The following is a 49873-nucleotide window of genomic DNA, read 5'->3' on the forward strand; positions in this document are numbered from 1 at the left end:
GTTGTACTTGGAGGACAGGGCGCCCATGGCATCGAACAGATGGGTCAGGCTCCAGGCCAGCTCCTCACCGCCACCGGCAAAGACCACGTCCTGCTTGCCCATCTGGATCAGCTCCGCACCGTTGCCGATACAGTGTGCGGAGGTAGCACAGGCGGAGGAGATGGAGTAGTTGACGCCTTTGATCTTGAAGGGGGTGGCCAGACACGCGGACACGGTACTGCCCATCACCTGAGGTACCCGGTAGGCACCTACGCGGCGCACACCCTTGGTTTTCAGGATGTTGGCGGATTCGATAATGGCAGCGGTGGAAGTACCACCGGAGCCCATCACCAGACCGGTGCGCGGATTGGAAACGTCGGATTCTTCCAGACCGGACATTGCGATGGCTTCCGCCATGGAAATGTACGCATAGGCGGCGGAATCGCCCATAAACCGCAGGTGCTTGCGGTCGATATGCTCTTTGAAGTCGATATCGACCACACCGGCGATCTGGCTGCGCAGACCCAGCTCGGCGTACTCATCCATGGTGCGGATGCCGCTGCGGCCGGCTTTCAGGGAGGCCAGCACTTCTGTCGTGTTGTTACCGATGCAGGAAGTGATGCCCATTCCGGTAATGACTACCCGGCGCATAGTGATCTCCAGTAAAACTTGTTGTGTAAATTGTTATTGTTTTATGTGACAGGCGGTCGTTTGACCGCCGATCGGATCAGAAGTTGTCGGTGCGGGTGAACAGGCCCACACGCAGGTCTTTGGCGGTGTAAATCTCACGGCCATCGACGGAAACGGAGCCGTTGCCGATACCCATCACCAGCTTGCGTTCAACCAGACGGCTCATCTGGATATGGTAAGTCACTTTTTTGTTGGTCGGCAGGATCTGGCCGGTGAACTTCACCTCGCCACAGCCCAGGGCGCGTCCGCGGCCGGGGTTGCCTTTCCAGGCCAAAAAGTAACCGAGCAGCTGCCACATGGCATCGAGGCCGAGGCAGCCGGGCATGACCGGGTCGCCGGGGAAGTGGCAGTCAAAGAACCACAGGTCCGGCGTGATATCCAGTTCGGCGATCAGCTCCCCTTTGCCGAATTCACCGCCGTCTTTGGCAATGTGCGTAATGCGATCCAGCATCAGCATGTTGGGAGCTGGCAGCTGGGCGTTGCCCGGGCCGAACATTTCGCCCCGGCCACAGGCCAGGAGTTCTTCACGGGTGTAGCTGCTTTTTTGAACGAAATTACTCATTGGGTCCCCGATTCTGGGTATTTCTTACACGAGCCGGCATTCTAAGCGCTAAGGCGTCCTTGTCCAGTCGGTCATAACCCTTTTTGTGACCGGAACTGTCCCAATTAGCCCTTGACCAGCCATCTGTGGCTTGAAACTCCGGACATCTTGCCAGATTGCCCGGCCACGCTGCCGGATGCGAGCTGGCGGGATATTGCACCTGAATGTTGCAACAGAATTGTGATAACTTTCGGCGTTTCGGGAAATGGCCAGATGCTGCCACAGGTTCCCAGGCACGAATATTAATGAAGGGAGTGTCATGCTCAAAAAATGTCTTTTCCCGGTTGCCGGCTACGGTACCCGCTTTTTACCCGCCACCAAGGCCATGCCCAAGGAAATGTTGCCTCTGGTCAACAAGCCCCTGGTGCAATACGGAGTCGAGGAAGCCATTGAGGCGGGGTTGACTGAAATCGGCTTTGTGACCGGTCGCGGCAAGCGCGCCATCGAAGACCATTTCGATACCAACTTTGAGCTGGAACACCAGATTGCCGGAACCGGTAAAGAGCGCTATCTGGATTGTGTGCGCCAGGTGATCGACAGCGCCAGCTTCTCCTACACCCGCCAGGGCGAAATGCGCGGCCTCGGGGACGCCATCCTGCAGGGGCAGCGGCTGATTGGCGATGAGCCCTTCGGCGTGGTGCTGGCAGATGACCTGTGCCTGAATGAGGAGCTCGGTGTACTGGGCCAGATGGTGCAGCTGTACAAGCAGTTCCGTTGCAGTATCGTAGCGGTCGAGGAAGTGCCCAAGGAGCATATCCACAAGTTCGGTGTGATTGCCGGCAACGAAATCAAGCCCGGCCTCTACCAGGTCACCGACATGGTGGAAAAACCCAAGGCCGAAGATGCGCCGAGCAATATGGCGATTATTGGCCGCTATGTGCTGACCCCGGATATCTTCGATCTGATTCGTGAAACGCCGCCGGGCAAAAACGGCGAGGTGCAGATCACCGATGCGCTGCTGACGCAGGCCAAACGTGGTTGCGTTCTTGCATACCGTTTTAAAGGCCGCCGTTTTGACTGCGGCTCGGTGGATGGCTTTATCGAAGCCACCAACCATGTATATCAAAATATCTATCTGCCCGGGGAGAGTGGCTGAATGTCTGAGTTAACCTGTTTTAAAGCCTATGACCTGCGCGGCCGCGTGCCGTATGAGCTGAACACGGATGTCGCTTATCGAGTAGGTCGCGCCTTCGCGCAATTCCTCGACGCCCGCCGCGTCGTGGTTGGTCACGATATCCGTCTGACCAGTAGCGAACTGACCGATGCCCTGGCCAATGGCCTGCGCGATGCCGGCGCCGACGTTTACCACATCGGTGAATGCGGTACCGAAGAGATTTATTTTTCTACCTTCCATGGCGACTTTGATGGCGGCATCTGCGTGACCGCCAGCCACAACCCCATGGACTACAACGGCATGAAGTTCGTGCGCGCCGGCTCCCGCCCGATCAGTGGCGACACCGGCCTGCTGGATATCAAAAAGCTCGCCGAAGACAACAACTTCGGCGAAGTGGAAAAGCGCGGTGAGCTGCACACCTTTGCGCACCGCGACGACTTCGTGGAACACCTGCTCGGTTATGTGGATGTTGCTGAATTGAAGCCGCTGAAACTGGTGGTCAACGCCGGCAACGGCGGTGCCGGTAGCGTGGTCGATGCACTGGCTCCACACCTGCCGTTTGAGTTTGTGCGGGTACACCACGAGCCCGATGGCAATTTCCCCAACGGTATCCCCAACCCGATCCTGCCGGAAAACCGCGAGTCCACTGCGGCCGCGGTGCGTGAAAGCGGTGCGGATTTCGGTATCGCCTGGGACGGCGACTTCGACCGTTGTTTCTTCTTTGATGAAAGTGGCAACTTTATTGAAGGTTACTACGTTGTCGGCCTGCTGGCGGAGGCCTTCCTGAGCAAGCACCCGGGTGCGAACGTGGTACACGATCCGCGTCTGACCTGGAATACCGAAGACATCGTAAAGGCGGCCGGCGGCGAGCCGGTGCAGAGTAAAACTGGTCACGCGTTTATTAAGGAGCGCATGCGCAAGGAAGACGCTATTTACGGCGGCGAGATGAGCGCACACCACTATTTCCGCGACTTTGCCTACTGCGACAGCGGTATGATCCCTTGGCTGCTGGTGGCCGAGCTGGTAAGCCGCAGCGGCAAGTCCCTGTCCCAGCTGGTGGGTGAGCGCATGGCTGCTTTCCCTTGCAGTGGCGAGATCAATTCCAAAGTGGAAGATCCCAAAGCGCTGCTGAAAGCGGCGGAAGAAAAATACGCGGGCGGCGCCAATAGTGTCGAACACGTGGACGGCCTGAGCGTTGCATTCGACGATTGGCGATTCAACCTGCGTATGTCCAACACTGAGCCGGTTGTGCGTCTGAACGTTGAATCCCGTGGGGATGAGGCGTTGATGAAGGCCAAGACCGAGGAGTTACTCGGCCTGATTCGCGGGTAGTTATTTGCTTCGTAGAGATGTGTTTTCGGCGCTCGTCGTTGGGTTCTATCGAGCTCCGTAGTTGAGGCTAGTGGCGGCTCTGCTACCGGGTACGACTTTGCGAGACACGCCGTGAACCCATCCCTGGGGGCTCTTCCGCGAGGTCCCTCTCGCGGAAGGTCTCGCAAAGTCGTACCCGGTATCAGAGCCTTAGCGTGAAATCTTTTACTTCGTTTCGTATAGAGCAAAGGAATCGAAGCGCAACAGTTAAGTGCGAAGGCGGGGTGCCGGGGGAAAGGTTTCGAAAGCGTCGGCGACAGGGATGTATTCACAGGGGGGCGCCTAGCTCGGTTTCGAAACCTTTACCCCGGTGCCCCGCCGCCACCTCAAGAAATTAAAGCCTCTAAAACCAAGAAAGCCCCGAAATAACTCAGGGGCTTTTTGTTAAGTGGTCCGCTGAATCGAAAACTCTGCCAGCTGCCGAAGCGCAGTCTTGTATTCACCGTCCGGCAAAAACTCCAGCTTCTCCAGAGCAAGCGCGACTTCGTTCTTCGCGCGATCAAAGGTGTAATCCAGGGCGCCGCAGCTCTCGATGGCGGCAACGATCTCGGTGAGCTTCTCTGAACTCTTCTGTTCAATGGCTTCCCTTACCAGTGCCGCCTGTTCCGCAGAGCCATTGGCCATCGCGTAGATCAGCGGCAGAGTCGGTTTGCCCTCGGCCAGGTCATCGCCCACATTCTTGCCCAGCTCCTCGGAATTGCCCCGGTAATCCAGCGCATCGTCCACCAGCTGGAACGCGGAACCCAGGTGGCGGCCGTACAGTTTCAGGGATTCCCGTTCGTCGTCAGTACAGCCGGCCAGTACTGCCGCGGTCTCACAGGCGGCCTCGAACAGGGCGCCGGTCTTCTTGTGGATAACCGTCAGGTAGTTTTCTTCGCTGACCGCGGGATCGCCAGCGTTCACCAGTTGCTGCACCTCACCCTCGGCGATGGTGTTGGTGGTGTCGGATAGGATGGACATGATGTCCATATCCTTTAACGCCACCATCATCTGGAAGGCGCGAGAGTAGAGGAAGTCCCCCACCAGCACCGCCGGCGCATTGCCCCACTGGGCATTAGCGGTGATGCGGCCGCGGCGCATGTCCGAGGTGTCCACCACATCGTCGTGGAGCAGGGTCGCGGTGTGGATAAACTCGATGATCGCGGCCAGGGTGATATGGCTGCTGCCCTGGTAGCCCGCCGCGCGGCTGCACAGCAGAACTAATAGAGGCCGCAGGCGCTTGCCGCCCGCCTCGACCAGATAGTGTCCGATGCTCTCCACCAGAGGAACGTCGGAGTGCAGCTGGTCAATGATATGTTGGTTGACGGCCGCAAAATCGTCGGCGGCTACCTGGTGGAAGGGCAACATGCAGGGGTCCTTACTAGGGTACTTATCGATTACTTATCTATGCGCTGATCATTTCTCTCGGCGGCAAGACTAGCCGTTTTGGCCGCGGTCGGAAAGGCAGGTTGTTCGCTTGGGGACTGCGAGCTTGAACGAGGGCCACAAAGCCCGCCTGTCCGAAAAACGCACTATTGTATCAATCGGACGAATTGATTAGAATCTGCGCCCCGCTCGAACCGGGTGCCTTGTCTGTGGATACAGGCTATGGGTACCGGGCGAAGGGAAAAGAAGTTTTCAACATCAACGGCGCAAGCTCCCAAAATGCTGGCTGACCGGTCATTTTTAACCTGACCAGGCCGCTGCTTCGTGTCGTCCATTTTGGAGCATAGAAATATGTACGCTGTTATCGAAAGCGGTGGCAAACAACACCGTGTAGAAGAAGGCGAAGTACTGCGCCTGGAAAAAATTGAAGTCGCTACTGGCGAATCTGTCGATTTCGACAAGGTTCTGATGGTAGTGAACGGTGACACCATCAACATCGGTGCGCCGGTAGTGGAAGGTGCCAAGGTGACTGCAGAAGTGCTGAGCCACGGCCGCGGCGAAAAAGTACGGATCATCAAGTTCCGTCGTCGTAAGCATTCCATGAAGCGTCAGGGCCACCGTCAGTGGTACACCGAAGTTAAAATCACTGGCATCAAAGGCTAATCACCAGGTAATAGAAGAGGAGTAACTACTCATGGCACATAAGAAAGCTGGCGGTAGTACGCGCAACGGTCGCGATTCCGAAAGTAAACGCCTGGGCGTTAAGCGCTTTGGCGGCCAAGCGGTTTCCGCAGGCAGCATCATCGTTCGTCAACGCGGCACCAAGTTCCACGCTGGCGTAAACGTTGGTATGGGCAAAGATCACACCCTGTTCGCAACTGCCGATGGCGTTGTGAAGTTTGAGGTGAAAGGCGCCAACAACCGCAAGTTTGTTTCCATCGAAACAGCCTAAGCGGTCATAACGCCCGATCGAAAAGCCCCGCATTCGCGGGGCTTTTTTGTATTGATCAGCCGCAAATTACACTGAAGACCGGACAACCCGGTAAGTAGAGACATGAAATTTGTAGATGAGGCGCCGATTACGGTGCAGGCCGGCAACGGCGGTAAAGGGTGCTTGAGCTTCCGTCGTGAGAAGTTTGTCGCCAAAGGCGGCCCCGATGGGGGTGACGGCGGCGACGGCGGCTCCGTATATCTGGTGGCCGATGAGTCACTGAATACTCTGGTGGATTACCGCTACCAGCCCAACTATCAGGCCCAGAACGGCGAGGCCGGTCGCGGCCGCAACTGTACCGGTGCCAAGGGCGAAGAGCTGGTGCTCAAGGTGCCTGTGGGCACTACCGCCATCGACGTGGACACCGGCGAGACCCTCGGCGACCTGCTGGAACCCGGTGAGAAGCTGCTGGTGGCCCAGGGCGGCTGGCACGGCCTCGGCAACACCCGCTTCAAATCCAGTACCAACCGCGCCCCGCGCCAGACCACGCCGGGCAGCGAAGGTGAGCGCCGCAATATCAAGCTGGAGCTGAAGGTGCTGGCGGATGTGGGCATGCTCGGTTTGCCTAATGCGGGCAAGTCCACCTTTATTCGCGCGGTGTCTGCGGCCAAGCCCAAGGTTGCCAACTACCCGTTTACTACTCTGGTGCCGAATCTGGGCGTGGTGAAGGTGCAGAAATACCGCAGCTTTGTGATTGCCGATATTCCCGGTCTGATCGAGGGTGCCGCGGAAGGTGCCGGCCTCGGTATCCGCTTCCTCAAGCACTTGACCCGCTGTCGCGTGCTGCTGCACCTGGTGGATCTGGCGCCGTTCGACGGCTCCGATCCCGTGCAGAACGCCCTGGCGATCGAGCGCGAGCTGGAAGCTTTCAGTCCGACCCTGGCCGGGCGCGAGCGCTGGCTGGTGCTGAACAAGACCGACCTGGTGCCGGCGGACGAGCTGGAAGAGCGCTGCCAGTCGGTCGTCAATGCGCTGGGCTGGCAGGGTCCGGTATTCCGTGTGGCGGCGATTCGCGGCGAAGGTACCGATGTGCTGTCCGGTCAGCTGATGGACTACCTGGAAGATGTCAAGGAGCAGGAGGAGCGCGACGGCGAGCTGTTCGAGGCCGAGCAGGAAGCCCAGCGCCAGATGCAGCGGGAAGCCCGCGAACGCATCGACCACCTGCGCGAGGCCCAGCGTGCCAAGCGCAAAGCGGCGAAAGAATCTGGTGAGGATGACGAAGATTGGGACGACGATGACTACGACGTCGATGTAGAATATCGTCCCTAAGTAGTCTGCCCCTGCAGCGCAAAATCCTGTGTGAGGATTTGACCGCAGGGGCATATCCCCACACGAGGAAGAAATGGACTCCATCTCGCCGCGCCAGCAGCTTGCCGCCAGCAAGCGCTGGGTCGTAAAAATTGGCAGTGCCCTGTTGACCGACAACGGCCGCGGCGTAAACCGCGCCGCCATTCAGAACTGGGCCGGCCAGATCAGCGCCCTGCGTCGTCAGGGCATCGAAGTATTGCTGGTTTCCTCCGGGGCTGTGGCGGCGGGGATGGATCGATTGGGTTGGCGCAAGCGCCCGGAGTCCATTCATCAATTGCAGGCGGCGGCTGCCGTCGGTCAGAGCCATCTGGTGCAGGTCTACGAGCACGCCTTTGGCCAGTTCGACTGCCGCACCGCGCAGATTCTTCTCGATCACGACGACCTCTCCAATCGCACCCGCTACCTGAATGCCCGCAGCACCATCAAGACATTGCTGTCTCTCGGCGCGGTGCCCATCATCAATGAAAACGACACGGTGGTGACCGACGAGATCCGCTTTGGCGACAACGACACCCTGGGTGCGCTGGTGGCCAATCTGGTGGAGGCGGACGTGCTGTTAATTCTCACCGATGCCGATGGCCTGTTTACCGAAGATCCCCGCGATAACCCCGCTGCCGAGCTGGTGCGTGAGGCGACAGCGACGGATCCGCGCCTGGTGGCCATGGCGGGCGATTCCCGCAGCGGTCTTGGCCGCGGCGGTATGTCGACCAAGGTGCGCGCGGCGCAGCTGGCGGCGCGCTCCGGTGCCCGTACGGTGATTGTGGGCGGCACTGCCGAGTCGGTGATTGAGCGTGTGGCGGCGGGGGAGGATCTGGGCACGCTGCTGCTGCCGGAGGCCGATCTGCTGACAGCGCGCAAGCGCTGGCTGGCGGGGCAGTTGCAGGTGCGCGGCAAGCTGGTGCTGGATGCGGGTGCCGAGCGGGCGCTGCGCGATCAGGGTAAGAGTCTGCTGCCGGTGGGTGTTGTGGAGCTTGAAGGCCGCTTCCACCGCGGTGAGCTGGTCAGCTGTGTGAATAGTGCAGGGGAAGAGATTGCCCGCGGGCTGGTGAATTACGACAGTTCCGAGGCGGTAAAAATCTGTGGTCAACCCTCTGACCGCATCGTCGAGCTGCTCGGCTATCGCGACGACGACGAGCTGATCCACCGCGACAACCTGATTCTTCTTTAGGTTTTCTTCTGGATATTTTGGCGGTTCCGCTACCGGTTAAAGCCTTGCGAGACACGCCGTGCACCCATCCCTGGGGGCTCTGCGAAAACATCCCTGTTTTCGAAGGTCTCGCAAGGCTTTAACCGGTATCGAAACCTTCTCGTCGGCTGCTGGTAGTTTCTTTCCGGCAATAAAAAACCCCGCATTAGCGGGGTTTTTTGTGCTCAAAAAGCGGCGGCTTAGGCAGCCAGCTTCTTGATCTGGGCATTCAGGCGGCTCTTATGGCGAGCGGCCTTGTTCTTGTGAATAATGCCCTTGTCAGCCATGCGGTCGATAACCGGCACAGCAGCCTCGTAGGCAGTCTTGGCTTTTTCCGCATCACCTGCATCAATGGCCGCAACTACCTTTTTGATGTAGGTGCGCACCATGGAGCGCAGGCTGGCGTTGTGATTGCGGCGCTTTTCGTTCTGGCGCGCGCGTTTCTTCGCTTGGGGTGAGTTGGCCACCGGTTGCTCCTGTCTGGAATCTGTAAAATCTCGAACAATCGGGCCGGGGGCCCGTTTGGGACGCGACATTATCCCCAGCGTTGGTTGTTTGTCAACCGCTTGGGGTGTCAGTTTGTGACCACCTAGGCGGGGGTGGATACGCCTCGATGGTTTGCCTGATGTAAAACCCCGTCATGCCGGACTTGATCCGGCATCCAGCGTCGTGGCACCGGATTCCGGGTCAAGCCCGGAATGACGGAATTGGAGGGACGAGAAGCGCTGCGAATCGATTGCTAGCGGGGCAGTAAAAGCGTAAACACGACGCCGCACCCGTCTTCCCGGTTGGCTGCCTGTAGCTCCCCCTGGTGGAAATCCGCGATCAAGCGCGCGATATGTAAACCCAGTCCCAAATGCCCCGCCTTGCCGCCGTCGTTGCGCACCGACACCAGTGAGTCAAACAGCTTCTGCCCGAATCCTTCCGGCAGTAGCGGGCCGTCGTTGCTGACGCTGAGACGGTAGGCCCTGGCGGTGGCTTCCAGTCCAAAGCGGATTTCGCTGTCTTCCGGGGCAAAGCTCACCGCATTATCGGCGAGCTTGTCCAGTAACTGCGCCAGCAACTCGGGGGCGCCGTAATAGAGTTGCGGGCCGTCCGGGCTTTGCAGGGTAAAGCGGTGCTGTGGGTGTGCGCCGGCGTAGCTCTGAGTGAGTAGTTGCAGCAAGTCGTGCAGGTCAAACTCTTCCCGGTCCGCCTGGCTGATACTCGCTTCCAGGTGATTGGCGGCAGACAAGGCGTTGAGGATGGAGGACAGGCGCGCGCCACCCTCGGCGGCGCGCTCGGCGTAGCGCCGGCTGTCTGCATCCAGTTCGCCGGCGCCCAGGTTGTCCAGAGAGGAGCGCATCACTGCCAGGGGCGTGCGCAGCTCGTGGGAGAGTTTGCTGGCAAGACTGCGCAGATACTGGTGGTAGTGATCCAACTCGCTTAACAGACTGGCGAAAGCGCGATTCAGTGCGCCCAGCTCGTCGTTGAGAATTGGTTTGGGAAAGCCGCCGCGCAGGCGCCCGCTGGAGTCGACGGCGGTTTGCGCCGCCTTGTGTAGTTTGCGGATGCGCCAGGACAGCCAGCTGGCATAGCCCAGCAGGAGCAGTAACACCAGCCCCGCGGCGCCCGCGGTGGTCAGCCACAGCCGGCGTGCGGCGGATTCGGTGAGGGACTGCAGGGCGCTAGTGGACTGGGCGGTGATTACCCGGCCCAGTAGTGGCCGCTCGATAATATTGTCCGCGCGGGTAACGACCGGCACGCTCACCGCGCCGATACGTTCGTCGCTGGCGGCGCTCCGATAATCGGAGGGAGCCCCGAACCACTGGCTGCTGGTTTCCCTGTTCTGCGTCAACACCGCTGGGAAGTGGCTGTCGGGCAGTGGCGGCAACTGGGCGGTGGCGAGCACCTGCCGGTAGAACCAGTCCCTTAACCAGTTGTGGCCCTGGCTGTCGCCGTCACCGGCTTCCCGGGAGTGCCAGTCGCGACCGGTGCGAGCCAGTACAAACCCCTCCTGATCGACAACCGTCAGTTGTAGTTCCGGCCGTGCGAAGTGCTCGAGCTCCTGTTGCAGCGCGGGTAAAGGTTCTACCAGAGTGCCCGGTCGGCCGTCGGCGGGCAGGGTGCTGGCGGTGCGTGCCGGTGTGCCGCCGTCACTGCGCTCTCGATCCAGTACCCGAATCGCCAGCTCTCCATCGGTAAGGGCAAACGGCATGGCCAGCTCCAGCTGGTAGCCCCGCGGCGAGGCGGTCCAGCGGCCGCGGATGCGCAGTTCTCGCTCGTACTTCCCGCGCCGCGGGTTGTACCACATGGCCTGCACCGGCCCTTGGCTGGCCACCGGCAGGGTGTATTGCTGCCGTGCGGTAAACAGTTCGACGGTATCGCCGCTGGAGATCGCCGCAACACGAGGGTCCCGGTAGCTGGGGGTTTTGTCTTTGGCGGTAAGTAGCACGTAGACCTGGCTGCCGCGCCTGCCGAGGGTGATACGTGCCTGCGCTTTGCCCTGTTGGTCCTTCAGCACCCTGGGGCTTAGTCCGCGTGCGCGCCACTCTTCGCCGTAGCCGTCGAGAACCGGTGTCTGTTCGAGTGGGTTCAGGTACAGCTGTGCACCCGGGGGGCGACCGGTGCGCCTGGAGTCCGGTGCAATCAGTTCCGGTGCGCTGGCGAGACGCGCGGCGATGGCATTGCCCGTCGCCTCCAGTGTCTGCATCTGCCCCTGGCTCAGTGCTCCGTCCACCTGGCGCAGGTACTGGCACCCCGCCCAGGGCAGGGCGAGCGTACACAGGCTCAGTAAAACCAGTTGGCTGCGAAGCTTCATTTCTTGGGGGAACCCATGACTTTTTATACCTGCCAGCGATAGCCCATGCCATAGGCAGTGCTGATGGCGTCAAAGCTGCTGTCGATGGTCTGGAATTTACGGCGGATGCGTTTCACGTGGGAGGTGATGGTGTTGTCGTCCAGTACCACCCGCGCGGCTTCCATCAACTGACTGCGGGATTTGACGTGGCCGGGGCGCTTGGCCAGTGCGTGCACAATCCAGAATTCCGTTACCGTGAGGTCTACCGGCTCGCCCTTCCAGTGGCAGTGCAGTCGCGAAACGTCCAGTTCCAGGTCGCCCTGGGTAATGATTTCCTCGTCGCCACTTTTCGACTGCATGACGCTCACCCGGCGCAGCAGGGCGCTGATGCGTGCCTGCATATGGGGCAGCGAAATATCTTTAGTGAGGTAGTCGTCGGCGCCGAGACGCAGACCCGAAATGATATCCAGCTCTGAATCCCGCGCGGTCAAAAACAGAATCGGCAGCGTCGGCGCCATGGCGCGCAGTTCCCGGCAAAGTTCGAAACCGCCCTCGATTTCCGCACCGAGCCCCACATCAATCACCGCAAGATCCGGCAGTCGTTGCTGGAAGGCGGCCAGGGCATCCGGGCGCGTGTGGTACAGGTTGACCTGGTAACCGCTGCGGCGCAGGGCGTCGCGGTAATTTTCTGCGATGGCGATTTCGTCTTCGACGATGGCAATGGTGGGGCTGCTCATGGGGCTTTATTCTGATTTCCGGCGGAGAAAAACGGTTATTCGTATGGGATGCGGAAAATCATGCCCGAAGTGCGTGGAGCAGGCAAAAGTAACTGGAGGCCGTTGCTTGATCGTCGCGGGTTCAACACAAAAAAGCGCGCAGCCAGTGGCGCTGCGCGCAAGGTTACTGCTTACAGGGTTGCACTTGAGTTGCCCGGTGAGCCGGTTACCGCTTTTGTAGAGCGGTAACCGGCGACTATTCAAGGGACCGAGAGGTCGAATGGTCGGTTCGGGGGGGGTTAGAATGAGCCGGCTACAGCCTCTGGCATTCCGAAGTGGATGTCGACACGACGCTCCATCGCGTAGGCGTCGAGATCACCTTTGCCGGCTTTGGACTGGCTGGCGCCAAGGGCGCGGCGTTCGATGCGCTCGGGAGCGACGCCATAGGCTTCCAGGGAGCGCTGGACGCTCAGGGCGCGCTGGTCTGAAAGTACATTGTTGTAGCCGTCGCTGCCGCGCGGGTCAGAATGACCTTCCAGGTATACCTGCAACTGCGGGTTGCGATTGAGGAAGTCTGCCATGGCGGCCACCTGCTGCTCCTGCGCCTCCTGCAGCTCGTCATCACCGGTAGTGAACAGCATCTGGAATTCCAGGCTCTCCAGTGCCAGCTCCCGGGCGTCGTTGGCGGACAGTCGCGCCGCATCCAGCTGTTGTGCGAGGTTACCCAGTTCGGTACGGCTATCTGTGAGTTGAGTTGCGAGCATGTCTGCCTCTTCTGCTTGCTTGATCTGTTCGCCCAGCCAGGCTCCACCGAGGGCGCCGGCAATGAAGCCGATCGGGCCACCCACGGCGGCGCCCGCAACTGCGGCGCCGGTAAATACTGTGGCCTGCTTGGCCGGAGTCAGGGCAGAGCCCTGTAATTCTTTCTCGGTGTCAGTAGCGGCCTCGGCGGAAGCAATAGCATTCAGGGTCAGAGTGCTTACGGTTACTGCCATCAACAACTTTTTCATGATCGTGTTCCTTGCGATTGGATAGAAATGACTGCTCTTTGTTTCCGACCGGGTGTGTTTCCCGCTTCGGTTGAGTGTCATTTAAATCCCGCAAGGAGGCACTGACGTGGCGCCTCTGGGGCAAATTCCGCAGCAATTATGGCGAAATGTGGCAATGCCCCCCGTGACTTAGTTCAGCGTCTGGATTTGAGGGCTGTCTCAGTCTCCGCGTCGCCGGTAGCGCCGATCCCGTGGCTGGTCGATGCGCACCCGTACCCGCTGGGGGCGAGGGCCCATGGCGACTGCGGCGTACAGTAGTACCGCCAGGATCAGTGCGATAATTAACGCGTTGATGGTCATTCCGTCTCTCCTTTGTTGCTACCGCTCCCTGTAGCGCGCCAACTGCTTAACCTGAGTATAGTTCCCCCTCGCGCCAAACGTAGGGCGCCTTTTGGAATGAAAGAGGGGTTACCGTCTCAGACCAGATGGCCGAGAAAGTGGATTGCGGTAGACTTGCCGGCCATTATGTAGCGATCACAAATCAGGAATCAGGGAAGTGGCAGGAACTTCGCCAAACCAGACGCCTAATCCGCAGCCGGAATCTTCCGAGCAGGCACCGCAGGCTCCAAAAGATAGTCCGCAACGGGGGTTGTTGCGCGGAACCTCGGTAGTGGGTGGTGCCACTTTATTGTCGCGGGTAATGGGGCTGGCGCGAGATATCGTCTTTGCACGACTCACCGGCGCCAGTGATGCCGCGGACGCATTTTTCGTGGCGTTTAAAATCCCCAATTTCTTCCGCCGGCTATTTGCCGAGGGTGCCTTCTCGCAGGCCTTCGTTCCTGTGCTGGCGGAATATCGTACAAAGGGTGGCATTGCCGCGGTGCGCGAACTGAATGACCGGGTGGCCGGTGCCCTCGGTGGTACCCTGTTGCTGGTGACTCTGTTCGGCGTGCTGTGTGCGCCACTGGTGGCCGGGCTCTTTGCCTTTGGCTGGTGGTGGGGCGGCAGCGAGCCGGCAAAGTTTGCCCTGGCCACCGAGATGCTGCGCATCACCTTCCCCTATCTGATGCTGATTTCGCTGACCGGCTTTGCCGGCGCCATGTTGAACAGTTTCGACCGCTTCGCGATTCCCGCATTGACCCCAATTCTGCTGAATCTGGTGTTGATTGGTGCGGCCACCATCGCTGCCGGCTGGTTTGAGCCCGAGGTGATGGCGCTCGCCTGGGGGGTGCTGGTTGCCGGGGTGGTGCAACTGCTGTTTCAGATTCCGTTCCTAGTGCAGCAGGGGTTACTGCCACGGCCCAAGTGGGACTGGCAGTATCCGGGGGTGCGCAAAATCCTGCGCTTGATGGCGCCTGCGATCTTTGGCGTGTCCGTCACCCAGATCAGCCTGGTGCTGGATACGGTGCTGGCTTCCTTCCTGCCCACTGGCTCCGTAACCTGGCTGTATTTCTCCGATCGCCTGGTCGAGTTGCCCCTGGGGGTGTTCGGGGTGGCGGTCGCCACTGTGATATTGCCCAACCTGTCCCGCCAGCACGCCGGTGGCGACCCGAAAAAATTCCGCCACACCATCGACTGGGCCCTGCGCAGCGTTACTCTGATTGCTCTGCCCGCGGCGGTCGCTCTGTTTGTACTTGCGGAGCCGCTACTTACAGTGTTGTTCCAGCACGGCAATATGACTCCGTGGGATATGGATATGGCTGCCTGGTCACTGCGCGCCTATACCTTCGGCTTGCTGTTTTTCATGCTGATCAAGGTGCTCGCACCGGGCTATTTCGCCCGCCAGGACACGGTAACTCCGGTGAAATTTGGTCTGATCGCCATTGCCTCAAAAATGGTGCTGAGCCTGTTGTTCGTGATCCCTCTGCATATTTACTTCAAGCTCGGCCATATGGGCCTTGCCGCGGCCACTGCCGGCCAGGCTGCCATCAATGCCTTCCTGCTCTATCGCGGTCTCCGCCAGGGTGGTGTGTATACGCCGGAAGCCGGTTGGCGCGGGTTTCTGGTTCGCCTGTTGCTGGCCAATCTGGCCATGGCTGGTGTGTTGCTGGGCATTTTGCATTACTGGCCGGATTGGCATCTTTGGGTCTGGTGGGAGCGTGCCTGGCGCATGGGCGTGGTGGTGGCCGCTGGCGGCGCCACCTACGGGTTGATCTTGCTGGCCAGTGGCCTGCGACCGCGGCATTTCCGGGCGACGTCGTGAGTGCGGGCGGTGCCCAGATGCCATGGAAATCCGGTATACTGCGCCGCTTGATTTTGCAATGGCGACTTAAGGTGGTGGAAGCACTGTGACCGAGCAACGGGAGCTGATACGCGGGCTGCACAACCTGCGGCCGCACCATCGGGGCTGCGTGGCCACCATCGGTTCATTCGACGGGGTGCATCTGGGCCATCAGGCCATTATTACCCAGCTGCGCGCGCGGGCGGCTGAACACAGGCTGCCCTCAGTGGCCATCGTTTTTGAGCCGCAGCCCCACGAGTACTTCTCCGGAGAAAAAGCGCCGGCGCGGCTGATGCGCTTCAAAGAGAAGGTGCTGGCCCTGTTCGATGCCGGCGTGGACCGGGTATTGTGCCTGCAATTTAACGAGCGCCTGCGCAGCCTGAGTGCCGAAGCGTTTATCCAGCAGGTGCTGGTTGATGGCCTCGGCGTGCGCCATCTTGTGGTGGGCGACGATTTTCGTTTTGGCTGCGATCGCAGTGGTGACTATACGCAGCTGCACAAGGCGGGTGCGAAAGCGGGCTTTACCGTCGAAGACACCGCGACCCTGGAAATCGCCGGCGAGCGGGTGAGCAGCACGCGCATTCGCGACGCGTTGCAAAATGCAGATTTTGAGCTGGCCGAGCAGTTGCTGGGCAAGCCTTACCGGATCACTGGCCTGGTCGCCCGCGGCCGCGCCCTTGGCCGGCAACTGGGTGCACCTACCGCCAATGTGCGGCTGCATCGCTACCGTTCGCCGCTGGTGGGGGTGTATACCGTCACCGCCAAGCGCACTAACGGCAGCCCCATGAGTGGTAGCTGCATGGAGGTCGCCGGTGTTGCCAATGTGGGTTTTCGCCCAACGGTAGAGGGCGAGGGTGCTAAACCATTGTTGGAAGTGCACCTGTTTGATTTCAGTGGCGACCTGTATGGCCGTGAAATTGCCGTGACCTTCTGCCACAAACTGCGCGATGAAGAAAAGTTTGAGTCCCTGAATATTCTTAAACAGAAAATCGCCGAAGATATCGAAAACGCGAAAGACTGGTTTGCGCACCGCCCAGCAATTTAAACCTGGGCGAATCAGAACCAGCGAAACAATTGACCCTTCGCATCTGTCGCAATCTGACGATGCAAAACTCCTGAGCTACAACTGAAGTAGATAGCCAATGACCGACTACAAAGCGACCCTGAATCTTCCTCAAACCGACTTCCCCATGCGTGGCAATCTGCCCAATCGGGAGCCGGAGATTCTGAAAAAATGGCAGGAAGGAAAGCTCTACGAAAAAATTCGTGAAGCCCGTGCCGGTCGTGAACAATTTATCCTGCACGATGGCCCTCCCTACGCCAACGGGGATATTCATATCGGGCACTCGGTCAACAAAATTCTGAAAGACATCATCGTCAAATCGAAAACTCTGAGCGGCTTCGACGCTCCCTACGTGCCCGGCTGGGACTGCCACGGCCTGCCTATCGAACACAAAGTCGAGCAGAAAGTCGGCAAAGCCGGCGTCAAGGTGGACCACAAAACTTTCCGCCAGAAATGTCGGGAGTATGCCGCCAAACAGGTGGAAGGTCAGAAGAAAGACTTTATTCGCCTGGGCGTGTTCGGCGAGTGGGACAACCCCTACCGCACCATGGATTTCGAGTTTGAAGCGGACATCATCCGCGCCCTCGGCGGCGTGGTGAAAAATGGTCATCTGTCCCGCGGCTTCAAGCCGGTGTACTGGAGTGTGGTGGGCGGCTCAGCGCTGGCGGAAGCGGAAGTGGAGTATCAGGACAAGACCTCCTTCTCCATCTACGTGAAATACCCGGCCACCGATGAAACTGCGCTGGCCATTGCCGATGCGGCCGGTGGCCACGCCGGTGACGGCAAGCTCTCTGTGGTGATCTGGACCACTACTCCCTGGACCCTGCCGTCCTCCCAGGCGGTTTCCGTCAATGCGGATCTTGAGTACGTCGTGGTGCAGGTGGGCGACGAGCGTCTGCTGGTTGCGACAGAGCTGAAAGATGCGGTATTGGAAGCGGCAGGCCTGAGCGGCGACGTTGTCGGCCGTATTCAGGGCGCTGCGCTTGAGCACCTGAAGGTCAAACACCCCTTCTACGACAAGCAGCTGCCCATCATCCTCGGCGACCACGTTACCACCGACGCCGGTACCGGCTGTGTACACACCGCGCCGGACCACGGCCCCGATGACTTCAACGTGGGCAAGCGCTACGGCATTGAGACCCTGAACTATGTCGATGACAACGGTCTGTTCCGGGATAACGTACCGGTCTTCGCCGGCGAGCACGTGTACAAGGTGGACGGCAAGATTGTCGAGCTGCTGAAAGAAAAAAGCGTGCTGTTGCATGAAGACAAACTGGTGCACAGCTACCCGCACTGCTGGCGAACCAAAACGCCGTTGATCTACCGCGCCACCCCTCAGTGGTTTGTGAGCATGCAGCAGAATGACCTGCTGGAGCACGCGCAAAAGGCCGCGGACGAAGTACAGTGGATCCCCGGCTGGGGCAAGGCCCGCATCGACTCCATGCTGGACGCCAGCCCGGACTGGTGTATCTCCCGTCAGCGGACCTGGGGTGTGCCCATCGCGCTGTTCGTCCATAAAGAGACCCAGGAAATCCACCCGGATACGCCGGCGCTGATGGAGAAAGTCGCGCAGAAGGTGGAGCAGGGCGGTATGGATGTCTGGTTCGATCTGGACGCCAAAGAACTGCTGGGCGACGACGCGGACAACTACCAGAAAGTCACCGACACCCTGGACGTATGGTTCGATTCCGGTGTAACCCACCACGCGGTGCTAGAGCGCCGCGAAGGCCTGCGCTTCCCCGCGGATCTCTACCTGGAAGGTTCCGACCAGCATCGTGGCTGGTTCCAATCCTCTCTGAAAACCTCCATCGCCATCAACGACTGCGCGCCCTACAAACAGGTACTCACCCACGGTTTCACTGTGGATGCCCAGGGCCGCAAAATGTCCAAGTCCATCGGCAACACCGTGGCGCCCCAGGACGTGATCAACAAACTGGGTGCGGACGTGCTGCGCCTGTGGGTTTCCGCCACCGACTTCAGTGGCGAGATGGCGGTATCCGACGAGATCCTGAAGCGCACCGCGGATTCTTACCGACGCCTGCGCAACACCGCGCGTTTCTTCCTGTCCAACCTGGCCGGCTTCGATCCCGCCAAAGACCTGTTGCCGGTAGACGAACTGCTGGCACTGGACCGCTGGGCCATCGAGCAGGCGGCCAAACTGCAGGAAGAAATCATTGCGGCCTACGATCGCTACCAGTTCCACCAGATCTACCAGAAGTTGCACAACTTCTGTGTGGTAGAAATGGGCGGTTTCTATCTGGATATCATCAAGGACCGCCAGTACACCACCAAGGCGGACAGTGTTGCGCGCCGCTCCGCGCAGACTGCGCTGTTCCACATCATGCACGGGTTCGTGCGCTGGGTCGCTCCGATCCTCAGCTTCACCGCCGAAGAGCTGTGGCAGTTCGTGCCCGGTAAAAAAGAAGACAGTGTACTGCTGGCCGAATGGCACGAATTCCCCGAATTGCCGCAGAACGCGGAAATGGACAGCGAGTTCTGGGATGCCATCGCCGATGTGAAAACCGCGGTGAACAAGGTGCTCGAAGAACAGCGCGGTGCTGGCAATATTGGTGGCTCTCTGCAAGCCTCCGTCACCCTGTTCGCGGATCCGGCCCTGCAACAGAAACTGGATGCACTGAAGGACGAGCTGCGCTTTGTATTGATCTGCTCTTCCACTTCCGTGCAGCCGCTGTCGGACGCCGCCGGCGCAGAGGAAACCGAGCTGGCCGGACTGCGCGTTGCAGTGCACAAGGTAGATGCACCCAAGTGCGGCCGTTGCTGGCACTACCGTGAAGACGTGGGCAGTAACAGCGAACATCCAGAACTGTGTGGCCGCTGTGTGGAAAACGTCAGCGGTGATGGCGAGGTGCGTCACTATGCTTAAGGCTCTGCGCTCCCCATGGCGCTGGTACCTGCTGGCGCTGGTGGTGATTGTGATCGATATCGCCACCAAGGTGTGGGCGGTAGAGCGCTTTATGTACGGCCCGGCGATGCAGATCATTCCAGGCCTGCTGCAATTCACCTACGCCGAAAACTACGGTGCTGCGTTCAGCTTCCTCGCCGATGCGGGCGGCTGGCAGCGCTGGTTCTTTGGCGCTGTAGCGCTGATCTTCAGCGTGGTAGTTATTGTCTGGATCAAGAAGTTACCCCTGGCCAAGCGCTGGGAGCCCACTGCATTGGCACTGATCCTCGGCGGCGCCCTCGGTAATCTGTGGGATCGCATGCTACTGGGCTATGTGCGTGACTTTATTTCCGTCTACTACGGCAACTGGCATTTCCCTGTATTTAACGTGGCGGATATGGCCATTTCCGTCGGCGCTGCCATGCTCGTGATTGAATTGCTGTTCTTCAAAGACAAAAGCGAAGAGCCCGGCAAAAGCAGCGCAGAAGTGTAAAAAATTAGAGAAGTACGATGAGCAATAATGTAATCGGTGAACACAGCCGGGTAACCCTGCACTTTGCCCTCAAGCTCGACGATGGATCAGAGATCGACTCCAATTTCGAAGGGGATCCGGCCACGTTTATCGTTGGCGATGGCAACCTGCTGCCGGGATTCGAGCAGTCCCTGTTCGGTCTCAAGGCCGGTGACGAAGCAGAAATTGAAATTCCCCCGGAAGCGGGCTTCGGCCAGCGCAACCCGTCCAATGTCCAGAAAGTGAAGAAGGGCCACTTTTCACCGGATATGGAACTGGAAGAGGGGCTGGTCGTGTCTTTCGATAACGGCGATGGCGAGCTTCCCGGCGTTATCCGGGAGATCGGCGAAGACGATGTGGAAGTGGACTTCAACCACCCCCTCGCCGGCCAGACTGTATTTTTCCACGTTAAAATTCTTGAAGTGGCCTCAGTAAACTAATTTGTTGGTTCAGAAGGTCAAGGACAGAACAAGCATGCAGATTCGTCTCGCTAACCCCCGCGGCTTCTGTGCCGGTGTCGACCGCGCGATCGATATCGTCAACCGCGCCCTCGACGTGTTCGGCGCGCCTATCTATGTGCGCCACGAAGTGGTTCACAACAAGTTCGTGGTGGACACACTGCGTGAACGCGGTGCGGTGTTTGTGGACGAGCTGGATGAAGTGCCTGACGATGTCATCGTCATCTTCAGTGCCCACGGCGTCTCCAAGGCGGTACAGCAGGAGGCCGAAAACCGCGGCCTGAAAGTCTTCGATGCTACCTGCCCGCTGGTGACCAAGGTGCATATGGAAGTGAGCAAATTCAGCAGCGATGGCAGTGAGTGCATTCTGATCGGCCATGAAGGTCACCCGGAAGTCGAGGGCACCATGGGCCAGTACGACAGGAGTAATGGTGGCGCCATCTATCTGGTGGAAGACGAACAGGATGTTGCTGAACTGGAAGTGAAAGACCCAGACAACCTGACCTTCGTCACCCAGACAACCCTGTCTGTGGATGATACCTCCCGGGTTATCGACGCCCTACGAGCCAAGTTTCCCAATATCCGCGGCCCGCGCAAGGACGATATATGCTATGCGACGCAGAATCGTCAGGATGCGGTGCGTCAACTCGCGCTGGAGTGTGATCTTGTACTGGTCGTGGGGAGCCCGAACAGCTCCAATTCCAATCGACTACGCGAGTTGGCGGAGCGCTGTGGTACAGACGCTTTCCTCGTCGACGGCCCAGATTGTGTCGACTCATCGTGGCTGGCGGGCAAAAGTGTTGTAGGTATCACCGCAGGAGCATCCGCACCAGAGGTGTTGGTTGAGAGAGTCATCCAGAAGCTGCGGGACCTCGGGGCAAATGTTCCCGATGAAGTGGACGGTATCCCGGAAAACATTAGTTTCAGCTTACCCCGAGAGTTGCGTTGAATTTTTGAGCTCCCGCACAGTGGGAGCTACCCCGCTTTGATCCGCTTGTCGGCCTCCCATTACCGCCTGTCAGGTCCGCGGAGAAGAGTCGACGCCTTCACTTCCTTTCCCTCCTTGAACTGATATAAAGCCATAACATTCGTGTATTGGGCTGAAACTCAGCCCTCCCGTGATTCAGGTTGAACAAACAATGAACAACACTCCAAGTCAGAGGGGCTTTACACTCGTAGAGCTTATGGTCGTGATTAGCGTGCTTGGCATAATCGCGGCTGTAGGGGTGCCCTCCTTCCGCTCATTGATTCAGGACTACCGGATCGTGACCAAAACTGATGACATCAATGCGGTTCTTCAATTCGCGCGCGCCGAAGCGGTACGCTCAAGTGGCGGCGTCGGTGTGAGCGCTGTGGGCGGTGATGTGGGCAACGGGCTCAGAGTTTACGTGGACGACAATGGTAATGACAGTTTCGATAATAGCGACACTGTGTTGCGCGTTTTCGATATCGAGAATGCGAGCCTTGCCGTGACAGCTGATGTTGGTGGTACCGATACTGCCAATCTGCAATTTATGTTTAATGCTCGTGGTGAGTCAGATTTGACTGACAAGCTTACTCTGGGTGTCTGCGACAGTCGTGCTGGCAATCACGGGCGCCAGCTGGAAGTGCTGGTGTCGGGAGCCGTACGCCTTCTTACCAATACCGCCTGTAGTGGCTAGGGGTCAGGGAAATGAAACATAAAGTGAAGCGCGGGATGTTAAAGCAGCAGGGTGCCACCTTGATAGAGGTGCTGATTTCCGTTCTGGTTCTTGCCGTTGGGTTGTTAGGTGTTGCTGCAACGCAGACGCTGAGTTTGAAAAATGGTAATGGGGCCAATCAAAGGTATATGGCTGCATTGGCTGCTCAGGATATCGTCGAGCGCATGCGCGCGAACCCCAGTGGGTTGGAACAGGGGAGTTACGACGGAACGGTAGATGGAAGCGAAACTCGCGGTAATAGCTGTAATTCTGCTTGTACGGTAAATGAATTGGCCAGCCTGGATCTATACGAATGGGGGCAGGTGATTAAATCTAACTTACCCTCGGCGTCTGGCACCATCGGCCGAAATGGTGATGAAGTTACCGTGACACTGTCATGGCAGCAGCAGCACACCGGTGAAAATTACGGTAGCTCTGAAGGTGGAGCGGAAGACACCAGTTTTGTTATGACGGTGGAGCTTTGATATGCGACTGATTGCCCGACAGCGAGGTTTGTCATTAGTGGAGTTGATGGTGGGTATCGTTCTGAGCTCACTTTTGCTGCTCGGTGTGTTACAGGTATTTCAGAGCAACACGAGCACCTCCCGCACTCAGACGGCATTCTCTCGTATACAGGAGAGTGGTCGATTTGCACTGGATATGCTGAGCAAGGAAATTCGTGCTGCCGATTACTGGGGATGCGCACCAGATCGAGACAGCATTGTAAACAACCTCAGTTCGCCGACCGGTTTTTTCGCGGCGATAGGTGCTGATGGAATTCAGGGAATAGACAACGCAGGGGCAGGCCAAAAAGTCGGCAGTATGGATGTGATCGCAGGTAGCGACATTTTGGTTATCGGAAGTTCGGCGGACGCGTGCGCAGGCGTGGGAAGAATGGCCAATGGCGGAAATCAGGTGACTGCTAATTGCCCCATTGCAGCGGGCGATGTCGTCTTGATTTCAAACTGCCGGGTTGGCGATGTGGTCTCAATTACGGGTGTTACAGGTGATATTGGCGCGGGAAACCGGACCTTTGCTCATGGCGCGACGCTACAAGAGGTGTATGGAGCTGAAGCCAAAATTTTAGCGCCATACCAGCGCACGTACTTTATTGCCGAAAGTACTGCGGGAGATAACTCTCTCTTCGTCCGGAATGAGAACGGAAATTCCCAGGAGCTGGTTCCTGGAATTGAAGACATGCAAATTGCGTATGGCCGTGATACCTCCGGTGATGGCGTGGTAGATGTCTGGCAGGGTGCGGATGGCAACCTGGATAATATGGCTGAGGTAACTTCGATTAAATTGCAGTTGCTGGTGACTAGTGACACGGCTGCGGGTGTCGATACGCAAACGATTACTGAGCTTGATGGAACTGAAACGACGTATACGGACGGTCGATTGAGAAAGCTCTATGTTGCCACCGTCAAGGTGCGTAACCGGGGGAGTATGTAATGCAAAAGGTTCACGCCCAAAAAGGGGCGGTTCTCATAGTAAGCCTGATCTTGCTGATGGTTTTGACACTGATAGGCGTTTCCGGAGCGCAGAGCGTGATAATGGGGGAGCGTATGACGTTTGCCTCACGAGACGCTAAAGTCGCCCTGGAAGTCGCCGAATCAATGGCTCGGAGAGGTGAGCTGGTTATTGACGGATTGGCGGATACTAGTGGTTTTGGGACAACCGGCTGGATGCGAACTGCCGGGGATGGACCGGACGATCTTTTTGCCGGCGCGACCTGGACCGATACAAATACCACGGAAATAGACGTAGGTATGACTGATCATCAAGGCAACGCATTGAAAGGGCGTATGTACATTGAAATGTCAGGGTTGGCGTCTGATGACTCGAATGCATCTGATGTAGACCTGAGTACGGGAAACACCGGACAGGATTATGAAGATATTCAAGTATTTAAGATCGTAACCCGAGGCGTAGGTGTTGGTGGCACAGAAAGAATAATTGTGACTTTTTACGGGCGATCTATGTAGGGCGATTTGCCGGCATAGTTTTCGAATAGAGACCGAACAATGAAATGGAATAACAGAATGAAAGCGAGACTATCTTTCTGGACGATATCTTCGTCATTCTTGCTGACGCTAGCAACCAGTGCCTCTGCTGCCCCGGGAAATTTGTCTGATGTACCGCTCTATACCCGAGGCTCTGCAGAGCCAAATATTATGTTTGTTCTCGATTCGTCGGGATCTATGGAAACAATGGTTTTACCACCTTCTGGATACGATGAAGATACAGATTATGCCAGTTGTGCGAGCCCCTTACCTGCGACTTACAGGTACTACGACTACGATAGTGAACGTTGGCGAACTGGGACTTATGAAATTGACTTTCGTGTCGATTCGGATGGTATGAACAAGGGGGAGGTCGAGTTTCGCCTGGATAATGATGGTGAGGGCTGGCGAACCTGGAACTCCAGTAGTAACTGTTTTGACAATGATACTGATTACCGAGCCTGGCTTTACGCTGAAGGTAATGACGGTGACTACTACATGTCAAACTCCGATAGTGGGAACTATCGGAAAAACTCTGTTAGTGGGCATTTGTTGAACTGGTATTTTTCTGAAGAAAGCGGAGGCTCTTATATCGCCGCTGACTTTGTGGATGCAAATGGCGATGCTCGTCGTTCTAAAATTGATATTCGCCGTACTGATATCATGAAAACCGCTGCAGCGGAATTGATTTCTGGCCTGGAGGATGTTCGCGTAGGGCTGATGCAGTTTGATGGCAGTGACGGTGGTAGAGCATTGCAAGGTCTAACGAGTATTGATGACAGCAGCAGGGCGGATTTGTTAAGTATTGTTTCCGGGGTCAGTGCTGGTGGTAATACTCCTTTGGGTGAGACATTCGAGGATGTTGGCCGTTACTTTATTAGTGGCCATGAAACTCAGCAGTTGACGTACGTTGATGACACGGGGACGGAAGTCAGTACTGCAGGACAAAATATATTTGCGAGCTCTCCGGATTGGAATGATGTTGATCCTGAAGTTCCTGTGCCTACAGCTTCAGGTGAGGGCGCGGCAATACAATACTACTGTCAGAAAAGCTTCATGGTTGCACTTACGGATGGTGCTCCAACGAGCGATAGCAGTGTTAGCGATATATTAGATGATTACGACTACGCGTGCAGCGGCCCCAAAGGTTGCACCTCAGGAAACAATGACTCAATGGATGATGTCATCAAGGCGTTGTATGACATAGATTTACGACCTGACCTAAAAGAGCCGGATGGGACCTCAGTAAAAAACAATATCATTAGTTACCTGATTGGATTTGCTAATCAGGGACTCTCCGACAGCAACGTAATGGTGAACGCTGGCCACCATGGTGGTGGCGGAGTTTATTCTGCCGATAATGCTGCCGAACTTAGTGTGACGTTTAATCAAATTATCAGCAAAGTACACGCAATTGTAGGTAGTTCCAGCTCAGTTGCATTTAATTCCACTTCGTTAGAGGCGAACTCTGCGCTGTATGCCGCTAAATTTGACAGTGGTGACTGGAGTGGTGAGTTGTCCGCGCTTTCGATCAATAGTGACGGAAGCATATCATCCACTTCTTCCTGGGAGGCGGGGAGCATCCTGGATCAGGCTGATATTACCCAGCGAGTGGTATTGACCCATAACGGGAGCAGCGGTGTTCCATATACTGAGGCCGGCCTCGATTTCACTGGTGCTGATGGTGGCACGGAGCTGGACCTGAATATCAACACTTCTTCAGGTGTTGCTGTTCAAGATGGTCGTGCTGCAGAGCGAATTGCTTATCAGCGTGGAGATCGAAGTAATGAAGGCAATGCCAGCGACGAGTTCCGTCAACGGGGTAGTCGGCTGGGCGACATTGTTAATTCTACCCCTGTGTATCTCGGTGCTCCCTCATCGAGTTGGGATAGTGCTGAATTTCCTGAGGCGAGCAGTTATGCAGCCTTTAAAAGTAGTAAGGCAAACAGAACCCCTATGGTTTATGTAGGGGCGAATGATGGTTTTCTACACGGATTTAATGCGTCAATGTCAGGAGCGAATGCTGGCAAGGAATTGATCGCGTATGCACCAGCTGCTTTGGCGAGCACTACTGCTGATGAGGGGGTCCACTCCCTGAGCTCGCAAAATTATCTTCACAAGTACTATGTTGATGGTACACCCACCGTTGGTGATGCTTATGTCGGAAGTGCGTGGAAAACCGTTCTTGTGGGCGGGCTCGCCGGAGGCGGCAAGGGGTATTTTGCTCTGGATGTGACAGACCCGGGGAATTTTTCCGAGACAAATGCTGCGTCGTTGGTCCTGTGGGAGTTCTCTGACAATGACAATAGCAACCTCGGGTACTCATTTAGCCGCCCTCAAATTGGTCGTATGTCAAATGGAAAGTGGGCCGCGATTTTCGGTAATGGCTATAACAGTCATACAGGAGATGCTGGCTTGTTTATCGTGTATCTCGACGGAAGCGGGCATGTGTATATCTCTACCGCGACCGGAAGCCAGGGAAATCCTAACGGCTTGTCCACACCGGCAATTGTCGACTCGGATCTCGATGGCACTATCGACCGCATTTACGCGGGTGACCTGCGCGGCAATATGTGGGCCTTTGATGTGGAGAGCACCGGTCAGTGGGCATTGGAAAGTAATGGGGGCTCTCCTGCACCGCTGTTTTCTGCGACGGGAGAACCAATTACAGCGGCTCCCCTCGTTGCACGAAATACAGCCTATGAGAGTGGCCCGGGTCCCAATCTGCTTGTCACATTTGGAACTGGTCAGTATTTAACTGCGACCGATACCGCAGATACTTCTGCAGGTGGCTTTTATGCAGTATCCGATAATGGCGTATACGGACTGGATAAGAGCGATCTGGTTTCCCGATCTATTGGTGAACAAGATGTGCCCCAAGAAGGTGGTGGCACTGTCACTCATCGGACATTGAGCGGTGACGAGTTGAGCTGGACGGAAGATTCCGGATGGTATATTCCTCTCGAGGCTGGAACCTCGCCAGACGGTGGGGAGCGGGTTACTACACGGCCAGATCTGCTTCGCAATGTCCTTTTCTTCAATACGCTGATTCCGACCGGCCAGGTGTGCTCTGCGGGAGGCTACGGTTGGCTGATGTCCGTAGATATTCGTACCGGGTTGCCGCCGACTAAATTCGCTGTGTATGATGCAAATGGCGATGGGGTGATTGATAGTGCCGATATGGATTACGTAGGTGAGCTGGTTGATGAAGGGATTCCAAACAAGCCAGGATTTCTGGGGGCAAAGAGACAGTATACGTCGACCAGTGCGGGCACAATTAACGACCGGGATGTTAACGTTGGCGGTGGGGCGCGCGAAGGGCGACTGTCCTGGGAAGAGATTACTCCTGAATAAACCGGTAATACCGAACAAATGTTCTTGGTTAAATAATTTTGAGTAGCACTATGAATCAACAGCGCGGCTTTTCACTTATCGAGCTAATGATTGCTGTGGCGATAATCGCCATTATTGCCGGTATCGCGATGCCTTCATATCAGGAGTATGTGAAGAACTCTCGGCGTGCAGATGCACAGGGAGCATTAATGGGGTTGGCCCAGGCAATGGAGCAACATTTTACTCAGAATGGCAGTTACAATGGCTCTGAAGCAAGTAACGTGCCTCTGATTTTTGCGACTGAAGCGCCGCTCGACGGCGGCACCAAATACTACAATTTGCGAATTACCCTGAGTAATGGTGGCAGTAGCTACGAGTTGCAGGCTCAGGCCAAAGGCGCACAAGCAGATAATGGTAATCTGCTGTTGCGCTCCAATGGCGAGAAAGGTTGGGACAGGGGGCGGGACGGTTTCGGCGCAGGTGATATGTGCTGGGATAAAACCTGCAGCTAAGTAAATAAACTGGCAGCCTAAGAGATGCTGGCTCAAGTGCCACAGCTGAGGTTTTTCCCGCTACCGGTTTCTGCGACGCCATCGCCGTCCTTATCTTTTCCAAGATATGGGCGGCCAATTGTGTTCAGTATTATTATCCAGCCGTCTTTTGCGTATCCACTGGGAGGGCAATATGAAAAATTTCCGCTTTGCGCTGGTGTTGTCCCGTTGGGGCGGAACATAATATAGCCCTTATTGTTGAATGCATTCCAACTTAAAGCCCCCCCGGACTCTGCTCCCGAAAACAGTTTTTCGACCTGCTCTCCTGAGTCTTTATCTCCATCTCCATCGAGATCCGCAAAAAGTATAGCGCCCGCTGACCAGTCGCCACCGCAGTTGGTGTTGTCGCTACTCGGGCAAAGTGTGTATTTTTCCTGTCTGTTGTAAGCTTTGCTTCGCATCAGGATTAGCAGGTTGAACAGTTCCCTGGCTTTCATGTGCGTTCGATAGCGATCGACCAGATCGCCCATAGCGGGCAACGCGATTGTTGCGATGATCGAAAGAATTGCGAGAGTGACGACAAGCTCTATTAGTGTCGTGCCATGGTGCCGTTGCATCAGCAGCATCCTCATCCTTGAGTGTGCATAGCAGCATACCAAGGCCCAAGAAAATGCCAATCACAGGCTATTACAGTACGGGCGTGCTAACTTAGTCGTCCAGATTGAGCTTTTTCAATCGGTACCTCAATGAGCGAAAGCTTATTCCAAGCTTTTCCGCCGCGGCAGTCTTGTTCCAGCGAGTTTCATTTAGCGCGGCTTCTATCGCGTCTCGCTCAATTACTTCCAGAAAATCATCCAGTGTCTCGAAACCTGCGGCGGTAAATTGCCCCGGATAAACTGATCGGGGGTGTTCTGCTGGCTCGCTGGTTTCCGGGGATCGGTCTTCGGCCTCCGGCACCGGAGGTTCATCCGTAAGATCGAGATCTTCAGCTCGAATGGTATTGGACTCGCACCGTGCAAGTGCTCTCTCTAGTACATTTTCCAATTCCCGCAGGTTGCCGGGAAATGAGTGCGCCTGCAGGGCCTGGGTAGCGTCCTGGCCTGCTCGGGGAGGGCTGCCTGGGGTGCTCTCTGTTAGCCTGCGGAGCAGGAAGCGCGTCAACAGCGGGATGTCTTCCTGCCTTTCTCGCAGGGCGGGGGCAATCACCTCGATGACGTTAATGCGGAAATACAGGTCGCTGCGGAATTCACCGCGACGGGTTTCACTGGCAAGGTTTTTCCGGCTGCTGCTGATCACACGGATATCGAGGGATTGAGATACCTCACCGCCAATAGGCTGGAACCGCTTTTCCTCTATGACTTGCAGAAGTTTGACCTGAATTTCTTTGGGAAGCGCGGTGATTTCGTCAAGAAACAGGGTTCCGCCATTGGCAGACTGCAGTAGTCCCTGTACTTCTTTGCCGGCAGTCTGATTTCCGAACAGCAGTTGCTCAAAAAATTCGGCAGGGATACTCGAGCAGTGCAGGGGCACAAATGGGCTTTCCGCACGTGGCCCCAGATCGTGAATACAGCGCGCCGCCAGTTCCTTCCCTGCACCTGGCTCGCCCGTCAAGTGCACCGGCGCGTCGCTGCGCGCTGCTTTGCTCAGTGCGTCGCGTAGCGCCTGAATAGCAGATGACTGTCCTTGCAGTAATGGTGGAAACTCCTGCGCCTTGAGAAATCGGTCTTCACCCAAACGCAGTGCGAGTTGCACCAGTGTACGCAAGCGCTCAAGGTTTACCGGCTTACTGACAAAATCAAAGGCTCCGAGCTTCAGTGCTGAAATTGCAGTGTCCATATTGCCGTGCGCGGTAATGACGGCAACAGGAATCGCCTGGTCGAATGGGCGGTCCTGGATGGTTTCTACCAGGTCCAGTCCATCCCCGTCGGGGAGGCGCATGTCAGTCAGGCAGAAATCGTACTGTTTTTCCTGCAGGCGGCGGCGGGCTTCTGTCACTGACATGGCAATATCCGCGCGAACGCTCATGCGCTGCAGGGTCATGGAAATCAGTTCGCAGATGTCTGGTTCGTCGTCCACAACCAGGGCGATGGGTTGACGGTCGCTCATATTCTTCAGCGTTATTATTGATCGACAATCAGAAGCTCGTTAGAAAATCTGTTCGGCGTTGGCGAACTCTATTCGGAAACAACTGCGCATTTTTTGGTCTTTGCAGTAATAAAGATTCGCTCTGGTAGATTCGCATAATTCCCGGGCAATATACAGTCCCAAACCGGCACCGGTGGCTTCGGTTGTGAAAAAAGGCTCAAAGATTTTGTCTTTGTGGTCTTCATCCACCCCGGTGCCTATATCTACAAAATCGAGCTGGGCACGCTCGCGCTCCGGGTGTAACCGAATGATCACTTCCGCATAGTAGTGGCCGGTTGCATCGTGGGAGTGTCGCACAGCGTTGTTACATAAATTTGTCGCGACCTGTGCCATTTGATGCGGGTCGAATCGCGCATAGATGGGAGTTTCCGGGCACCGTACGATGACTTTGTATCTGGTGTCTGTTTCCCGCTGGTAGTCGCCCAAAAATTGCTTGGTCCAATGGCAAAGATCGAGAAGTTGTGTCCGTGCAGGCTGTCGCCGAGACAGTTGCATCACGTTCTCAATGATCTGGTTTACGCGCTGGCTATGCCGACCTATGATTTCGGTGAGTTTCCGGTCTTCCTCGGAGATGGTGCTGGATTCCCCGAGCAGTTCTGCCGCGTGATTGATCGCGCTGAGCGGGTTGCGCACTTCATGGGCGATGGACCCGGTGAGGCGGCCCAGTGAGGCGAGTTTTAGCTGCTGAGCCTGTTGGGTCAGCTTGCGATGGTCTTCGAGAAACACGAGGCTGCTATCACTTGCCTCATTACCCAAGGCCGTGACGCTCGCGCGGATTTCGCTGTGCTCGCCACCCTGAAAAATGCCGCTTGAAGTTTCCGACTGCTGCCTGAGTTCTGTCAGGTTCCGGTGCAATTCTTCACTGAGAGTTCTTCCTTCGAATTCCTGTGGCCCGAGAAGTTGCCGGGCGGCGCGGTTGATCAGCTCTACTTCCCCTTCGCCGTTCAACACCATCACACCGGTGCGCATCTGCGCCACAATTTGCTGGGTCAGTCTCTGTAGCCGTGCTGCCTGCCGGCGTTCTTTCTCAGCTTTTTCGTTCGCGAGTCGAATATGTGTCGATAGGTACTGGAGGGCGGTTACACAGGTAAACAGCAGAATGCCAAGACTGCCAGCCGAGACAATATCCTGGGTATCAGCCTGCCCATATAAAATGCCAATCAATTGCTGGGCGATGACCGCGATACTGGTGATTGCTGCGAGGAACGCGCCCATGCGTCGGTCGAGGAGCAAGGAACCTACGGCACACGTGGTCAGTAGCAGGTAGCCGACGCCAGAGTCGAGACCGCCACTTGCCTGGATAAGCAGCAGGAAGGCGGTGATGTCGCAACCCAGAATACTGCCGATGCGCAGAGGCGTGGTGCGAAAGCCGCTGGGGTAAAGAAACATCAGCCAGGCAACATTGAGTACCGCATAGGTTATCGCGGTATTCAGGTAAAGCGCGGGAAGCAGTGTGCCAACCGCGCCGCGGCTGAGGCCTGAGGCGAATAGTCCGAGCAGGACTAGCCCAATGACCACCCGGTACCAGGCGTATATTTTAAGGAGATCTCGTTGCCGTAAATTCCACTGGAACCCGGCAGCCGGTCGCTGGGTTTCGGTGTGGGTCGTTGAATGGTCACTTGTTGGTGCGGTGAGTGGCTGACTGCTCACTTTTTATTCTCATCGTGTGCGAAGTTTCGGCGTCAGGGGCCCCAGGCCCCTGCAGATATTGTGCGCTCAGGCTGCGCGGCTACAATAGCCGCCTCAGTTTAACGGGGTTATGAGATGTCTACTTTGCAGCTAGTGCTGGCGCAAATCAATCTGCTGGTGGGGGATATTCCCGGCAATACCGACCAGGTAGTCGAGGTCGCCCGCCGCGCGCACCGAGAGCACGGCGCGGATCTGGTGCTTTTTCCGGAGCTGACTCTGTGTGGTTATCCGCCGGAAGATCTCTTGTTGCGCCCAAGCATGCAGAAACGTATCGACGATGCGCTGAATAAGTTGCTGAAGGCCGAATTACCCTGTGCGGTACTGATTGGCTACCCGCGAGTGGTGGCCGGTGCGGTACTGAATATGGCCGGGCTGATTCAGGACGGCGAACTGGTCGCTGAGTACGCCAAGCAGAAGCTGCCTAATTACCAGGTGTTCGACGAGCTGCGCTACTTCATTCCCGGCGATCAGCCCTGTGTGGTCGACATTAAGGGCGTGCCCACGGCCATCAGTATTTGTGAAGATATCTGGCACCCGGAGCCGGTGGCTCAGGCGGAGCGCGCCGGGGCGAAGCTGATGCTGAATATCAATGCCTCGCCTTTCCATCGCGGAAAGGCCCAGGAGCGCCTGGCGCTGCTGGGGCGGCAGGCCCAGGCGGGAAAGATGCCGATCGTCTATGTCAATTCTGTGGGCGGGCAGGACGAGCTTGTGTTTGACGGCGGCTCCTTTGCGGTGGACAAGGACGGCAGCCTGCGCGGCCGCGCTCCGGAGTTCGTCGAGAGCCTGCTACCGGTCACTGTACAGGCCGATGGTGAGGAAGTAAGCGTCGCTGCGGGCAATGATGCCAAGCCACTGGAAGATCTGGCGTCGGTATACCAGGCGCTGGTGCTCGGCGTGCGGGATTACGTGAACAAGAACGGCTTTAAAGGCGTGGTGCTGGGGCTGTCCGGCGGTATTGATTCCGCCCTGACCCTGGCGATCGCGGTGGACGCCCTCGGCCCGGATCGCGTGGAAGCGGTGATGATGCCGTTCCGCTATACCTCGGATTTGTCCAAGAACGATGCGGCGGACCAGGCGAAGCGCCTCGGTATTCACTACCGGGTGATCGGCATCGAGGGCATCTTCGATGCCGCTATGGGCGCCCTGGCCCAAGAGTTTGAGGGTAGCGAGCGGGATACCACCGAGGAAAACCTGCAGGCTCGCGCCCGCGGTATGCTGCTGATGGCCATCTCCAACAAAAAGGGCTACATGGTCCTGACCACCGGAAACAAGAGTGAGATGGCCGTGGGCTATGCCACCCTTTACGGCGATATGGTGGGTGGCTACAACGCCCTGAAGGATGTGCCCAAGATCCTGGTGTACGCGCTGTCCCGCTACCGCAATACGGTGTCCCAAGTCATCCCGGAAACGGTGATCACCCGTGAACCCAGCGCGGAACTGGCGCCGGATCAGGTGGATTCCGACAGCCTGCCTCCCTACGAGGTTCTCGATGAGATTTTGCGGCTGTATATCGACCTCGACCACAGCGCCGCGGCCATTATCGCCAAGGGCTTTGACGAGGAGACGGTAATGCGGGTGGTGCGTCTGGTAGACCGCAATGAGTACAAGCGCCGCCAGGCGGCAGTTGGGGTGCGGGTTTCCGAGCGTGGTTTCGGTCGCGACCGGCGTTACCCGATCACCAATGGCTGGAAGGCTGGGGAATAAACTCCGCCTGTATACGGCACAAAAAAGCCCCCGGTACCTTGGGTAACGGGGGCTTTTTTTATTTGGCTGCTGTAACCGGATCAGTTCAGCTCGGGAGGCAGCGGCGCCTGCTCCGGCCGGAACTCGGCATTGTACAGCTCGCGGCTGTCAAACCCGCGGGGGTCCGATTTCTCGAACAGCCCCAGGGTGAGGCGATGGGCAATATTGCGGCCCTTGGCACCAGCGTAGTACTTGTAGTTGAAGGAGCCGTCCTCCCGGAACGCCGGATGATCCGGGTAGTTGGTGCGCAGTACCGCCAGGGAACTGGCTTCCAGCTGCGGCATTTCCAACAGGTGGTAGGACTGCACCATCACCGCCAGGGCGTCCGGCACCGCCGGGGTCTGCTGAAAATTCTCGACAACATAGCGGCCGCGGTTGGCGGAGGCCAGGTAGGCATTGCGCTTGAAGTAGTAGTTGGCCACGTGAATTTCGTAGCGCGCCAGCAGGTTGCGCAGGTGGATCATGCGCTTCTGCGCGTCCGGCGCATAGCGGCTCTCGGGATAGCGCGCCATCAGCTGGGCGAAATAGGCGAAGGATTCCCGTGCGGAGCCCGGGTCACGACGGGTCATGTCGGTGGGCAGGAAACGCTCAAACAGGCCGCTGCCTTCGGTGAAGGAGGCCAGGCCCTTCATATAATAGGCGTAGTCCACATTGCGATGCTGCGGGTGCAGGCGGATAAAACGGTCCGCAGCGGAGATGGCCGCATCGTTCTGGTAGTCGCGATAGTAGGCGTAGATCAGCTCCAGCTGCGCCTGTTCGGCGTAGTTGCCGAAGGGGAAGTTGTCTTCCAGTGCACGCAGGTTCTTGATCGCCAGTTCCCACTGGCTGGACTTCAGCTGCCGCTGAGCGGCCTCATAAAAGGCCTGTTCGGTACGGTTACCGGTGGGCAGGCCCTCTTCTTCCTCGTCCGTACTGGCACAGGAGGCTACCAAAACAGCCAAAAATGCGACACACAGGGTTTTCCAGGACTGTCTATTCCAAGACCGCATTGCCCCTCGCTCTATCATTATTCGTCTCAACCTTATTAAACTAGCCGCCCAAAATTCACCGGGGGCCGAAGGGCAGCTATTTAACCACAGCGCCCCGCCAGCCCAAAGTACAAGCAACCTGCTGGCAACCACATTTATTGCGTTACAGGACACTAGACCCTCTCGGATGAGCAATCAAATACAACTCGAAATTGAAGTGCCCGCGGAGTACGCCGGGCAGAGGTTTGACCAGATCGCAGCGGATTTGATCCCTGATTATTCCCGAGCGCGCCTGCAAACCTGGATAAAAGGTGGCCAACTTACCGTAGATGGCCGTACCGGCAAGCCTAAAGATAAGCTGTTTGGCGGAGAACTGCTGGCTCTGAGTGCGGAATTAGAGGCTCAGGGGGAGTGGTTGGCGCAGGAAATGCCCCTGGATATCGTTTATGAGGACGATGCCATTCTTGTGATCAACAAGCCCGCCGGGCTGGTGGTACATCCGGCCGCCGGCAATCCGGACGGGACCCTGCTGAACGGCCTGCTGGCCCACTGCGCGGGCCAGCAGAATATTCCCCGCGCTGGTATCGTGCATCGACTGGACAAGGATACCAGTGGCCTGATGGTGGTTGCCAAGACCCTGCCGGCGCAGACGGATCTGGTGGATCAGCTCAAGGAACGCAGCGTCAGCCGCCTCTACGACGCTGTGGTGCAGGGCACGCTGAGTGGTGGGGGTACCGTGGATGCACCCATGGGCCGTCACAAAACCCATCGCCTGAAAATGGCGGTATTGCAGATCGCAGGAATGGGGGGCGCCAAGGAAGCGATTACTCACTATCGCTTACAAGAGCGGTTCCGCGCGCATACCCTGGTGCGCTGCCAGCTGGAAACCGGTCGCACCCACCAGATCCGCGTGCATATGGCGCATATCCGCCATCCGCTGATTGGCGATCCGCTCTACGGCGGGCGCAGCAAGCTGCCCGCTGGCGCCAGTCAGGAGTTGATCCATGCACTGCAGCAGTTCCCGCGGCAGGCTTTGCACGCTGCAGAGTTAGCGCTTATTCACCCGGAAACTGGCGAGCCAATGCACTGGCAGGCACCAATGCCGGAAGATATGCTGCAACTGCTCGAATTGTTGCGCGCGGACAATTTCTGATCCGCGGGCGCGTTGTCCCCGGTTTAACCTCACAGGACCTTTCCCATGTCAGCCGACCATTACCTCAAGCCCGACTGGCCCGCGCCCGCCAATGTGCGCGCCGCAGTTACTCTGCGCCACGACGGGCACAGTGAGGGGGATTACTCTGCGTTCAATCTCGCGGACCATGTGGGGGATGCCCCCGAAGCGGTGCAGGCGAACCGGGATCGGCTGCAGCGGGAATTGAATTTGCCGAATCCGCCCCAGTGGCTGGAGCAGATTCACAGCGATAAGGCGGTAGTGGCGCATTCAGATGGCAAGATTCTGACCGCCGACGCCAGCTATACCGGTGAGCCCGGAATAGTGTGTGCGGTGCTGACCGCCGATTGCCTGCCGCTGTTGATTTGTAATCGCGATGGCAGCGAAGTCGCCGCCATTCATGCGGGCTGGCGTGGCCTCACCGGTGGCGTGATTCGCGAAACCATCTACGCGATGAATAGCGAGCCAGAAGATCTGCTGGTGTGGTTCGGCCCGGCCATTGGTCCGGAAGCGTTCGAGTGCGGTGTGGATGTACTTGAAGCCGCTTTCGAATCCTCCCTGAGCGAATCCCATGCGGAAGCCATCGCCCAGTGCTTTGTGCCTCATTCCCAAAAACCGCTGCACTTTCTGGCAGACATTTACGCCCTCGGCCGCGCCGAGCTCGCCGAACTGGGTGTCGCGGAAGTTTATGGCGGAGACCGCTGTACCGTTTCCGAGGCCAGTGAATTCTTTTCCTACCGTCGGGATGGCAATACCGGCCGCATGGCTTCTCTTATTTGGTTTGAGTAAGTAACTTTTTGGTGGATGCGCTGCGCTTATCCACCTTACGGGTTTCCCATTCTCAGCGTCATTCCGGGCTTGACCCGGAATCCAGTGCTACGAAGCTGGATGCCGGATCAGGTCCGGCATGACGTGAAATCTATTTCTCGCCGTACTTCCCCCTTTAAAACCCGCCTCCTGCCCGCAAATTACTGATCAGCACTAGACTGTATTCGTCATTGCGTTTCCGCGCGTCGCCTGCCTTTGTGTCCGGCGCGTTTTATATCAGGAAGAGGATCACAAGAGGTTATTAACACATGCGCATCGACCGGATGACCAACCCATTGCAGACCGCCATTGCGGACGCGCAATCCATTGCCGTTGGTCGCGATCACAATCAGATTCTTCCCGAACACCTTATTCAGGCTCTGCTGGATCAATCCAATGGCAGCGCCACCGCATTTCTGAATCAGGCCGGTTTTAATATCAACGGCCTGCGCAATGACCTCGCCAAGCGCCTGGATAGCCTGCCCACCGTTGGCACGCCCACCGGCGACGTCGGCATGTCTCAGGAGCTGATGCGCCTGTTCAATCTGGCGGATAAAAAAGCCCAGAAAAATGGCGACAGCTTTATCGCCAGCGAAACGGTATTGCTTGCAGCCTTTGACCCCGCTGCCGGTGCAGTGTCGAAAATCCTGAACGCCCACGGTGATCTGAAGCATCTTCAAGATGCGATTACCAAAATACGCGGCGACGAAAAGGTCAACGATCCCCAGGCGGAAGAAGCCCGCCAAGCGCTCGATAAGTACACCATGGATCTCACGGCGCGCGCCGAAGCGGGCAAGCTGGATCCAGTAATTGGTCGCGACGACGAAATTCGCCGCACCATTCAGGTTCTGCAGCGCCGGACCAAAAACAACCCGGTACTGATTGGCGAGCCCGGTGTGGGCAAAACCGCGATTGTCGAAGGCTTGGCTCAGCGCATCGTCAATGGCGAGGTGCCGGAAGGATTGAAAGACAAGCGACTGTTGTCTCTGGATCTCGGATCGCTGCTCGCCGGAGCCAAATTCCGCGGTGAGTTCGAAGAGCGCCTGAAAGCGGTACTGAACGAACTTTCCAAACAGGAAGGCCGCGTCATCCTGTTTATCGATGAACTGCATACCATGGTGGGCGCGGGCAAGGCCGAGGGCGCCATGGATGCGGGCAATATGCTGAAGCCCGCGCTGGCTCGCGGTGAATTGCACTGCGTTGGCGCCACCACCCTGGACGAATACCGCCAGTACATTGAAAAAGACGCCGCGCTGGAACGCCGCTTCCAGAAAGTGCTGGTGGACGAACCTTCGGAAGAAGACACCATCGCCATTCTGCGTGGACTGAAAGAGCGCTACGAAGTGCACCACGGTGTCGATATCACCGACTCCGCCATTATTGCCGCCACCAAGCTGTCCCAGCGCTATATCACCGATCGCCAGCTACCGGATAAGGCGATCGACCTGATCGATGAAGCAGCCAGCCGTATCCGTATGGAAATCGACTCCAAGCCGGAGGAAATGGACAAGCTGGAACGCCGCCTGATTCAGCTCAAGATCGAGCGCGAGGCAGTAAAGAAAGACAAGGACGACGAGGCGGCTAAAAAGCGTCTGGCGAAACTCGAGGAGGATATCGACAAGATCGAAAAAGAGTACGCCGACCTGGAGGAAATCTGGAAAGCGGAAAAAGCCAAACTGGCCGGCAGCGCCGACATCAAAAACAAGCTGGAGCAGGCCAAACTGGATATGGACGCCGCGCGCCGCGCCGGCGACCTCACCCGCATGTCGGAAATCCAATACGGCGTAATCCCGCAACTGGAGCAGCAACTGAAACTGGCATCGGACAACAGCGATACCAGCGAAAACCAGCTGCTGCGCAACCGGGTTACCGACGAGGAAGTCGCGGAAGTCGTATCCCGCTGGACCGGAATCCCGGTCTCCAAAATGCTCGAAGGCGAGCGCGAAAAGCTCTTGCGCATGGAAGAGTCCCTGCACGATCGGGTGATCGGCCAGGACGAAGCGGTGGAGGCGGTGTCCAACGCGGTACGTCGCTCCCGCGCCGGCCTCGCCGACCCCAATCGCCCCAATGGTTCTTTCCTGTTCCTCGGCCCTACCGGTGTGGGTAAAACCGAGCTGTGCAAGGCATTGGCGCAATTCCTGTTCGACACCGAAGACGCCATGGTGCGTGTAGATATGTCGGAGTTTATGGAGAAGCACTCTGTCGCCCGGCTGATCGGCGCGCCCCCCGGTTATGTGGGATATGAGGAGGGCGGTTATCTGACCGAAGCCGTGCGCCGCAAACCCTACTCGGTGCTGCTGCTGGACGAGGTGGAGAAAGCCCACCCGGACGTATTCAATATTTTGCTGCAGGTACTCGAGGACGGTCGCCTTACCGACGGCCAGGGTCGCACCGTCGACTTCCGCAACACCGTGGTCGTGATGACGTCTAACCTCGGTTCGGACCTGATCCAGAAATACGCCAGTGCCCGCGACGACGATGAAATCGATTCGGAGATTCACTACCGGCAGATGAAAGCGGCGGTGATGGACGTGGTTGGCGAACACTTCCGCCCGGAGTTCATCAACCGTATCGACGAGGTCGTGGTATTCCATCCCCTGGATCGCGCAGAAGTGCGCTCCATTGCCGAGATACAGCTGCAGAACCTGCGCAAGCGTTTGCTCGACCGGGATCTGAAAATGGAGATTTCCGACGAGCTGCTGGGCAAACTTGCCGATGTCGGGTTTGACCCGGTGTATGGCGCGCGTCCACTTAAACGTGCTATTCAGATGTGGATCGAAAACCCGCTGGCTCAGGATGTGCTGTCCGGGAAGTTTGTACCTGGGGACACCATTCATGCGACTTTGGAAGGGGATAAGGCGGTTTTTGAAAAGTAGCTCAAAGGTATTTGGGAAGGTGGCGGGGCCGGGTAGCAACTTGTGAGACCTTCAAAAACAGGATGTTTTTGCAGAGCCCCCAAGGATGGGTTTACGGCGTGTCTCACAAGTTGCTACCCGGTTGCGCCGCCGCCACCTGCGAGGAATCGAAGTGCTTACGCTTCAATGGATCTGATGTATGACACTGGCAAGGCAGCTATTTAACCGGCGCATGTTGTGGATGCTGCTAGCCTGCCTTGTCGTGTTCGGCGGTATCTTCGGTTTCAAATTTTTCGGCAATTACATGATGAACCAGTTTATGGACAACATGTCATTGCCCCCCGCCACGATAACCACCTCGCAAGTGCAGTCACAACGTTGGCAAACCCGCTTGAATGCGGTAGGTAGCCTGCGCGCCATTAATGGCGTCGACGTCACCACGCGCGCGCAGGGTGAAGTTAAAGCCATTTACTTTGAGTCCGGCCAGGCGGTCGATAAAGGCGCACTGCTGGCTGAACTCACCGCCGATCCGGAAACAGCACAGATTGAAGTACTGGAAGCCGAACGCAGATTGGCGGAGCGAGACTTTAAACGGATATCGCAGCTTTACACGAAAGGTGTCGCCACCCTTCGTGAATTGGATCAGGCCCAGGCCACCCTGGATCAGGTACTGGCAAACCTGCTTGTGCAGCGTGCCACGATTAGTGAGCGCACGATTATCGCCCCGTTCTCCGGTCAGCTCGGTATTCGCCAGGTTGATCTTGGACAAAACGTTTCACCAGGTGATGCTGTGGTATCACTGCAGCAGCTACATCCGATCTATGTGGACTTTTCCCTGTCCGAGCGGGACTTTACCCGGGTTACGGAAGGCCAAAGTGTCGAACTCACCGCGGCCGCGCTTCCGGCGAGTAAGTTCCAGGGGCGTATTACGGCCATTGACCCGGCGATCGACCCGCGCAATCGCACTTTCCTGCTGCAGGCCACACTCGAAAACCCGCAGCGGCAATTGCGCCCGGGTATGTTTGCCGATGTCGCCGTGAAGGTGGAAAAGTTTCGCAATGTACTCGTGGTACCGCGTACAGCCATCAGCTATGCACCCTACGGAAATGCGGTATTTGTTATTCGCAAGTCGAAGAGTAAAGCGGCAGCCAGTACCAACGACAAGCAGTTGATGGGACGTGAAAGTGGGAAGCCCGCCGAGTGGATTGCGATCAAGCGATTTGTGAAGACCGGCGAGGAGCGCGGTGACCTGATCGAAATAACCGAGGGGGTAGAGGCTGGTGACCAGGTTGCCACCAGCGGGCTGCTGAAATTGCGCAACGAGGGTGGGGTGATCATCAACAACGACAACCCGCCGCCCGAGCAGATCGCTCCGGACCCGGAAAACAGCTAGCGGGCGGCGCCTGCCGGCAAGGACGCCGAGTGCATTTTACCGACATCTTTATTCGCAAACCGGTACTGGCCTGTGTAGTCAGCCTGTTTATATTCCTGTTGGGGCTGCGTTCGACCTCCGAACTCAATGTGCGTCAGTATCCGGAACTGGAAAATGCCGTCATTACCATCAGTACCGTCTATGTGGGCGCGGATGCGGATTTGGTTCAGGGGTTTATCACTACCCCCCTTGAGCAAGAGATCGCCAGCGCCGATGGCCTGGACTATATCGTCTCCACCAGTATCCAGGGTATCTCGGTTATTCAGGCATATGTGCGGCTCGACTACGACCCCAGCGAAGTGCTCACCCAGGTTGCCGCCAAGGTAAACAAGCTGCGCGACGAGCTTCCGGATGAGTCGGAAGACCCGACGGTAGACCTCGCTGTCGGTGAAACCATCGCCGCCATGTACCTCTCATTTTCGTCTGAAATCCTCGACAACAATCAGATCACCGATTACATCACGCGAGTGGTGCAGCCCAAGTTGTCTACGATCGCCGGTGTGCAGCGTGCGGCACTGCTGGGAAACCGCACCTTCGCCATGCGCATATGGCTTAAACCCGCGGAAATGGCCGCGCAGGGTGTGACCCCGGGGGATGTCAGCAGTGCGCTGCGTCTGAACAATGTACTGGCCGCAGTGGGCAGTACCAAGGGATCGCGGGTTGCCATGGATATCCGTGCGGATACGGATATCGCCTCCGAGCAGGCATTTCGTCGCCTGGTAGTGCGCGCCGATGATGATCAGTTGGTGCGCCTTGAAGATGTTGCCGATGTCGAACTGGGATCTGAATCCTACGAAACCTCGGTGACCTTTAATGGGCGCTCGGCGACCTTCGTCGCAGTTGAGGTGGCACCGGATGCGAACGCCCTGGAGGTGATCGCTGAGGTTCGGGACAAGCTGCACAAGGAGATTTTTCCTCAATTGCCTGAGGGGATGTTGGGGGAGGTTCCCTATGACAGTACCGAATACATTCAGGACTCCATCAATGAGGTTGTTAAAACCATTGTTGAAGCGGTGCTGATAGTCATTGTTGTGATCTACCTGTTTCTTGGCTCTATTCGCAGCGTCATTATTCCGGCGGTGGCGGTGCCGCTTTCTATGGTGGGAGCGCTGTTCCTGATGCTGCTGATGGGCTTCTCCATCAATCTGCTTACCCTTTTGGCCATGGTGCTCGCCATTGGCATTGTGGTGGATGACGCGATCATAGTGCTGGAAAATGTGCATCGACACATTGAAGAAGGTATGGCGCCAGAGGATGCAGCAGTGCAGGGCGCCCGCGAGCTTGCCTGGCCGATCATTGCCATGACCACCACGCTGATAGCGGTATACCTGCCGATTGGTTTTCTCGGCGGGCTCACTGGCACGCTGTTTGTGGAGTTTGCTTTTTCCCTCGCCGGGGCTGTACTGCTGTCCGGTGTAGTTGCGCTTACCCTGTCGCCCATGATGGCGGCGAAGGTATTGCGGGCGGAGGATGGTCAACGCAGTAATCGCTTTGAGGCATGGCTCGAGCGGCGACTGGAAGGGCTTGAATCCGGTTACCGGCGACGGTTGCACGGTGCCCTGAACGAGCGGCTGGTCATTCTGGTTTTTGGGCTCATTGTGCTTGGCAGTTGCTATTTTCTGTTTGTCACGTCCCCCAGTGAGCTGGAGCCAAAGGAGGATCGCGGATTTGTATTGGGTATTGCCAGTGGTGACTCCTTCGCCACCCTGGATTACATGGAGCAGTACACCCGTCAGATCAATTCCGTGCGCGATCGACACCCGGAAGTCGAAAACCTTTTCCTGCTCAACGGTGTCGGTGGTGCGGGCAACAGTACCAATAGTGCGATCGCCGGTTTCGTATTGTCTTCCTGGAACAAGCGCGACAAAAACACCCAGGAAATGCAGGAAGTCATTAGCGGTGAGGTATCGGAGATCGCGGGTCTCAAGGTCGCGACCTTTGTGCCTCCCAGCCTGCCCACCGCCGGCGGTACCTTGCCGGTGGAGTTTGTAATTGGCACTACCGAGCCCATTTCCACGCTGGCCAGCTTTGCCGATGAAATTATGGAGCGCGCACTGGCCAGCCGACGTTTTATCTTCCTCGATGCAGACCTGAAGCTGGACAAGCCGCGACTGTCGGTGGTCATAGACCGGGATAAGGCGGCCTCAATTGGCATCACCATGGCAGATCTGGCGCGGGAGCTGGGGGCAATGATGTCCGGCGCCTACACCAACCGCTTCTCTCTGGAGAACCGCAGCTACAAGGTGATACCGCAGGTGGTGCGAGTGGATCGTCTGACTGGTGAGCAGTTAAAGCAGTATTACATTCGCGCCGGCGATGGCAGCCTGGTGCCGCTCTCCACACTGGTGCGGCTTGAGGAAACCGTAGAGCCGCAGCAGCTGAAGCGCTTTCAGCAGTTGAATGCGGTGACTATTTCCGGGGTTCCACGCCCCGGGGTGCCACTGGGGGAAGCACTGGGGGTTCTCGAGACTGCCGCCCAGGAGATTTTGCCGCGGGAATACTCTACCGATTACTCCGGGCAGTCGCGGCAGTACAAGAATGAAGGGTCTGACCTAGTGCTCACTTTCTTCTTCGCACTGGTCGTGATTTATCTGGTGCTGGCGGCGCAGTTTGAGTCCTGGCGGGATCCGCTCATCATGCTGATGACCGTGCCCATGAGTGTGTGTGGGGCAATGATTTTTGTCAGCCTCGGGCTCACCACTCTGAACATCTACACCCAGGTGGGGCTGGTTACCCTGATTGGTGTGATCTCCAAGCACGGGATTTTGATCGTCGAATTTGCCAATCAGTTGCAGCTGCAGGGGCGCAGTCGGCGCGAGGCTATTGAAGAGGCGGCGACTATCCGATTGCGGCCGATTCTGATGACCACGGCTTCGCTGGTTCTGGCCATGGTGCCGCTGCTGATTGCGGCAGGGCCCGGAGGTGGTGCGCGATTCGCCATGGGATTGGTGGTGGCTTCGGGTATGACCATTGGCACCCTGTTCACATTATTTGTGGTGCCGGCGATGTACCTGATGTTGGGGCGGGACTTCGGGAATAGCGGGAGCGTGTTGCGTCAGCAAAGCGACAGTGCGCGGTAAGCCCGCCTGGTCAGTGCCCGGCGGATTGGGCTCCGCCGACTCCGTGAATACTCAGCAGTTGTTTTGCAGAGCCTGGCGGGCTTGCTGGATTCGCTGCTGGCGCTCTTCCTCCGGCAGTACCCGGTAATTCCCGGAGGCATCCACTTCGCGTACGCGCGCATGGGCTTCCAGCTGCTGCAGTCGCTGCCGGGCACTCTGGCAGCGCTGCGCGCGGGCAGCCATTTCTGCCTGATTTACTGCTTGCGGCTCCTGCTGTTCATCATGGCCGGACTGTGTCGGCGCCGCCGTGGGCTGAGCCTTGTCATCCGGTTTGGCTGCGGTGGTGAGCTGCTGTTTCGCCTGCAGCGCCTGTTGCTCGCTCTGCCACTGACGGTATCGTTCCGACTTTGGCGCCTTGACCACTTCCACCTGCTCCTTTTGGGGGGGCTGGGATCCGAAGTGAACTACGCCGTTCTCATCCACCCACTTATAAATGCCATCAGCGTGTGCGGTTGCCATCAGGCCCAGAGAAAGAGTGAGGGTTGCCATCAGTGTGCGCATGGGGGGTCGCCTTTGTACTGTCTTGTTTTCGCAGGTCATTATTGTCGCATTGTAACGGGCGTCACCGGGTATCTCGCAACCCAGTTAACAATTTATAGGCGGAGGGCGCTTTGCTGGTGGGGCGGCAGTCGCGGCACAGTTGGCGAATTTGTGAATGGCGGTCACGCTCTGGTTGACACTGGCAATTCAAACTGGACAATTTGCGGTTCACTCGGCGAAGTAGATGTCACCGCAACACCCCGCGGCCCGCACTCTCTCCCCAGTGGGTTAAGCACCCACTACCTCCTGCCGAGGAGGCCCTCCCCATCTGGAGGCCTTGGGGCCCGCACCCCGGTTCCGCGACCGGTCGGGTTCCGCGCAGTTTTGGCATTGCCGTGAAGTTATCCTAAAAAACGGGCTAATTCTGCGTTTAAGGCTGATATTTATCACGCTTTTCCTTTAGAATCGCCGTCTGGCTTTCGCGCCACCCGGCTATTCTGTGGTTTGTGGATGATGCGGATCCTAACAAATGGGAATTATTGAGGGGGCTCAAGTGGAATTACTCTCCGGCGGCGATATGTTGGTTCGCGCGCTGCAGGATGAAGGGGTAGACCTGATATTCGGTTACCCCGGCGGTTCGGCGCTGCATATATACGATGCCATCTTCCGACAGAAAGGCATCAAGCACCTGCTGGTGCGTCACGAACAGGGTGCAACACACTCTGCAGACGGTTATGCCCGGGCAACCGGCAAGACCGGTGTGGTGCTAGTGACTTCCGGCCCCGGTGCCACCAATGCCATCACAGGTATTGCCACCGCCTATATGGACTCCATTCCGATGGTGGTGATCTCTGGTCAGGTGCCGTCGGACAAAATCGGTGAAGACGCTTTCCAGGAAACCGACATGGTCGGCTGTTCACGCCCGATCGTGAAGCACAGTTTCCTGGTGAAAAAGGCGGAAGAAATCCCCGAGGTGGTTAAAAAGGCGTTTTACATCGCCTCCACTGGCCGTCCTGGTCCCGTCGTAATCGATATTCCCAAAGACGTCACCAACCCCGTTGATCGTTATCCTTACGCCTATCCGGAAAAACTGCGCATGCGCTCTTACACGCCTGCGGGTAAAGGCCATACCGGCCAGATCCGCAAGGCGGTTGCATTGCTGCTGGCCGCCAAGCGCCCGGTAATTTATGCCGGCGGTGGTGTGGTGCAGGGGGATGGCTCCGAGCTGTTGACGGAACTGGCGCAGCGGCTGAATTTCCCGGTGACCAATACGCTGATGGGGCTGGGTGCATATCCGGGTAGCGATAAGCGGTTCCTTGGCATGCTGGGTATGCACGGCACCTTTGAGGCCAACACCGCGATGCACCATGCGGATGTCATTCTCGCGGTGGGCGCTCGTTTCGACGATCGGGTGACCAATACTCCTAACAAGTTTTGCCCGGGTGCCAAGGTGATCCATATCGATGTGGATCCTGCCTCCATTTCCAAAACTATCACTGCTGATGTGCCGATCGTGGGCACCGTGCAGTCGGTATTGAAAGAAATGCTGGAGATGTTGAAAGCCTCCAAGGACATGCCGGATCAATCCGCGATCGTGGACTGGTGGCGGCAGATCGACGACTGGCGCGAGCGCCATGGACTTTACACGGCGCCGCGCTACCGTACAGATGGCGATATGCTGATGCCGCAGGAAGTGATCAGTGCGGTGCACCAGATTACCAATGGTGATGCCTATGTCACTTCCGATGTTGGTCAGCACCAGATGTTTGCTGCGCAGTACTATCTGTTCGACAAGCCCCGTCGCTGGATCAATTCCGGTGGTCTCGGCACCATGGGCTTCGGCCTGCCGGCGGCCCTGGGGGTGAAGGCGGCACATCCGGATGCGGAGGTCGTCTGCGTGACCGGGGAAGGCAGTATCCAGATGTGTATTCAGGAGCTGTCTACAGCAACCCAGTACAACCTTCCGGTAAAAATCCTGTGTCTGAATAACCAGGCCCTGGGCATGGTTAAACAGTGGCAGGAAATGCAGTACGAAGGGCGTCTGTCCAACAGCGTGTATGAAGAGTCCCTGCCGGACTTTATCAAGCTGGCGGAAGCCTACGGGCATCTTGGAATGAAGATCGAGCATCGCGACGAGCTCCACGGCAAGTTGGCCGAGGCCTTCGCGATCAAAGATCGCACCGTGTTTATCGATGTTTATGTCGACCCGTCTGAGCACGTCTACCCCATGCAGGTCATGCCAAATGGCTCCATGCGGGATATGTGGCTCAGCAAGACGGAACGGACATAAAGGGAGGTAAACAGGATGCGCAGAATCATTTCAGTTCTGATGGAGAACGAACCCGGTGCACTGTCGCGGGTGGTTGGCCTGTTTTCCCAGCGAGGCTACAACATTGAGAGCCTGACGGTAGCGCCAACCGAGGATGCGACCCTGTCGCGTCTTACCCTGACAACGATCGGGGACGACCACAAGATTGAACAGATCACCAAGAATCTGAACAAATTGATCGATGTGGTAAAGCTGGTGGATCTGACAGAAGGGTCCCACATCGAGCGCGAGCTTCTGCTGGTAAAGGTCCGTGCGACCGGTGCGCAGCGCGATGAAGTCAAGCGCAGCGTGGATATATTTCGCGGCCAGATAGTCGATGTCACCAGCAACATGTACACGGTACAGGTGTCAGGTACCAGTGAAAAACTCGACGCTTTCTTACAGGCGCTGGGCGAGCACACCATTATGGAAGTGGTCCGTTCCGGGGTGAGCGGGATTGCCCGCGGTGAGAAAATTCTCAGTATTTGAGCGTCAAACATTGAAACAGGAATTTCCGGGGTCTGATCCCGGGCTGAAATTCAAAGCACACTAAGCAGGAAGTAAGTTATGCAAGTTTACTACGATAAAGATTGTGACCTCTCTTTGATCAAGTCCAAGACCGTTGCCATCATCGGTTACGGTTCTCAGGGCCACGCCCACGCCAACAACCTGAAAGACTCCGGTGTGAGCAACGTTGTGGTTGGTCTGCGCAAAGGTTCTGCTTCCTGGGCGAAGGCAGAGAAAGCGGGCCTGCGCGTAGCGGAAGTTGCCGATGCAGTGAAAGACGCTGACGTAGTGATGATCCTGACTCCGGACGAGTACCAGGCTGGCGTATACCGGGAGCAGGTTGCGCCGAACCTGAAAGCTGGTGCCGCCCTGGCATTTGCCCACGGATTCAACGTGCACTTTGAGCTGATCGAGCCGCCGAAAGAGGTCGACGTTATCATGATTGCCCCGAAAGGCCCGGGCCACACTGTGCGTTCTACCTACCTGGAAGGCGGCGGTGTTCCGACCCTGATCGCGATCTACCAGAATGCTTCTGGTAACGCCAAAGAGCTGGCTCTGTCCTACGCCTCTGCCAATGGCGGCGGTCGCTCCGGTATTATTGAAACCAACTTCCGCGAAGAGACCGAGACCGACCTGTTCGGCGAGCAGGCGGTACTGTGTGGTGGTGTATCCGCACTGGTGCAGGCTGGCTTTGAAACCCTGACCGAAGCGGGTTACGCGCCGGAAATGGCTTACTTTGAGTGTCTGCACGAACTGAAGCTGATCGTCGACCTGATGTACCAGGGCGGCATCGCCGACATGCGCTACTCTATCTCCAACACTGCAGAGTACGGTGACTACGTAACCGGCCCGCGTATTGTGACCGAAGAGACCAAAGCGGAAATGAAGCGTGTGCTGAAAGACATTCAGACCGGTAAGTTCGCTAAAGACTTCATGCTGGAATCTCTCGCCGGTCAGCCGCGCCTGAAAGCAGAGCGTCGAATCGGTGGTGAGCATCCGATCGAAGAAGTTGGTGCCAAGCTGCGTTCCATGATGCCCTGGATCAAGGCCAACAAGATCATCGACAAGACCGAAGGCAACAGCTAATCCCACCGATTAGCAGCTTTCGATCACAAAGCGGCGGGACTTAGCGGTCCCGTCGCTTTTTTTTTGCCGGCCCGCCACTGTACACTGCCAGGGAGATAACCAAATTGTGCTTTTAAGGAAGCCTGTATGAGCGATAACAAGGACACTCAACCCAAGGGGTTGGGATCCGATGAGGAAATCCGCCTGCCCGTCGACGAGCATGTGGAGGAAGAGGTTTCGGCCAGTGGCAAGAAGGTACGGGCGAAAGGCGTTTACCTGCTGCCGAACTTGATTACGACCGGTGCACTGTTCAGTGGGTTCTACGCCATTATCGCCGGAATGGGGGGTAACTTTGAGGCGGCCGCCATTGCGATATTCGCGGCGATGATTCTCGATGGGCTGGACGGTCGCGTGGCTAGACTGACCGATACTCAGAGTGCCTTTGGCGTTCAGTATGACTCTCTGTCCGACATGGTCTCCTTTGGGCTCGCGCCCGCGCTGGTAGTGTTCAGTTGGGGCCTGGGGCCGCTCGGCAAGCTGGGCTGGGCGGCCGCTTTCCTGTATGCCGCCTGCGCTGCACTGCGACTCGCGCGCTTTAATACCCAGGTGGACACGGTCGACAAAGGCGTATTTATCGGGCTTGCGAGCCCAACAGCGGCGGCGATTGTCGCGAGTATGGTCTGGGCGGGACACGAAGCGGAAGTGGGAACCGGGCTGGCCATTATTGCCGCCCTGGTCACTGCTGCTGCCGGGCTGCTGATGGTGTCCAACTTTCACTACACCAGCTTCAAAAAGCTCGACTTCAAGGGGCGGGTGCCATTTGTAATGATGCTGGCGATTATCTTGATCTTCAGTCTGGTAACCATTGACCCCCCGCGTGTGTTGTTGGTAATTGCGATTATCTATACGTTCTCCGGGCCAGTTCTGTGGGCGTGGGGCGCGCTGCGCGAGCGTCGTAAAGTGGCTGCTGCTGATGGCGCCCGGGAATCCGTGCAAAATGAAGTCGCTTCCGAGGCGCACGACTCTGACGGGGCGACGAATCGCGATGTCGCTTCTGTAGAGGGGGCGCCCAAGGAAGACAAGCGGAGCTGATTCTTGGTTTGTGGTCAGGTGGTGCCGGCGGGCGTCACCTGACTAGGCCTGCCGGCTCGCAAGTGGATTGGCCGGTATTTCTTCTTGATTCATTTGGCAGTTCTGCCGCCCCACACTAAGCTCATTAGATCCCTTGCGCGAAAGTGACTGGCTACTTTGGGTGGCCCGGGGCTTTGTTCGCTCAAATTCATGTATTTTTCATGGGGTTGCGCGAAATTTCGGTGGTCGAAAAAATCTTTCACAAAGTGCTTGCGCAGACCATGGGTGGCCCGTATAGTTCGCGCCCTCGCTGCTTGAGCGGCAACGCAAGTCGCGGCGAGATTGCTGGGTAAGCTCTTGATTTAAAATGATTTTTTTCATTTTGGGTTGTAGCAAAGTGCTTGCCCATCTGAAGCGTGAGCGCTATAGTGCGCGCCACTTCGGCGGGGCTCCAGGCAGTCCTCCAGTGCTGGGAATCAGGTCGATCAATCGCCGATTCCCGGCCCTGAAAAAAGCTTTGAAAAAGAGCTTGCCAAACGAGATTGGCGCCATATAATGCGCGTCCTTCTTAAGCCTTCAGCGCTGCTGGAGGGGGCATCCAAAGGATGATCGAAGCGTCGGAAAGCGTTGATTTATAACGGTTTCGCGCTTCAAAGAAGTCTGCAAAAAGCACTTGCTTCAGCAGATTGGATGTGTAAAATGCGCATCCCACAGTGAGGGCCGAGCGCCACGCTGAGTTGTTTAAAAATTCGATCAAGCAATA

Annotated in this window: 42 protein-coding genes and 1 pseudogene (1 of these 43 running past the window's edge); 29 read left to right on the plus strand and 14 right to left on the minus strand. The window is 57.2% G+C overall.

Going from position 1 to position 49873, the window contains the following annotated elements:
• Nucleotides 1–630, minus strand: partial view of a beta-ketoacyl-ACP synthase I gene (fabB, locus tag ACXAG1_RS15945; protein ID WP_475090628.1) — the 5' portion only. 594 nt of this gene lie to the left of the window's left edge; only the first 630 of its 1224 coding nucleotides appear in the window; it begins with the start codon at nt 628–630; the stop codon falls past the left edge of the window.
• Nucleotides 631–706: 76 nt separating this feature from the next.
• Complete coding sequence (fabA, locus tag ACXAG1_RS15950; protein ID WP_105103213.1) at nt 707–1231, minus strand: 3-hydroxyacyl-[acyl-carrier-protein] dehydratase FabA; 525 nt, start codon at nt 1229–1231, stop codon at nt 707–709.
• 298 nt (nt 1232–1529) lie between these two features.
• Between fabA and galU the strand changes: the two genes are divergently transcribed.
• A complete protein-coding gene (gene galU / locus ACXAG1_RS15955) occupies nt 1530–2366 on the plus strand; it encodes a UTP--glucose-1-phosphate uridylyltransferase GalU (RefSeq protein ID WP_475090626.1) in 837 nt (278 codons plus the stop codon).
• Nucleotides 2367–3716, plus strand: coding sequence for a phosphohexomutase domain-containing protein (locus ACXAG1_RS15960; protein WP_475120233.1), 1350 nt, complete (start codon nt 2367–2369; stop codon nt 3714–3716).
• Nucleotides 3717–4139: 423 nt separating this feature from the next.
• Here the strand turns inward: ACXAG1_RS15960 and ispB are convergent, their stop codons facing one another.
• On the minus strand, nt 4140–5102 hold the full coding sequence (gene ispB / locus ACXAG1_RS15965) for an octaprenyl diphosphate synthase (protein WP_475090622.1): 963 nt from the start codon (nt 5100–5102) through the stop codon (nt 4140–4142).
• Nucleotides 5103–5471: 369 nt separating this feature from the next.
• On the opposite strand from ispB, the gene rplU reads away from it, so the two are divergent.
• From rplU to proB, 4 genes are all read left to right on the plus strand, one after another.
• The gene (gene rplU, locus ACXAG1_RS15970; protein ID WP_010132159.1) at nt 5472–5783 is read left to right on the plus strand and encodes a 50S ribosomal protein L21; all 312 of its coding nucleotides are present in this window, start codon (nt 5472–5474) and stop codon (nt 5781–5783) included.
• Between the two features lie 31 nt (nt 5784–5814).
• Nucleotides 5815–6072: a 50S ribosomal protein L27 gene (gene rpmA, locus ACXAG1_RS15975; protein ID WP_010132157.1), complete on the plus strand. Its 258-nt coding sequence runs from the start codon at nt 5815–5817 to the stop codon at nt 6070–6072.
• 102 nt (nt 6073–6174) lie between these two features.
• Nucleotides 6175–7380: an Obg family GTPase CgtA gene (gene cgtA / locus ACXAG1_RS15980; protein WP_475120234.1), complete on the plus strand. Its 1206-nt coding sequence runs from the start codon at nt 6175–6177 to the stop codon at nt 7378–7380.
• Between the two features lie 73 nt (nt 7381–7453).
• On the plus strand, nt 7454–8587 hold the full coding sequence (proB, locus tag ACXAG1_RS15985; protein WP_475120235.1) for a glutamate 5-kinase: 1134 nt from the start codon (nt 7454–7456) through the stop codon (nt 8585–8587).
• Nucleotides 8588–8805: 218 nt separating this feature from the next.
• Here proB and rpsT read toward each other — a convergent pair whose 3' ends face one another.
• From rpsT to ACXAG1_RS16010, 5 genes are all read right to left on the minus strand, one after another.
• The gene (rpsT, locus tag ACXAG1_RS15990) at nt 8806–9072 is read right to left on the minus strand and encodes a 30S ribosomal protein S20 (protein ID WP_043320846.1); all 267 of its coding nucleotides are present in this window, start codon (nt 9070–9072) and stop codon (nt 8806–8808) included.
• Nucleotides 9073–9344: 272 nt separating this feature from the next.
• Nucleotides 9345–11405: an ATP-binding protein gene (locus ACXAG1_RS15995; protein ID WP_475120236.1), complete on the minus strand. Its 2061-nt coding sequence runs from the start codon at nt 11403–11405 to the stop codon at nt 9345–9347.
• A 23-nt stretch (nt 11406–11428) separates the two neighbouring features.
• Nucleotides 11429–12121, minus strand: a complete 693-nt coding sequence (gene pdsR / locus ACXAG1_RS16000) for a proteobacterial dedicated sortase system response regulator (protein WP_475120237.1) — start codon at nt 12119–12121, stop codon at nt 11429–11431.
• A 278-nt stretch (nt 12122–12399) separates the two neighbouring features.
• Nucleotides 12400–13110 (minus strand): OmpA family protein, encoded by a 711-nt coding sequence (locus ACXAG1_RS16005; protein ID WP_475120238.1) that lies wholly within the window; start codon nt 13108–13110, stop codon nt 12400–12402.
• 198 nt (nt 13111–13308) lie between these two features.
• Nucleotides 13309–13449 carry a hypothetical protein gene (locus ACXAG1_RS16010; RefSeq protein WP_475090614.1) on the minus strand — a complete coding sequence of 47 codons (141 nt, stop codon included), beginning with the start codon at nt 13447–13449 and terminating at the stop codon, nt 13309–13311.
• 289 nt (nt 13450–13738) lie between these two features.
• On the opposite strand from ACXAG1_RS16010, the gene murJ reads away from it, so the two are divergent.
• The 13 genes and pseudogenes from murJ to ACXAG1_RS16075 all read left to right on the plus strand — a co-directional run bounded on the left by murJ (nt 13739) and on the right by ACXAG1_RS16075 (nt 27771).
• On the plus strand, nt 13739–15292 hold the full coding sequence (murJ, locus tag ACXAG1_RS16015) for a murein biosynthesis integral membrane protein MurJ (protein WP_475120254.1): 1554 nt from the start codon (nt 13739–13741) through the stop codon (nt 15290–15292).
• An 85-nt stretch (nt 15293–15377) separates the two neighbouring features.
• Nucleotides 15378–16355, plus strand: a complete 978-nt coding sequence (ribF, locus tag ACXAG1_RS16020; RefSeq protein WP_475120239.1) for a bifunctional riboflavin kinase/FAD synthetase — start codon at nt 15378–15380, stop codon at nt 16353–16355.
• A gap of 97 nt (nt 16356–16452) precedes the next feature.
• Nucleotides 16453–19257, plus strand: a complete 2805-nt coding sequence (ileS, locus tag ACXAG1_RS16025; protein ID WP_475120240.1) for an isoleucine--tRNA ligase — start codon at nt 16453–16455, stop codon at nt 19255–19257.
• On the plus strand, nt 19250–19768 hold the full coding sequence (lspA, locus tag ACXAG1_RS16030) for a signal peptidase II (protein ID WP_475090611.1): 519 nt from the start codon (nt 19250–19252) through the stop codon (nt 19766–19768). Before ileS ends, lspA begins: the two co-directional genes overlap by 8 nt.
• Before the next feature lie 17 nt (nt 19769–19785).
• Nucleotides 19786–20226, plus strand: a complete 441-nt coding sequence (locus ACXAG1_RS16035; protein WP_475090610.1) for an FKBP-type peptidyl-prolyl cis-trans isomerase — start codon at nt 19786–19788, stop codon at nt 20224–20226.
• Nucleotides 20227–20260: 34 nt separating this feature from the next.
• Nucleotides 20261–21193 carry a 4-hydroxy-3-methylbut-2-enyl diphosphate reductase gene (gene ispH, locus ACXAG1_RS16040; RefSeq protein ID WP_475090609.1) on the plus strand — a complete coding sequence of 311 codons (933 nt, stop codon included), beginning with the start codon at nt 20261–20263 and terminating at the stop codon, nt 21191–21193.
• A gap of 190 nt (nt 21194–21383) precedes the next feature.
• A pseudogene (locus tag ACXAG1_RS16045) lies at nt 21384–21464 on the plus strand (prepilin-type N-terminal cleavage/methylation domain-containing protein); the annotation flags it as partial.
• A gap of 45 nt (nt 21465–21509) precedes the next feature.
• Complete coding sequence (locus ACXAG1_RS16050) at nt 21510–21905, plus strand: GspH/FimT family protein (protein ID WP_475093892.1); 396 nt, start codon at nt 21510–21512, stop codon at nt 21903–21905.
• Between the two features lie 11 nt (nt 21906–21916).
• Nucleotides 21917–22408 (plus strand): type IV pilus modification protein PilV, encoded by a 492-nt coding sequence (pilV, locus tag ACXAG1_RS16055; protein WP_475090608.1) that lies wholly within the window; start codon nt 21917–21919, stop codon nt 22406–22408.
• A 1-nt stretch (nt 22409) separates the two neighbouring features.
• Entirely contained in the window at nt 22410–23375 is a 966-nt protein-coding gene (locus ACXAG1_RS16060; RefSeq protein ID WP_475090607.1) for a PilW family protein, read from the plus strand.
• Nucleotides 23375–23908 carry a pilus assembly PilX family protein gene (locus ACXAG1_RS16065; RefSeq protein ID WP_475090606.1) on the plus strand — a complete coding sequence of 178 codons (534 nt, stop codon included), beginning with the start codon at nt 23375–23377 and terminating at the stop codon, nt 23906–23908. The genes ACXAG1_RS16060 and ACXAG1_RS16065 overlap by 1 nt, the downstream gene beginning before the upstream one ends.
• A 57-nt stretch (nt 23909–23965) precedes the next feature.
• Entirely contained in the window at nt 23966–27280 is a 3315-nt protein-coding gene (locus tag ACXAG1_RS16070; protein WP_475120241.1) for a pilus assembly protein, read from the plus strand.
• A 50-nt stretch (nt 27281–27330) separates the two neighbouring features.
• Nucleotides 27331–27771, plus strand: a complete 441-nt coding sequence (locus tag ACXAG1_RS16075) for a type IV pilin protein (RefSeq protein ID WP_475120242.1) — start codon at nt 27331–27333, stop codon at nt 27769–27771.
• Between the two features lie 32 nt (nt 27772–27803).
• Here ACXAG1_RS16075 and ACXAG1_RS16080 read toward each other — a convergent pair whose 3' ends face one another.
• The 3 genes from ACXAG1_RS16080 to ACXAG1_RS16090 all read right to left on the minus strand — a co-directional run bounded on the left by ACXAG1_RS16080 (nt 27804) and on the right by ACXAG1_RS16090 (nt 31545).
• The gene (locus tag ACXAG1_RS16080; RefSeq protein WP_475120243.1) at nt 27804–28376 is read right to left on the minus strand and encodes a GspH/FimT family pseudopilin; all 573 of its coding nucleotides are present in this window, start codon (nt 28374–28376) and stop codon (nt 27804–27806) included.
• Between the two features lie 82 nt (nt 28377–28458).
• Nucleotides 28459–29856 carry a sigma-54-dependent transcriptional regulator gene (locus ACXAG1_RS16085; RefSeq protein ID WP_475120244.1) on the minus strand — a complete coding sequence of 466 codons (1398 nt, stop codon included), beginning with the start codon at nt 29854–29856 and terminating at the stop codon, nt 28459–28461.
• Between the two features lie 39 nt (nt 29857–29895).
• On the minus strand, nt 29896–31545 hold the full coding sequence (locus ACXAG1_RS16090; RefSeq protein ID WP_475120245.1) for an ATP-binding protein: 1650 nt from the start codon (nt 31543–31545) through the stop codon (nt 29896–29898).
• 114 nt (nt 31546–31659) lie between these two features.
• Here ACXAG1_RS16090 and ACXAG1_RS16095 point away from each other — a divergent pair, with 114 nt between their 5' ends.
• Nucleotides 31660–33288 (plus strand): NAD+ synthase, encoded by a 1629-nt coding sequence (locus ACXAG1_RS16095; protein WP_475090599.1) that lies wholly within the window; start codon nt 31660–31662, stop codon nt 33286–33288.
• 80 nt (nt 33289–33368) lie between these two features.
• Here the strand turns inward: ACXAG1_RS16095 and ACXAG1_RS16100 are convergent, their stop codons facing one another.
• The gene (locus ACXAG1_RS16100; RefSeq protein WP_051687413.1) at nt 33369–34316 is read right to left on the minus strand and encodes an outer membrane protein assembly factor BamD; all 948 of its coding nucleotides are present in this window, start codon (nt 34314–34316) and stop codon (nt 33369–33371) included.
• 166 nt (nt 34317–34482) lie between these two features.
• On the opposite strand from ACXAG1_RS16100, the gene rluD reads away from it, so the two are divergent.
• From rluD to ACXAG1_RS16125, 5 genes are all read left to right on the plus strand, one after another.
• The gene (gene rluD / locus ACXAG1_RS16105; RefSeq protein WP_475120246.1) at nt 34483–35448 is read left to right on the plus strand and encodes a 23S rRNA pseudouridine(1911/1915/1917) synthase RluD; all 966 of its coding nucleotides are present in this window, start codon (nt 34483–34485) and stop codon (nt 35446–35448) included.
• Between the two features lie 45 nt (nt 35449–35493).
• Entirely contained in the window at nt 35494–36255 is a 762-nt protein-coding gene (gene pgeF, locus ACXAG1_RS16110) for a peptidoglycan editing factor PgeF (protein WP_475120247.1), read from the plus strand.
• Between the two features lie 287 nt (nt 36256–36542).
• A complete protein-coding gene (gene clpB / locus ACXAG1_RS16115) occupies nt 36543–39149 on the plus strand; it encodes an ATP-dependent chaperone ClpB (RefSeq protein WP_475120248.1) in 2607 nt (868 codons plus the stop codon).
• A gap of 178 nt (nt 39150–39327) precedes the next feature.
• Nucleotides 39328–40521, plus strand: coding sequence for an efflux RND transporter periplasmic adaptor subunit (locus ACXAG1_RS16120; protein WP_475120249.1), 1194 nt, complete (start codon nt 39328–39330; stop codon nt 40519–40521).
• Between the two features lie 29 nt (nt 40522–40550).
• The gene (locus ACXAG1_RS16125; protein ID WP_475090590.1) at nt 40551–43640 is read left to right on the plus strand and encodes an efflux RND transporter permease subunit; all 3090 of its coding nucleotides are present in this window, start codon (nt 40551–40553) and stop codon (nt 43638–43640) included.
• 51 nt (nt 43641–43691) lie between these two features.
• Here the strand turns inward: ACXAG1_RS16125 and ACXAG1_RS16130 are convergent, their stop codons facing one another.
• Entirely contained in the window at nt 43692–44180 is a 489-nt protein-coding gene (locus ACXAG1_RS16130; RefSeq protein WP_475120250.1) for a DUF4124 domain-containing protein, read from the minus strand.
• A gap of 532 nt (nt 44181–44712) precedes the next feature.
• Between ACXAG1_RS16130 and ACXAG1_RS16135 the strand changes: the two genes are divergently transcribed.
• The 4 genes from ACXAG1_RS16135 (at nt 44713) to pssA (ending at nt 49131) form a co-directional block, all read left to right on the plus strand.
• Complete coding sequence (locus tag ACXAG1_RS16135; RefSeq protein ID WP_475120251.1) at nt 44713–46449, plus strand: acetolactate synthase 3 large subunit; 1737 nt, start codon at nt 44713–44715, stop codon at nt 46447–46449.
• A gap of 15 nt (nt 46450–46464) precedes the next feature.
• Nucleotides 46465–46956: an acetolactate synthase small subunit gene (gene ilvN / locus ACXAG1_RS16140; RefSeq protein WP_043320882.1), complete on the plus strand. Its 492-nt coding sequence runs from the start codon at nt 46465–46467 to the stop codon at nt 46954–46956.
• A gap of 78 nt (nt 46957–47034) precedes the next feature.
• On the plus strand, nt 47035–48060 hold the full coding sequence (ilvC, locus tag ACXAG1_RS16145) for a ketol-acid reductoisomerase (protein WP_475090584.1): 1026 nt from the start codon (nt 47035–47037) through the stop codon (nt 48058–48060).
• 126 nt (nt 48061–48186) lie between these two features.
• Nucleotides 48187–49131 (plus strand): CDP-diacylglycerol--serine O-phosphatidyltransferase, encoded by a 945-nt coding sequence (gene pssA / locus ACXAG1_RS16150; RefSeq protein ID WP_475120252.1) that lies wholly within the window; start codon nt 48187–48189, stop codon nt 49129–49131.
• Between the two features lie 547 nt (nt 49132–49678).
• Here the strand turns inward: pssA and ACXAG1_RS16155 are convergent.
• On the minus strand, nt 49679–49873 hold a 195-nt coding region (locus tag ACXAG1_RS16155; RefSeq protein WP_475120253.1), incomplete at its 5' end, for a hypothetical protein.

This window comes from Microbulbifer sp. ABE4_465, assembly GCF_056160765.1.

What these genes read in the sequence shown, in the direction of transcription:
- fabA (WP_105103213.1), bottom strand. Translation starts at nt 1,231, where the DNA reads ATGAGTAATTTCGTTCAAAAAAGCAGCTACACCCGTGAAGAACTCCTG.
- galU (WP_475090626.1), top strand. Translation starts at nt 1,530, where the DNA reads ATGCTCAAAAAATGTCTTTTCCCGGTTGCCGGCTACGGTACCCGCTTT.
- ACXAG1_RS15960 (WP_475120233.1), top strand. Translation starts at nt 2,367, where the DNA reads ATGTCTGAGTTAACCTGTTTTAAAGCCTATGACCTGCGCGGCCGCGTG.
- ispB (WP_475090622.1), bottom strand. Translation starts at nt 5,102, where the DNA reads ATGTTGCCCTTCCACCAGGTAGCCGCCGACGATTTTGCGGCCGTCAAC.
- rplU (WP_010132159.1), top strand. Translation starts at nt 5,472, where the DNA reads ATGTACGCTGTTATCGAAAGCGGTGGCAAACAACACCGTGTAGAAGAA.
- rpmA (WP_010132157.1), top strand. Translation starts at nt 5,815, where the DNA reads ATGGCACATAAGAAAGCTGGCGGTAGTACGCGCAACGGTCGCGATTCC.
- cgtA (WP_475120234.1), top strand. Translation starts at nt 6,175, where the DNA reads ATGAAATTTGTAGATGAGGCGCCGATTACGGTGCAGGCCGGCAACGGC.
- proB (WP_475120235.1), top strand. Translation starts at nt 7,454, where the DNA reads ATGGACTCCATCTCGCCGCGCCAGCAGCTTGCCGCCAGCAAGCGCTGG.
- ACXAG1_RS15995 (WP_475120236.1), bottom strand. Translation starts at nt 11,405, where the DNA reads ATGAAGCTTCGCAGCCAACTGGTTTTACTGAGCCTGTGTACGCTCGCC.
- pdsR (WP_475120237.1), bottom strand. Translation starts at nt 12,121, where the DNA reads ATGAGCAGCCCCACCATTGCCATCGTCGAAGACGAAATCGCCATCGCA.
- ACXAG1_RS16005 (WP_475120238.1), bottom strand. Translation starts at nt 13,110, where the DNA reads ATGAAAAAGTTGTTGATGGCAGTAACCGTAAGCACTCTGACCCTGAAT.
- ACXAG1_RS16010 (WP_475090614.1), bottom strand. Translation starts at nt 13,449, where the DNA reads ATGACCATCAACGCGTTAATTATCGCACTGATCCTGGCGGTACTACTG.
- ileS (WP_475120240.1), top strand. Translation starts at nt 16,453, where the DNA reads ATGACCGACTACAAAGCGACCCTGAATCTTCCTCAAACCGACTTCCCC.
- lspA (WP_475090611.1), top strand. Translation starts at nt 19,250, where the DNA reads ATGCTTAAGGCTCTGCGCTCCCCATGGCGCTGGTACCTGCTGGCGCTG.
- ACXAG1_RS16035 (WP_475090610.1), top strand. Translation starts at nt 19,786, where the DNA reads ATGAGCAATAATGTAATCGGTGAACACAGCCGGGTAACCCTGCACTTT.
- ispH (WP_475090609.1), top strand. Translation starts at nt 20,261, where the DNA reads ATGCAGATTCGTCTCGCTAACCCCCGCGGCTTCTGTGCCGGTGTCGAC.
- pilV (WP_475090608.1), top strand. Translation starts at nt 21,917, where the DNA reads ATGAAACATAAAGTGAAGCGCGGGATGTTAAAGCAGCAGGGTGCCACC.
- ACXAG1_RS16060 (WP_475090607.1), top strand. Translation starts at nt 22,410, where the DNA reads ATGCGACTGATTGCCCGACAGCGAGGTTTGTCATTAGTGGAGTTGATG.
- ACXAG1_RS16065 (WP_475090606.1), top strand. Translation starts at nt 23,375, where the DNA reads ATGCAAAAGGTTCACGCCCAAAAAGGGGCGGTTCTCATAGTAAGCCTG.
- ACXAG1_RS16070 (WP_475120241.1), top strand. Translation starts at nt 23,966, where the DNA reads ATGAAAGCGAGACTATCTTTCTGGACGATATCTTCGTCATTCTTGCTG.
- ACXAG1_RS16075 (WP_475120242.1), top strand. Translation starts at nt 27,331, where the DNA reads ATGAATCAACAGCGCGGCTTTTCACTTATCGAGCTAATGATTGCTGTG.
- ACXAG1_RS16080 (WP_475120243.1), bottom strand. Translation starts at nt 28,376, where the DNA reads ATGCTGCTGATGCAACGGCACCATGGCACGACACTAATAGAGCTTGTC.
- ACXAG1_RS16085 (WP_475120244.1), bottom strand. Translation starts at nt 29,856, where the DNA reads ATGAGCGACCGTCAACCCATCGCCCTGGTTGTGGACGACGAACCAGAC.
- ACXAG1_RS16095 (WP_475090599.1), top strand. Translation starts at nt 31,660, where the DNA reads ATGTCTACTTTGCAGCTAGTGCTGGCGCAAATCAATCTGCTGGTGGGG.
- ACXAG1_RS16100 (WP_051687413.1), bottom strand. Translation starts at nt 34,316, where the DNA reads ATGCGGTCTTGGAATAGACAGTCCTGGAAAACCCTGTGTGTCGCATTT.
- rluD (WP_475120246.1), top strand. Translation starts at nt 34,483, where the DNA reads ATGAGCAATCAAATACAACTCGAAATTGAAGTGCCCGCGGAGTACGCC.
- pgeF (WP_475120247.1), top strand. Translation starts at nt 35,494, where the DNA reads ATGTCAGCCGACCATTACCTCAAGCCCGACTGGCCCGCGCCCGCCAAT.
- clpB (WP_475120248.1), top strand. Translation starts at nt 36,543, where the DNA reads ATGCGCATCGACCGGATGACCAACCCATTGCAGACCGCCATTGCGGAC.
- ACXAG1_RS16120 (WP_475120249.1), top strand. Translation starts at nt 39,328, where the DNA reads ATGACACTGGCAAGGCAGCTATTTAACCGGCGCATGTTGTGGATGCTG.
- ACXAG1_RS16130 (WP_475120250.1), bottom strand. Translation starts at nt 44,180, where the DNA reads ATGCGCACACTGATGGCAACCCTCACTCTTTCTCTGGGCCTGATGGCA.
- ilvN (WP_043320882.1), top strand. Translation starts at nt 46,465, where the DNA reads ATGCGCAGAATCATTTCAGTTCTGATGGAGAACGAACCCGGTGCACTG.
- ilvC (WP_475090584.1), top strand. Translation starts at nt 47,035, where the DNA reads ATGCAAGTTTACTACGATAAAGATTGTGACCTCTCTTTGATCAAGTCC.
- pssA (WP_475120252.1), top strand. Translation starts at nt 48,187, where the DNA reads ATGAGCGATAACAAGGACACTCAACCCAAGGGGTTGGGATCCGATGAG.